Source organism: Humiphilus diazotrophicus (assembly GCF_059726315.1).
On record NZ_AP040871.1, the window covers coordinates 57,672 to 115,342 of the forward strand.

The following is a 57,671-nucleotide window of genomic DNA, read 5'->3' on the forward strand; positions in this document are numbered from 1 at the left end:
GCTCCATGCTGAAACCCAGAAGTTTGGGGGCATTTCTCTATGGATACGGACCGCAACAGAAGCTTTCCACCGAAGGCCGGATCCCTGGCAAATCTGTCTTTGCCTTGGTGGTGGAGGAAGCTTTTCTCTCCAGCATCGACGCTCATGCGGAAAATACTCAATTACGGCCGCAGCTCCTGTTTGCCCCGGCGGGAAATGTTGAACCCTTTTTCAAGATCGGATACCGGAGAATTCTAATATTCTTTCTAGAAAGCCTCGACCAATAGCACGCCTCTAACCAGGAACGATGAACAGCAGTCAAAATAGATTTGGACACCTGGCCTAAGCATTCATGGTCCAAGGTGGTCGATCCGAATTCAAGCAGGAAGATTTTTGGGAGGTACCGATACCGCAGCACAAAATGAACGGAGCCGTTCTTTCCAATTTGAGCGGTGTGATGCTTAACTTGATTCCTCCGGTGTGCAACCACTGTGCATCCAACCCCTCTTCCCTGCTACGCTGTTCTTGTGCCCACTCCAAGAACATGGCTACCAAGGGTTGAAGAGATTCTCGAGGTCTTACAGAAATCGCAATCGGACATTTTTGACCGCGATTCTATTGAACGTCTCTTCGAGTTACAGCGCCGCATGGCAATTAACCTCATGAATGAAGTCGGAGCCGAAAAGGCTGCCGGCCGGTTCTGGGTAAAACGAGAGAGTTTGATTCAGTGGGTTGAGCAGATCCGCGACACTGAAGCTGTTGTTCTCCAGAAAAAGCGTGAAGCTTCAAAAGAGATTCGGACGAATCTTGCCGAAGTTCAGCACTTGCGCCGCAAGCTGATCATGGAAGGGCGCTCACCGCAACAATTCCCTCTCTGCGACGAGGTATTCTCTACCTCATTTCGAAATCTCTCCCCCAATATCCGGATCGAGCGTGGAAGAATTACAGTGGAATTCCCACCCGAAGATCCAGAGAGCGCGTTACGCATGCTCTACGAATTATCAATGGCCCTGTCCAATGATTTCAATTCGTTCTGCGCACTCGCAACAGACATCCCACTCGATATAGCCAAGGATCCAAGCAGATTCCTATTAGGCCTGGAAGCGGACAGACTAGCGGGCATCACAGAGAGCAAGCGCCGAACAAACTAGCATACAGATGCATACACCCATGTTGGTACCAAGGTAGATATGTAGGTATCGTGATATCGTGGTACCACAACCAATAGCCTTATAGCGATCCTGCTCGGCTGCAGCTTATCGAGATTATTGGGTGGGAGGCATGCAGACCTGCGGCCCTTCCATATGTACATAATTTGATACTTCCCCCTCAACTTCTATATTGTTAGTCTTTCAGCTATGGCGACGATTATCGCAACAGCCAACCAGAAAGGTGGGTGTGGGAAGACCACTACCGCCATTAATGTAGCTGCCGGACTTGCAGACGCGGGATATAAAGTGGTTGTTTTCGACACTGATCCGCAGGCGAGTTTAACGAAGTGGTACAAGCGACGCGTCAAGCTTGATAAGAATGGATTTATGGTGCAAAACGTCTCGATCGGTCTGCTGGAAGAAGAGATGGTAGAGGCCCGCAAATCCACAGAACTAGATGTGGTTATTGTCGACTGTCCTGGAAACATACAGGATATTACTCAAGTTGCCGTCTCTTCTAGCGATGCGGTCCTCTGTCCTGTACGCGCCACGGCACCCGATGTAGACGCAACGATAGAGCTTTCCAAGTTCATCTCTCAATGTCGGCAGCTCTATCCCGATATCCGTTTCATGGTGTTCCACTCGGCGAAACATGGGGCACGGGCCCTGGATAAAGGCGCCTACGACAACATGGTCCGGATCTTTTCGAATCATCCCAATACACATGTACTTGAAACAGCAATTCCTGACTCGGCCCCAATTGCGGAGTTCATGGGCACAGGCCTTTCCATTTTTGAATACGCCGGTAAAACACCGAGCGCAAAGGCCTACAAAAAGCTGACGAAGGAGGTAGTTGAGTGTCTAGCCGCCGACAGAAGTTCTCACTAGACCAGATCGAGGTTCCCGAGGATGAGGTAATTCCTCAGAAGCCATTGCTCTCTCGGCCATTTGTCGAGCCCGAACCGGCTCCTATTCCGCCGACAGTAGAGCCCGTGGTCGCACCTGTATCCGAGCCTGTCGCCGGCGAAGCCGTACAGCACTCAGAGAGTCCAGCGGTCGAGATTGAAAATCAGAAGGGAACTGTCACAGCCATGAGCGCAATTCCTGCAGCACCGCAGCCTGCCGTTACCGTCGCAAGCAAACCACAAGCGACCCAAATGGCAAATGGGAATGTCGATCGCATTCAGCTACTTGCAGAGCAGCGTTTCAAACCTGTAGCGGAAAAACGGCAGACTTCTGTTCGCCTCGAACCATGGTTAGATGACGCTCTTAACGAGCGATTTCTGCGAATGAAATTACAAGGTTTTCGCAAAATCACTCGTGAGGCCATCATCGTCGACGCTCTGATCCAATATCTCGGGATTATTCCGCCGGAATAATCCCGTGCACCCAACGTGCACCCTGTAGGCGAATTTGCACTGGTCTTCGCCTAGGGACGTAACTTCTCGTTCTATAAGGCTTAGGACCCAAGCGCCCGAATAAGCTGGTGTTTGGGTCCTAAGCCTCTCAGGATTTTCCCTTCTCTCCCAAACAATAAAGCCCTATAGCTCATAAGCCGCTAATCCATCAGAGGCCGGACCTGCGTCTGACCTATGGCTGCTTGAGGAGCCTCTACTCGCAAAGCAAGATGAAAGCCCGCAAAATTCCGCCTCTGCTTCGGCGTGATCACAGCTATTGCCTACCGGAGTTGGCTATCACTTTCGAAGAAGCCTACTTTTCAGAATGAGAAAGGGATTCCCAACCGCTATTCAGGCAAGAAAGTGCTCTGAAAATCCCTCTGTGTATTTCCTACCTGAGCATTCTCCACGCATCCACAGCCTCATACCTATGTCGGAAGCGATCATCGTTACTGATCCACAGCTCCGAAAGGAGGAAACCCTTTCTCACATGGCACCTCATCTGTGGCCGGGAACCTTCAACGCAATTAACCTCGGAGCCACTAGCGAAGGCAGGATGAAATACCCGTAGTCGGTTGGAAAAGATCCCGTCGAGGCGACTCCACAAAATCTCGCATTTTCCAGCCAACTGCGGCTTTTATCCTCTCAAAAGACTCAAAGCTACCGAAGCCGGCTGGAAAAACTTTGGAGATTACGCAGACTTTCCAGCCAACTGCGGTATTCCACTCATGCCCCTGATATCTTGTGTTTCGCTCCAAACCCGAAGTTGGCTGGAAGAAAGCTTCCTATCTCACAGATCTTTTTCTACTTATCGAAACGCCTTCCAGCCGACTTCGGTATTCCCTTAGCCCCCAAATAGCTGGAAATTTCTCCCGTAGTTGGGTGGAAAATTCCGAATAAATGGTCTGAATATAATGACTTACAAAGCTCTTCCAGCCAACTACGGTACAAGCATCAAAAATATAGATAGCGATTCACCGTTCTTGTCCCGGAGCTGGCTGGAAGGACTACGGAAGTAGTTAGTGAAAGCTAACCATCCACAAGGCAGAAAGATGCACCCTACCGGTTCTCTCAACGATGTGGGCATTAATCCCGAAGCTGGCTGGAAAAAGGTGCCTAATCCCTGCTCCAATTGCGACTAAAGGAGTTATCCACAGGCATTTTTCCACAGTTCCGTAGCCTATCCCGAAGCTGGCTGGAACTGACTCCCGGAGTTCGCTGGAAAACCCCGAAGCAGGCTGGAATCTTATCCGTAGTTGGTTGGAAGAGTATTACCGCAATTGGTTGGAAGCAGTACCGAAGCTGGCTGGTACAATTCCCGAAGTTGGCTGGCACAAACTGCTTTGTAACTATTTTATTTTCATTCGGTTGCAAAAAACCAATGTACTAAGTGTCTTCACAGTCTCTGTCTTTTAGAGGATTATCAACAACATCCACGACGGCAAAAGGTTTTCACGATGGCCCCGCGAAGAACTAAATCTCAACAACCGCCATTACTCCAGATCTCTGCTGATGTTGATCTGATTCGGTTTGAGAAAAACCTACTCAACATCGGCTTCTTCGGCGCTCACGACACCCGCAAGCAAAAGGGGTCTACGAGGCGCATCGAGCAAATTGTTTCGCGGAACGGCCAACGCATCAAGGTGGCTGCAGAGTTTCGCGCCTCCGAACTTCTCGGATTGCCTTCGACTGCTGATCGCGATAAGTTTCTCGCTTTCATGAAAATTGCTGGGGAGCAGCGAGCCAAAGCCGGCCGCATTTCCAACCCGATTCGGTTTAGTGGCTACAGACTGCTTCGTGAGTTAGGAATCTCAGATAGCGGAGAAAACTACGAAGAGATTTCCCGCTGGGGTAAACGGATGGCAGATACGACCATCACCTCGGAAAAGGTGATCTATCTTGCCACCCGCAAACAGTATGCCGATCAAACTGTGCACGTTTTTCGCAGTTTTACTCGTGTGGGTCAGAGCGGTCCGAATGGCGAGTCCCGCGCCGAAAACTACGAGGTCGTGCTTGAGGACTGGCTTCTCGAAAACCTGAATCACAGCTATGTGATTCCTGAAGACTTTACTGCTTACAAACAACTGAAGCGCCCGACGGCCAAAGGCATCTTTGGAAATCTGCACATTTGGTTCCATGCAAGCAAGGGAATGCAGGTCGAGAAAGACTATTTGGAACTTTGTGCCTTGCTCAACGTCACGCCCTATCCTCATCTGTCGAAGATCAAAGACACAATGGGACGCTCACTCGATGAGTTGATCTCGGTGAAATACCTTTCTCAATGGGATATTCAGCCGATGACGACCAAGGATGGCTATAAGCTTCTTCTCTGGCCTGGCGAAGAATTGGTGCGTGTTCTCGCCATTTCGCACAAGAAGCAGCTTGCCCAAAGTTCGACGGCAAGCAACGATTTGTCGCAGGAACGTCAGGCTGCACTGGAAGCACTGCTCAAGGTCGGTGTCGCACCTGCCAAGGCGATGGAATTTGTTAATCGTTACGATCCCGACGATCTACTGGATCAGGCCGAATACATAACCATCCAGCAAGCCACGGATCGCCGGGGCAGAATTGCAAATCCTCCCGGATTGTTGATCTATATGGTGGAATCCGGCCTTTCTGTTCCAGCCGACTTCGTTAGTACTCGGCGCAAGCGAGCACTGGAAGCCCAGCAGCAGAAGGAAGAAGAAGAAAAGCACCGTGACTTCCAGGAACGCATGCGATATCGCGATTGGTGCGATTTCATGATCGATGCAGAACTGAAGGCCCGTTTCCCCGAGGCGGAATTAAAGCAAAAGATTCGGGAAGTAATCTCTCAGCGTCGCAAGACCGATTCGATTCTGATTCATGCCTCGGCAGAACAGAAAGAGAATATTGCTCTCCAGTTTCTGCGTAAGGATCTGAGTGCTGAACTTCAGCTACCCACCTTCGACGAATGGCGCCAGTCCAAAAGCCAATTCGAACTTTTCTAGTTTATTTTTTTGGGGCTACTGGAATCTCACATCCAGATCCAGTAGCCCTGAAGCGACCAAATCTGTGTCTACTCGATCTTCAGTGTCTTAGGAAAAGTTTCTCCGGACATTTTTACAATGCTCCGATCTTCATTGACGCTTACTCCGGGGGTTTTCATTTTGTTTGGGGAGCAGATGGCCAGTTGTCTCCATCGGAAGAGGTTTCTAGTCTGGGAAGATGCCTTATTCAAAAGAGGAGAATTGACAACGTTGTCTACCATGCGCTACCGTTATCCAATTCTTGACAGAAGAAATAGCAGAGCCGGAACTCCCAATTCCTGTGCTTATGTCGAGCTTGATGGCTCGAGCGAAGGCCAATGGCAGATCTGATATTCGGCGAAGGGATTCTCCATGTAGCGACGCCTCCCTGTAGCGTCCTTTCAGGCTCTAGCTACTCAACAAACTCTTTTCAGCAGTCCTTGAATGTACCTCTGCCAGGGGAACCAAAAGAGATGCAGGTCAACTGGGCGATAGCGATATCTAGAAATACTCTGTTCAGAGCATTTCTTTAAGGTGGTTCATCTGCTGTTTTATTGGAGCGATTCGAGTGATGAAACTGAAGGTCTTTGCCTCATTTGCTTTCCTAGCACCGACCATTGCAATTGCTCAACAGGAGCTGACAATTCATGGTTGGCAAATGCAGGATGTCGCAAAGGTTGCAGCTGCGGGAGCCGTCGTGTCGGCCGCAAACTACAAACCCGATCACTGGTATACCGCGACTGTTCCAGGAACGGTACTGACTACCCTGGTCGACAACAAGGTGTATCCCGAACCGCTCTATGGCGAGAACATGCGGGCTATACCGGAAAATTTGAATAAAACAGACTATTGGTATCGAGCAACGTTCAATGTTCCTTCCGATTTCAAGGGACGCCATATCTGGCTCAACTTCGGAGGCATCAACTATTCGGCTAAGATCTGGGTCAATGGGCGAGCCTGCGGTGAGATGCGTGGGGCCTTCATCCGCGGAGAGTTCGATGTTACAGAATTAGTAAAATCCGGAGAGCAGGCCGCACTTGCAGTTCTTGTCTCTCCGCAACCTCATCCCGGCATACCCCATGAACACACCGCTGCTTTGGGTGTTGGAAAGAATGGCGGTGAGACTGCAATTGACGGTCCGACCTTTCTGTCTACGATTGGCTGGGATTGGCTTCCTGCCGTTCGGGATCGAGATACAGGAATCTGGCTGCCAGTTACGCTCTCCTCTACCGGGCCTGTTCAGATCAAAGATTCCTTTATTTCCTCCGACCTTGCATCTGATCATTCAAGCGCAGAGGTGAAAATCAGCGGAACTGTCGAAAACAAGACAGGAAAAAGCGTAGACGGTCAGCTCATTGGCACTGTCAACGGTCAGGGCCAGGATATCGTATTTCGGAAATCGATAAGCGTTGCTGCGAATAGCCGCCTTCCGATCAAAATTGATTCTTCTGAATTCCAACAGCTTCATATTCCCAATCCTAAGCTGTGGTGGCCGAATGGCTATGGACCGCAGAATCTGTCTCATCTGAAACTTCAATTCGAGATTGGGAAATCTATCTCCGATGAACAGAGCATTCAATTTGGGATCAGGAAGATTGAATATAGTGTGCCTGATTCCGAAAATCTCACTATATCGGTAAATGGTGTTCCCATCATGGTTAGAGGTGGAGATTGGGGACTCGATGAAGGATTAAAGCGCATTCCCTACGAACGTCTTGATGCTCAAATTCATATGCATGCCCTCGCTAACCTGAACATGATTCGGAACTGGGTAGGGCAGAGCACAAGTCCTGATTTTTACGATTTGGCGGATAAATATGGGTTGCTTATCTGGGATGAATTCTTTCAGCCCAATCCCAACGATGGTCCTGACGTAACCGATATTCCAACCTATATGGCTAATGTCACTGATAAAGTGTTGCGCTACCGCAATCATCCATCAATTGCTGTTTGGTGCGCACGTAACGAAGGCTATCCACCCAAACAGCTGGACGAGATGCTTAAGGTTGAGATGGCAAAGCTCGATCCTCAAAGACTCTATCAATCGAATTCGGCTGACGGTCGCGGTGTATCCTCTCACGGACCTTATTATTGGCGGGCACCAAGATTCTTCTATGCCTTTAATGAAAGCTTCAAAACTGAGACTGGGTCAGTTTCCATTCCGACGATGGAATCCATCCAGGGCATGATGCCGCAGAAGGATTGGGAAACAATCAACGATGATTGGGCCCAGCACGATATGGCCAAAGGCGCTCAAAGAGGGGATGAGTTTCCCTCTACTTTGGCCAAGCGTTACGGTCACATCCGCAATCTAGCTGATTTTGCACGGAAAGGTGCAATGGTTACCTATGAATCATTTCGCGCTATGTATGAAGGCCGCAATGCCATGATGTTCAAGACCACGACAGGCGTCCTTACATGGATGAGTCATCCTGCGCAACCGAGCTTTGTCTGGCAGCTTTATCATTACGATCTTGAGCCTAACGCAGCGCTCTATGCTGCAAAGAAGGCGTCTGAGCCTCTACACATACAGATCAATGAGGCAAACTTTGGTATCGAAGTTGTGAACAATCGGCCAGAAGCTTTACATGGGGCGAAGGCCGAAGTCTATATTTACAGCTCTGATGGTTCTATCAGCTCGCACCGGAAATATACCCTCGGAACAATACCGGCAAGTTCCACGGTGAAAGGCGCACAGCTTGAGGTTTCAGCACGCATTTCTCCTCTTTATTTTGTAAAGCTCAATCTCTTGGATCAGGATGGAAACCTCGTTTCCACTAACCTGTATTGGCAGAATGTCTCGCAAGAGGATTTCACCGGACTAGAAGCTCTACCGGCCGCCAAACTGAAGATCTCGGCAAGTACACGAACCGAAGGGGAGAAGACTATTATTGATGTATCCATGAAGAATGCAACTCAGACCGTTGCACTCCTTACACATCTTCAGCTTCATACAAAAAACAGTGGAAATAGGGTTCTGCCCGTCTTCTACTCTGACAATTATCTATCGCTGGTGCCGGGAGAATCTTCCAATATAGTAATTGAAACTGCTACCAAAGATCTGAAAGGCGAATTGCCTCTCTTGTTGGTTGATGGATATAACGTGGATACCGAGAAGGTAGATGGACCGGTATCGATTGCTCCGAATCTGAATGCAAATCCCTCCCATTGGCCTTCGTCGCAAATTGTTCCTGTGCCCTAGTGGTCTCCAGTCTCCTTTTCTCTCCGGCAACGACAACCGCCACAAGGGGCATTCCCGGGCACGAAGTGTGTCCGTTCTGTGAAAGAACGGACACATAGTCGTCCATTTCTGGCCTGTGCTCAACCTAAAGCTTTAGATCCTGCTGCTTTATAGTCGCTACTTCCGTCCTTAATAGATGGGGTACACTTTTTCGCAGCTATCCCAGGGTGTATAGTAAGGCCGCTTACCTGTCATCTCTCACATGGGTGTAGTAGGCCAGCGAACAAAGGAGCAGACTTCTTTGGAAGAAACCTGCAGAAGCCTTCGTGATTTCATTTTCATCCTTCAAGGAAAAGCTCTGGTTCGGAAAAGTATAAGAATGTCTTTATCTCAAAAAATCGGTCTTCCAATAGAAGGGCATCTGCGTCAGCCGATATTTGTGCTTTTGCTCCTGATCGTATTGCTGAGTTATTGTTCCTGTTCCCGCAAATCCAAGACAGTAGCTCTGATTCCTCAGACAACGGCAAATGAACTTTGGGAATCTGCTCATGCCGGTGCGGAACATGCTGCCTTGGGCACCGGCTGGCACATTTATTGGAATGGACCTAGTCGTGAGGACGACATCGAATCGCAGATTACTTTGATCGAGCGTGCCGTAGAAAGACACTATGCGGGTCTTATTCTTGCTCCAGATCATGCCTTGGCTCTCAACACAGTTGTTCATCGAGCCTTGGCGAGTGGTATGCCTATTGTCGTCTTGAGTTCACCGCTATCGAGTGCTACTGAGGGAAATCTTACTTACCTGCTAAACGACGAAGAAGCGGCAGGAGCTTTGGCTGCGGTACGCATGGGAGAGATTTTGCAGGGAAGCGGCGAAATAGCCGTGCTTGGACAGGATCCAAATATTGCAGGAACCATTACACGCGGGGACAGTATGGTTCGTGTGCTGACTCGCCGCTTCCCTGGAATTCATGTTGTGACCCGCCGCCCCGGGTCATTTCGGCCAGGTCAAGCCGAGCAGGCTACTGAAGAGGTGCTGGATGCAAATCCAAAGATTCGCGGCCTGTTTACGATTGGTATCAGTGCAACTCGTGGTGCCTATATCGCCTTAAAAAACAGGAGACTGATGGGCCAGGTCAAGCTCATAGGGTCGGATCAGGATTTGGATCTTCTCTATTATCTGCGGCATGGTGAGATTGACTCCATTGTTGGGCAGGATTCTTTCCATATGGGAGTTCAAGCCTTCCAGATCATCAAAGCTCAGTCCGAAAGCAAAAAGCGTGGTGCCGGTACGGCAGCTACTCCGGCAGTTATTCATCTAAAGCCTTTCCTGATAACACGGGAGAATATTGACCGTTCAGACATACAACTCCTTCTCAGCATGGATTGGAGACCTAGACCATGAACGTGAGCATATTTGGAAAGAAATCACTGCGAGAAAAATTCTGGTGGCGTAGAGGATTCTTGTGGGTGATAGCCAGCGCCATTTTGGGCTTTTCTGCGGTCGCTTATTTTTTCTGGACACATAGTGCCACGAGAGGAATGCCATATCATGATTCATTTCTTGCTGAAGAAGCGGAAGAGTGGACGGCGATTGGTGGCAGCTGGAGCGTGCGGAATGGTGTCATGCGTAACGATTCGGATGAGCGAGGCTCCAAACTACTAAGTGGATCAAGTTACTGGAAGGATTACCGAATCGAAGCGGATGTTCGCATGTGGGGACAGATTGGCGACATTGGCTTGATTCTTCGGTCGAATGAGGAAGAACGAGGTGTTGATGCATATAACGGCTATTATGTAGGGCTGCGAAGCGGGGACGGCTCTTTGGTGGTTGGGCGAGCGGATCATGGGTGGATGGAGGCATTGCCGATTCGTCTTCCTAGGGGAGTCGTGCAGAATCGTTGGTATCGTTTACGTGCGGCAATTGTTGGCTGTCGAATCGCAGCTTCTGCTACGGATCTCGATAGTGGAACGATTAGCAGCGTGCTTTTTGAGGATGTGCCTTGTGTCCCTAGAGGGCGCATCGGTTTGCGATCACTTTCTTCCGGTGGAGAATGGCGCAATGTTCAAGTTATTCCTGCGACAGAGGCGGATATTCGCGATCTCTCTGCCGGAACCGCAAACGTGCTACATCCCGACATTCCCAAGAGTGAAGCTGTGTACAACTCTGTACATACCTTTCCTTCCTATGAACCTGCTGCAGTCGATCGCGATATAAGAGCTTCCTCTGAGAATACAAAACGAGTCATTCAATCTATCGGAAACCTGAGCAAGCTATATGATGAAGCAGCTCCAAAAACGGTAGTAATTCGCGGCGTAGTTGTTCTCACTTTTCCTACTCTCTATGTGCAAGATGCCACAGGTGGAGTATCCGTCCCGACAGCCGACAGTTCGAACCTGAGTTTAGGAGATGAAGTTGAGATTACCGGCACACCTGAGCCACATGATTATTCTGTGTCTATTCGAGATGCGGCCATACGTCTTCTATGGGATCGTGCACCGATGCCGCCGATGGCGATTACCACTTCTCAAGCTGCTTCCGGTGCCTATGACTCTGTGCTGGTGGAGACCGAAGGGTACCTGGTTTCCAAAGAGGTCAGATCCGATGACACTCTCGTTCTGAAATTGGAGTCCGGTGCACAGAGTTTTCAGGCTCTGGCGTTACAGGGTCGCGGCAATCAGATCTACCATAGTCTGACGCCTCATAGTCTTCTCCGCCTTCGTGGAATTTGTGTATTGGACCGGCAGTATACGGGGCGCCAAACTCCTTTTGCGTTGATACTCCGTTCTACTGACGATATCGATATTCTGGCTGGCCCGCCCTGGTGGACAGCACCTCATCTGATCGAGATTGCCTTTGTTCTTTTCGTGCTGGCTATCGCCGTGCAGTTTCTCTATAACCGTGCCGAACAGTGGCGGCTTCGCAGTATTGTGGAAGAAAGGGAACGGTTAGCCCATGATATGCACGATACTCTTGCACAAAGCTTTGCTGGGGTAGCGTTTCAACTCCAGGGTATACGCCACGGTTTGCGTCATGACAGATCGGTGGATCTACCGAAGCTCAGCCAACAGTTGGATCTTGCTTGTGACATTGTGCGGCAGACCCACGAAGAAGCGAGTTTAACAATCGCCATGTTGCGTCCCGATTCACGTGAGGTCGGAGACTTGCTATTTGCACTCGACCGCTGTGCAAAACAGATCGTAGCGGGCGGCGATATCGTGATTGATTCTCTCTGCAAGGGAAGTATTCGTGCTCTGCCCATCAGAGTGACGGAGGCATTATTTCACATTGGTCGTGAAGCAATTGTGAATGCAGTCCGCCATGCGAATCCGTCTCGCATTTCTGTTCAGGTTACCTACCATTCCAATAGCGTGGAATTGGTTGTGAGCGATGATGGAAACGGCTTTGATCCATCAATTGAGAGTCGAAGACTCGGTCTGCGCGGCATGAACAAAAGATCTAGAGATATTGGAGCCCAATTAAACGTCCAAAGCAAAGCCGGAGAAGGAACGTTGGTGAAGGTAACCGCTCCATTGGAACTGCACACGCCACTTGTGGCATATCTCAGTGATAAATTGCGGAGAGCTATATCCCATTTCTTATCTCATTGGCGAAACAAGCAGATTTCCGCAGAGAACAAAGGATGATTGCCCTTTTCTCATGAGTCCAGGATCACTAGTCCGCGCCGGATAGCAAGCATAGCTGCCTCCGTGCGATCCTTGGCTCCCAGTTTATCAAGACAGTTTATGACATGATTACGGACAGTTTTGTCGCTGATGTGCAGAATTTCAGCGATTTCAGGATTAGTTAATCCTTTGGCGACGAGCTTAAGGATCTCGAGTTCTCTACTGGAAATTGGCGCACGGCTTAGCCTGCTTGCTAATTGTGTCGCAATCGTTGGCGGCAGATAGCGCTCTCCCCTGTGTACGGTTCGTATCGCGCACACTACCTCTTCCAGTGTCGCGCTCTTTAGAAGATAAGCCATAGCCCCGGCCTGAACGGCACTGAATACATCCTCATCGGAGTGATAGTTCGTAAGCACCGCGATACGGATATCGGGCATTCGTGATCGCAATTCGGCAATGGTTTCGAGGCCGTTCATGCCCGGCATCCTGAGATCCATTAAGACAACATCGGGCTCTGTCTCTGGGGCCAAAAGGATTGCTTCTTCTCCGGATGCAGCCATTCCAACCACACAGATGCCAGATTCGCTCTCGATCATGGTTTTCAAACCAAGGCGAACGACAGCATGATCTTCCACAACAAAGACACGCAGAGCCTCCGTCTTGGATTCCCCATCTCTCTTTTTCTGCTGATCTACCATGTGGTTACAGCCTTTTCCTGAGAAAGCAGTGCCGCATACACGACCGCCGCGACCGAGAATACGTTATGAACGAACAGGAATGCAATAGTGCATCTGCACTAACTGAAATCAGTGCTGGTGTCATCTTGTGAGTCGTTCTTTCAGGCACCTAAGATTCCCGCTGCTTATTCGCAATTGGAAATTTCGTTTTGAAAATGTGGTTTTTTTTCGTTTTATGAGGCTAAGGCAAACACATATGAAATATGGATTTCAATACTGTATCCCGCGTGCTTGGCGGAGTTTAGTCCCGGTTCTTCTGCTTCTTGCATTGATCTCGGTTCCAGGACTGCAAGCTCAGGATTACCGGGCGAAACTGACTATTACGGTTGAGGACAGATCTGGTGCACGGCTTTCTGGTGCTTCCGTTTCACTCACTCGCGGTAGCACCGGAATCGTTACTACCGGAACCACGGATGCTTCAGGTGTCTTCGTGTTTCTGTTCCTCGAACCGGATACCTATACCCTGCGGACTTCCGCTTCGGGGATGGCGTCCTCTGAGATCAACAGCATCACTCTACAGTCGTATCAGGCAACGGGTCTTGAAGTGAAGCTGGGCATCGCTTCAGCCAATGCTTCGGTCGAGGTGAGAGCTGAAGGGCCAGTGCTACAGACAGAGACGGCTAGTAGAGCTTTCAACCTGAATAGTCAACAGATTGAAAACTTGCCGGTACCAAACAATAATCCGGTGATGCTTGGAGCAGAGGTTCCGGGAGTCTATTTGCGGCCTCTCGGTGTTTACACCGATCCCTGGACCGTCACTTCACAGTTTTTAATCAATGGCGGACTAATGTATCTGAATGAGTTCCAGATAGATGGCGCGCCCAATGATGCTCAGTTTGGAAACAACACCTATGGCTATGCACCTCCGAATTATGCTGTAAAGGAAGTGAGTGTCAGCGCCAATAACTATGACGCTCAGTATGGTCACACAAGTGGTGGAGTAATCAACCTTTCAACGAAATCCGGGACAGATCAGTTCCATGGTGAGGGCTGGGGCTTCTTTAAGCGTCCGGGTTGGAATGCCAATAGCTTTCAAAACAACGCCATTGGGGCAAGACGTCCGATAAATAGCCAGGATCAGTATGGATTTCAAGTGGGTGGTCCGCTATTTGTGCCTCATCTGCTTCCTAGAGGACATTACATCAAGCCCTTCTTCTTTGTTGCATTTGACCGCTATCTGGAGCAACTCCCAAATCCTTTGACTCTCTCGTATCCGACATCGGAGATGAGAGGTGGAGACTTCAGCAAGCTGACCGATGCCAGCGGCAATTTGGTTACGATCTACGATCCGACCAAGACCCATGTCGACGCTAATGGAAATGTTGCTCGCGAGGCCTTTGCAGGGAATGTGATTCCTGGCAGTCGAATTAATCCTGTGGCCAAAACAGTAGCTGCGCTGATGCCGACTCCCAATACCAATATTGGCGGTCAGAGGTATGCCCAATCCAACTTTACTGTTCCCAATAATTTCTACGACTGGCATTTTTACAATTGGCTGGGACGTTTGGACCTGGATATAGGAGATAACAACAAGCTCTTCGTCCGGCCCTATGTAAGCAAGTTCTCCGAGCTGAGCAATTACAACGGCATACACGGAATGGGTGCTTCGGGAGGAAACTTTTCCCGCTTCAACCGGGGCTATGCTGTCGACTACATCAGAATCCTGAATGCATCGACGACCATGAATTTGCGTTGGAGTCAGACGCTATATCGCGAAGAATGGAAAAGCCCCGATAACCAAAATGCAAATTTGACTTCTCTAAATCTGCCATCCTCTTTTGTGAACGACCTTCCACAACAAGCGTTATTTGGGCGTTGGAATTTCCAGCAATACTCATCGATGGGATGGTTCCAGAGTCTTAATGACACCAATATCTATGCTATTCAAGGAAGTCTCAGTAAACTTCTTCATGGACATAATATCCGTGTAGGCGCGGATACACGCCTAACCCATTACAAAGATTACAATCCTGGTTACGCATTTACCTTTGGTTTTGATTCCAACTGGACTCGCTCCTTATGGAACGATTCCTCTTCTGAAGCGAATAGCGGTGATTCGTTTGCGTCCTTCCTCTTGGGAACTCCTTCTTCGGGAGGCGCTTATATCAATGCCACTCGGAACTTCTCTTCTTGGTATATTGCTCCTTGGATTCAGGACGACTGGAAAGTCATGCCTCGACTGACTTTGAATTTTGGCCTTCGCTATGACCTGTTAACGCCTCCTACCGAGTCGAAGGACCAAATGAATGTAGGTTTTGACACCTCTATTCAAAATGCAGTAACTAACCAGATTCCAGCCAGTAGTATCGCCACCTATCCGCAACTAGCTGATCTGCGTGGCGGGCTCCTGTTTGCCGGTGTGGGAGGGAACTCTCACGCTCCGATTATCAAGGACCTTAACAATATCCAGCCACGCATCGGCTTTGCATTTTTAGCTCATCCAAAGCTTGTCTTCCGTGGCGGCTATGGATTGTTCTATACCAACTTCCAATCGAATGACATCATGCAGGACATGGGATTTTCGCGGAACACGTCGCTCAGTGTTTCCAATGATGGGGGAATGACGCCAGTATCCAATGTTCTAAGCAATCCGTTTTCCGGCGGAATTCTTCAGCCGGTTGGATCGTCTCTCGGAACACTCACTTATCTGGGCCAAGGATTCAATGTCTGGAATCGCTGGTACAAGATTCCTCGGGCACATGAGTTCTCCTTCGGCTTTCAATATAGCGTCAGCAACAACGGCGTCTTTGAGATGGCATACGTAGGTAACCGCGTACGTGCCTATGCCGGAAATTACAATGTAAACCTTCCTTCCTGGAGCTTTGCTCAGCAATGCGATGCCTTGAGTGGCGGCAAGATGTCGATATGTAATCAACAGGTCACTAATCCCTTCAGAGGTATTTCTGCGTTCCAGGGAAGTGATCGCTATTCATCTTCAACTGTATCCAACTTTGAAATCCATAGGCCTTCACCGCAGTTCGGCGATATTACCGAGGAAGGCCGCAACAATGGCAAAGACTGGTACAACGGTCTGCAGGTTGCCTATTCACAGCGCCCAACACATGGCCTGACATTCAATACGAGCTTTGTCTGGTCGAAACAGATCGAGCAGTGGGGCTGGATGAATCAGTATCTGAATAAACCACAGCGGAGCCCATATTATCTTGGACTTCCTCACATGTTCAAACTCTCCGGGACCTATGAATTGCCGGTAGGACGTGGGCGATCCTTCCAACTGGGAGGTAACAGAATACTCGATACCTTCCTGGGAGGTTGGATGGTGGCTTCCGATTTTACTGCGCAGAGCGGTGAGCCTGCGGCTTTACCCGGTAATGCATATCCACTTCGGGACTCAACCGTAAAGAATGTGCGGTGGAGTGAATACAAAGTGCGTGGCTGGGGAAGTTGTGTGCTCTCCAGGGATGCGAACGGAAATGTCGCGCCGCTGCAGTACAGCTTAAAGGCAGGATGCGGCACGGATTACTCAAAGTATGACTGGATGGCCGTCCCAACCCTTCCAGGACAAATGGTGTCTCCGAGCAATTCGAGCAGCCTGCGGATGAAACCCATGATGGTTTCGAATGCGGCCTTGCAGAAAACCTTCAAGATTGAACGATACACCATTGAGTTCCGTGCACAAGCGACAAACTGGTTCAATCACTTCAACTTGCTAACTTCACGTTTCAACACAAATCCATACGACGCAAACTTTGGAACAATGTTCCCCAGTCTTGCATCTTCGCTAGATTCTCCTCCTCGTGTATTGCAGTTGGGAGTGCGTGGGAGCTTCTAGTCCTTATTTCAGGGTGCAGAAATCATCTGCACCCTGAGTTTACTTGTTCTATTTATTGCAAGGTCCTAAATATGCCTGCTTTGCTTTTCTCCGTGGAGTCCGGATTTCTTCGTCGTTCATTCCTTCTGCTGCTTGGTCTCTGTTTTCTGTGGGTAAATCTAACAACACTTTCTCGAGGTGCGACCGGCACACATCTGCCTAACAGCACACTTTATCCCCGCATCGTCCGTTTGTCTCATGCACCTGCTGGAGCAAATGGGACGATTATTGCCAGTACAGCAGGAAATATTTTTCAGAGCACTGATGGTGGTTCCCAGTGGAGCTTCTTGGGTTCGGTTTCTCCCGTGGGAGGGAGTAAACAGCGCTGCTGCGGCTCAATCTACGAAATGCCGCGCACAGTTGGTTCTCTTTCTGCAGGAACGCTACTATATGCGGCGTCCTATTTTTCCAGCAATGTTCCGGCAATTGAAATTTACAAGAGCATCGATCAAGGGAGCACCTGGAGCTATCATTCCAGACCGGTCGTGAGAGGTGATTCCAAGCATGGACTGTGGGAACCGGAATTTACGATTGCAAATGATGGTGCTTTGGTAATGTTCTGGTCAGATGAAACAGATCCTTGCTGCAGTCAGAAGCTGGCGCAAATACGCAGCTATGATGGTAGGACCTGGCAAGACGAAACGAATACTGTGGCAAGCAAGGTTCCTTCTGATCGTCCGGGAATGGCTGTAGTTACCAAGTTGCCTAGCGGTGTGTTCTTCATGAGCTACGAGATATGTGGAGCACCTGCTTGCACCGTTTTCTATCGCACTTCGAAAGATGGTTGGAATTTTGGAACTCCTTCGAACAGCGGGGTGAAGATCCAGACGGCTAAGGGACAATACTTTGAGCACGCCCCTACCAGTACCTGGAGTCCTTCAGTTCTTGTTACCAATGGTGCCATTCTTCTGGTAGGGCAAGTTCTCTATGAATCTAATGGCTCTGTTTCTCCCGAGAATGGGAAAGTTCTGTTTGTGAATCTGTCTCCCGATGGATCCGGAAGCTGGTACACAATCGCTGCCCCGGTGCAAGTTCCTTCGGCTTACGACAATTACTGTCCTAACTATTCTTCCTCTCTTCTGCCTGCCGTAGACGGATCATCGATCCTGGAGCTTGCCTCGGACTATGACTCTAATAAAGTCTGTGTGACTTACTTTGCAAAGGAACGTTGGAACCAGCTTCCGACCGACAAGACTACGTATGCAGTTGTCAACCAACACTCAAATATGTGTCTAGATAACTACGGTTGGCGGACTACCGACAATACAATTGCAGATCTTTGGGAATGTACTGGATCCGCTATTCAGAAATGGACTGTCCATGACCGAGGAGCCGGTTACTTCAGTATTCAAAATCAATATACAGGGCTCTGCCTGGACAATACCGGAGGAAGTTCTCAGCCTGGAAATCCAGTAACGCTTTGGCACTGCGCTAATAACGAAAACCAGAAGTGGCGTTTTCTTGACCTAGGAAATGGCCAATATAAACTGCAGCCGGCGACAACTCCTTCAGTAATGCTGGACGATACCGGAGGATTGACAACGCACGGGACCCAGCTGCAGATCTGGACAGATAATGGGCTTGCTTCTCAGCACTGGGTGCTTCAGTAGTGAGTTCTTATTGAGGTACGCCCCATTATTTTGCAGGTCTTCTTTTGTGGTCAATCTAGCAAAGTACAAGTGTATTTCAGCGTCAATGCATTGTATTCGTAATCCTTTAATTCTTTGATAGACCTTGCGGGCGTTCTTAGCCATGAGGTGTTTTTAGTTGGTATGAAAGGGAACCTATGATCAGGAAAAAGTTGTTTTTGTTATTTCCGCCCATCTTTAAAGGCGGGATGGCCATCGTATGCTTTCTATTTATCTCTCTGTGGACGATGGATTCGTTTGCTGCAAAATCGGAAGCTCGCTGGACAGAGAGCCAGGCAAATACCTGGTATGGAAAGCAGCCTTGGCTGGTTGGCGCTAATTACATTCCATCCGACGCAATTAACCAACTGGAGATGTTTCAAGCAGAGAGCTTTAATCCAGCACTGAATGATAAAGAGCTTGGTTGGGCAGAAAGCATCGGGATGAATACAATACGTGTTTTTCTTCAAGATCAACTTTGGAGCTCCGATCCTGAAGGCTTCAAAAAACGTCTTGATGCGTTTCTGACAATCGCGTCGAAGCATCATATTCGTCCTCTATTGGTCCTGTTCGATTCCTGTTGGGATCCCGACCCCCGTTCGGGCCCGCAACATCCTCCTATTCCTGGCGTTCATAACTCGGGCTGGGTTCAGAGTCCAGGTGCAAAAGAACTAGCCGATCCCGCCGGACTTCCTAAGCTTCGCGCTTACGTTCAAGGCGTAGTAGGCGCCTTTGCGAAGGACGAACGCATCCTTGGATGGGATGTCTGGAATGAGCCTGACAACGGCAATGTGGAATCATATCGCGCCAAGGAAGTTCCCAATAAGACAGATCTTGTTGTTAAGCTCTTGCCTCAAGTTTTTGCTTGGGCTCGCGAAGTGCATCCGACTCAACCGCTCACTAGTGGCGTTTGGATAGGGAATTGGTCCGAGCCGGTACAAGAAAGCGCCATGACAAAGATTCAGCTGGCGGAATCGGATATCGTCACCTTCCATAACTACGGATGGCCAGAGGAGTTCGAGGCGCGAATCAAAGAGCTGCAGGGGCTACATCGCCCCATCATTTGTACGGAGTTTATGGCTCGTGGCGCCGGATCCACTTTGGACACGATTCTTCCAATTGCCAAGAAATATAACGTAGGACTTTTCACCTGGGGGTTGGTGCAAGGGAAGACTCAGACCTATCTTCCCTGGGATTCATGGCAAAGACCATACGTTATAGCATCACCGACGATTTGGTTCCATGACCTCTTCTATCCAGATGGCAGACCCTATCGCAAACAAGAAATCGAACTTCTACGGCAATGGACTGCCCGTGGATTTTCAGCCCAGTAATGAAAACCCCTCAGAATTCCTGAACAAAGATTTCCTCCTTCAGCTTGCTTACGCATTTGCGAATAGAAATGCGTAAGCAACTTCATTCAGCAAGAAAACCGAGCATTTCAGCTCTCTGGGCTATATCCCGGCCCATCACATGAGACGCCCGCCCTCAAAGCAAGTTCAACGACCCAATCCACTTCACATTGCAGATATTCTGCTTCCGATGCCGTTACTACGTATTGATCCTGTGTCTGATTGACGGCACTGCTGCCAACGGTTGCCGTCGTCTGTTAGATCGAACTTTCGATCTGGGGCCACTGTGGAGGCTATTCACACCCATTGATGAATCTCAGTCACTAGAGAATTACGCCGGAAGTAGCGTCTCACAATACAAGGATTGGTAAATAGATTGTAATTATCTTGTGTTCCTAAACTAACTGCCAAAGTAAAATTTAAATGAACTGATACAAATGTAATCGTGTTCATTAGAGATTAGCTGATTGTATGTTTAGAACAGCTATTAGAGGAGGACAGTTTAGAACAGAAGAGGTGGGCTTCCAGGCAGATCCGGTCTGAGATCGCAAGTCGCTGCAGTTTCGGTGCTCGTGGATCTTCGTACAACTTTCGATTACTAATTAATTAATCCCTAGACGATTCAAATCAGAAAATAACCAAGGCAGAAGGGTTGATCACTGAAAGTAGTCAACATGATGATTTGTCGTCTATAGGAGCGTTTCAAATTTTGAGACTATCTGATGTCTCTTGTTATTAAAGTTCAGCTAACAGAAAATTCGATTCAATAGCCACAATTTTCTAAATTCCATGATTTGTTACTTTATTACAACACTCATGTAACAGTTGGAATCCTGAAAAACTTACGAGTCATATTCAAAGAGACTCGGGGACAAATGCTCTCCTTCCAGATCTTGTGAATTGGCTGCGTAAATGGCTTGCCGAAGTTCAGGTGGAAAAGCGAAAAAGGGTACGATGTTTTGCCAGTTCCTTTTCCAGGTACTGCTGATTGCCGGGTAGAGCCGATCCCATTGAGAGGAGAAGCGCTTGAGTTGTAGCTCTGCCTGCTCAATGGATGCGGCACGATATATGGTCTTCAAGTCTTGCGCCACAATCTTCCTCTCCTTGTAATCGACACCGGCCAAGCTGGTCCGTACCATTTGTGCAATGCATAGCTGTATTGCAGCAGAGGGATAAACCCGCCTTATTGCAGATGTAATTTCCATCAGGTTCTCTACGCAAACAACCAAAATATTCCGAACTCCTCGGGAGTGTAACTCTGTAAATATTGTGGTCCAAAACCGGGCGCCAATCTCTGCCATCCAAAGGCCGAGTATTTCTTTCTCTCCATTGCGTGTAAGCCCTATGGCGGTATAAACTGCTTTGATCTTCTGTTCTAGATGGTTACTAATTCTGATCATCATGCGATCCATATAGAGAATTGTGTAAACCTCTTCAAGCGGGCGATTTTGCCACGCTGACACCTTTTCCTTTATTCCTTCCGTAACGGCCCTTTGCAGCTCCAGACTGAGGCGATGTCGGTATAATGTCCCGATTTGTATCTGCATTTCTTGCGCCGTCATTCCTCTGGCATATAAGGAAAGCACAACATCCTCAAAGCCGATAAATTCAGTTTGCCCTTTGGATAGTAGCACTGGCTCAAAACTTGCCAGTCTATCCCGAGGGATCTCAATTTCTATTTCTCCTAAGCTGCTTCTGATTGTCTTTCTACTTGTTCCATTACGTGAATTGCCGCTGCGGTGACCATTTATCGAGTAGCGTTCGTACCCCAAATGTACGGCCATTTCAGCATCCAAAGCACATTCAATTACCGCTTTTGTCAGTTGCATGAGCTGACCGTCTTTTCGACGTCTTTTCGACGGTCTTTTGCCATATCCAGCGAAATTATGGAATGGCTGCTCTGCAGTCCTTATGGGCTTTCCCAATCGTTCGGCTGTACCCATTTACATGTTCCACCTAAGCTTTCAGATTACATTTGAACCCGCGGTTAATTACACAATCGATTTGCTCCAATTTCGGATACAAAATCAGTTGACTATTAGTTACAACAATGATCTACACCAAAATTGCAATTAGATCTAGACATTTCTTTTATTAACTGTTTACACAATTGATTTGCACCACAATCGTTGGCGATTTTGATCTACACTCATGGACATATTTGAACCCACCTTATTTGTGCAGTTGATTTGCCCCATTTATGCGTAGTGATGGGTTGACGTATGAATAAACGAATATTGGTGCGCCTCTGAGAACACAACGGAAGGCAAAAGACTGAAATGTGTATGACTTTGTCAATTCTGAATAGCACGCGGTCTGAGCTCGGGGATAAGTCTTCCTTATGTCGATGGACAATGCCAAAAGCATTTTGACCCTTCCATACTGACCTCGTTTAGGCGCAAAGATATCCAGATTTCAAAGAAAGCCGAAAATTCCAGGCTGATTTGTATGGGCGTGTGTTCTTTTTGCAGCAAATCAGATGTTGGAGAACGGTGAACAAAGAAGGAGTGTGTATGTCAGATTCAAAGAATGGTACGGACTCTTCGCAACTTCCGAGTGATATCGAGGCCCTTTGTGCCTTGGCTAACTGGGATGGTGCAAGTTACTTCGATTTTTCGACTCCAAGACAAAAGTTCTTGGCTCAAAAACGCGAACGGAGACAAGCACAGAACGACATCATTCAAGTAAATCCTTGTGATCCCGCAATTGGGAGCACATTTACTCATAAGTGTGCCCCAAGAACCAAAGATCTCTCGCAGTTAGCAACCTCAGGCGTATCTAGCAAAGAGTCTTCACCTCAAGCCCAGAAAGGCTCATTTTTTCGCGAAATGAAGCTGACCCCATCCTGGGGGGCAAATTTGAATGACAATTATGGGGGTGAGCGTTTCTCTCAGTCTCTTTCCTCGGCGGATTTGAAGCAGGATGAGGAGTCTGTCCCACAACCGGTGACGCAATTGGGTATGGCGGCACTGCAATCCTGGCCCGGGCTCACAAATGGAGATTCAGTCTACACGGCAAATCGCGACAAAAACGTGAACGGAATGCCCTGTATAACTGGTTTCTTCTCCCTCTCTGGAGGTGTGGGGAAGACTAGCATGATAGCGTCTTTGGGAAGAGCCCTTGCAGCTTGTCGGCAACGGGTCCTGCTAGTAGATACATCTCCATATAGCCTACTGCCCTATTATTTTGGCGCAGATGACCAAAAACCTGGCGTAGTACGGACATTTCTGCCTCCAAGTAGCTGCGAAGGTGTACCTATCCAAGTATTAAGTCTGATGGATGACGAGTTATCCTTGCACGAAGGATCAGAAGAAGGCATCAAGGCAAGACTAAAGAGCCTCGCCGAAGATGTCGATCACATCCTGATAGATCTTTCCATTACAACTGATAGCCTTCTGCAATTGTCGCCTTTGATTCTCGTACCGGTTTTACCCGATATGAGTTCCGTGGTGACGCTAAATGCTGTGGAGGTTTTCTTTCAGAACCATCAAACCCGGACGGGCGAGGTTATCAAGCCGTACTATCTCCTAAATCAATTTGAGGATGCTTTCCCTCTACATAACAACATCAAGAACATTCTTCAACAGCAGCTTGGAGATTATTTAGTACCTCTCTCTCTGAGCCGACAGGTAGTAGTCAGTGAGGCTTTTGCAGAAGGTATGACAGTAATGGACTATGCACCGAATTCCACAGCTGCCTCCGATATCCAGAATCTCGCGAATTGGCTGAGGAGTACCTCTGCATCTGCGCTTGCTGAGCAGTACCGACCACGTTGGAGCGAACAATGAAACCATCGGATTTCATCTTGAATAGCCATAGAGAAAATTATCTAATTACTTTATTAGGCTCGCTACTTTTTATCGCGTGCCTGGTAGCCTTTGTCTTTTTTGCAATTCTTCCCATGTCCTGGCCCGAGCAACTGGTGCTGGGCCTCATGATGGTTATTATTGTTTTCGCGTTGAGAGGGATATCCAGATCTCATTTGGTTACTCTCACGCTAACCGTGCTGTCACTATTCGCCACAGCTCGTTATGGTTGGTGGCGTCTGACCACTGTTACGAAGTTTCTCACTGATCCTACGATTCCTCACCGGGCATGGGACTCATTCTTTGTAATCACACTAATTGTTGCCGAGGTGTACGCGTTTGTTATTCTCGTTCTCGGTTATTTGCAGACCATTTATCCCCTGCATCGGGTTCCCGTTCCTCTCCCTGCTAATCCGGAGGAGTGGCCAGACGTCGATTTGATTATTCCTACATACGACGAGCCACTTTCTGTTGTGAAACACACGGCTTTTGCCGCGCTGAATGTGGATTGGCCGATAGGTAAGCTCCATGTGCATTTGCTGGATGATGGGCATAGAGAAGAGTTTCGCCAGTTTTCTCTGGAAGCAGGAATCGGCTACATCTCCAGAGACGAAAATAAGGGAGCGAAAGCCGGAAATATCAATCACGCCTTAGCTCATCTGCACTCGCCATATGTTGCAATATTCGATTGTGATCACGTTCCGACGCGCAGCTTTTTGCAAGTGACTATGGGATGGTTTTTGCATGATCCAAAGTTAGCTTTGGTTCAGACACCGCACCACTTCTATTCTCCCGATCCGTTTGAACGTAATCTTGGACAGTTTCGCGAAGTCCCCAATGAGGGAGAGTTGTTCTACGGAATTGTTCAGGATGGCAATGATTTCTGGAATGCCGCATTCTTCTGTGGATCTTGTGCCGTTCTCAATCGCTCAGCTTTGGATGAGATTGGCGGTATTGCCACAGAAACTGTCACTGAGGATGCGCACACTTCGCTTCGGTTACAGAAGAATGGTTGGAACACCGCGTATATCAATATCCCACAAGCAGCAGGATTAGCCACCGAACGACTGGCAGCGCACGTTAAGCAACGTATTCGTTGGGCGCGAGGCATGATGCAGATCTTTCGGCGGGATAATCCGGTATTTGCCCGTGGGCTCAAATTATCCCAGCGGCTTTGTTATCTCAATGCCATGCTCCATTTCATGTATGCTTTGCCACGGCTGATTTTTTTGACTGCGCCGCTGATTTATCTGCTCTTTGGATACAGCAACATTCCCGGCTATTGGCTGACCATTCTGGCCTACTCGATTCCTCACTTGGTTTTGGGGAGTGTGACGAATTCTCGCGTGCAGGGACGGCATCGCCATTCTTTCTGGAACGAGATTTATGAAACGGTGCTTGCTCCATATATCTTGTTACCCACTTGTTTGTCGCTTATAAATCCAAAGCTTGGAAAATTCAATGTAACGGCAAAAGGTGGAACAGTAAACGAATCCTATTTCGATTCGAAGATAGCCAGGCCTTTTTTATTCCTGCTTATGCTTAATGTCGCAGGATTGGTGATGGCGGTGGTTCGGTACTTCTACTGGGACGTGAATCATCCAGGGACAGTACTCATGAATGTTATCTGGGTTCTGTTCAACATCGCGATTTTGGGTGTAGCTCTGGCCGTGGCACAGGAATCCAGACAGCGGAGAAAAGATGTTCGTATCGATCTTTCTGTTCCAGCTCCTATTGAATTGGAGGACGGAGAGATCATTCATGGAGAAACACTCAATGTTTCAAGCGGCGGAGCCGCTATTCGTCTGGAAAGTGGAGTTCAATTTCCGCCTCAAGGAAATATCAAAGTGCATTTCTTCATTCAGGGAGAAATGCGTGGCCTACCGGCACGAGTTGTTGCTTATCGAGGAAATATTTTGCGTATCCAATTTAGTGGACTTACGATTGCACAACAAGAACAGCTGACAGTATTGCTCTACTCTAGAGCTGACAGCTGGCTCATACAAGACGCGGATCGTAATGCCGATCGCCCATTGCACAGCTTCTTTGGGATTTTACGTTTATGTATTCAGGGGCTGACGCAAAGCTTTTTCGGGTTCTTCTCCGGGCCACCCCGGGAAACTGAAGATAGAAAGTTCGTGACTTCTCGCGGCTCATCAGTACTTCTTTTGATAGCGCTCGGTCTTACGCTATCTGTGATGTCAGCGCGCGCAGAAGTCATGACTCCTGGTACTCCGGCAGTTGATTGGGTCACAAAGGGTGCTTTCCATGAGAGTCTGCAATTTCGTGACATTGGTGTAGCATCTCCAATCGAATTTCATGGGGTACGTAATGTTCGTAGCGTTCCTTTCTCCTTATCGGATGCGCGCGTTGTAAAGCAAGCATCTGTGCATCTGTACTATCAGGTTTCTTCTGCTCTTTTGCCACAGGCCTCTTCTATCAAAGTGACAATGAACGGCGCATTTCTGACGACGTTGCAACTACCGCAACAACCAAGAAATGGGAATCCTGTTATGGAACAGGTCATTCCGGTTCCAGCAGATCTGATTGTCCGGAATAATCAATTAGCTTTCGAATTCGTTGGCCACTACTCGGCTTCCTGCGAGGATCCTAAAAATGGTGCTCTATGGGGGAGAATCGATAACAAGAGTTCTATTGATCTGAGCGGAGACAGTCTCCCCTTGGCAGATGATCTCAGATTGCTCCCTACACCGTTCCTTGATTCAACCAAAATTACAAGGTCTACAATTCCTGTAGTATTTCCTGAACGACCCTCCAGAGAAGCGTTGCGAGCCGCTGGAATCGTCGCTTCCTATTTCGGTGTTGCTGCGGATTACCGCCAGGTGCGGTTTCCCATCATCTTGGGAAATATTCCTTCGGGCAATGCGATTGTAATTGCTGCACATTCATCCAGTTTGCCGCCTTCCCTCAATCTGGGAGCCGTTAGCACTCCGACGTTGGCAATTCGGCAAAATCCGAGTGATCCCTTTGGAAAACTCTTAATTGTGACCGGTGGAGATGAACTTCAGTTAGTTAACGCAGCGCAGAGTCTAGCGATTAACAGTTCAAATTTGCGCGGGTCTACCGCCTCTATTTCCCAATTCTTACTCCCGGCGCTGCAGCAGGCAGATGCAGCTCCACGTTGGGCCCAGACAGATCATCCAACTCGGATTCTAGGATACGGAGCACAGGATGCACTTCATGGAGATGGTACAGCTCCTATGAATGCATATTTCCGTATCCCCCCGGATCTCTATTATGGCGACATGCACTCGGTACCGATGCATATCTTCTTCCGCTACAACTCTGCTCAAAGTGGCCCCAGGTCTTTTCTGTCTGTAGAGGCGAATCGTGCTGGTTTGGGTTCGATTCCACTCCCAGGGGGAGGTGGAATTGCCCGACAAGAAAAGGCGACGCTTCCTGTTCCTATAAGTTTGCTTCGTCCTTTTTCCAATACTCTGATGTTCAATTTTAATTTTCAGGATCCAAGAACCGATCCATGTCAGGGTGCAATACCTGGTAATACAGATGGATCTATTCTCGGTGATTCCTATCTCGATTTGCATGGTCTGCCGCACTATGTGTCGATGCCAAATCTTGAGTTGTTTTCAAATGCCGGTTTCCCATTTACAAGGTATGCGGATCTTCATGAAACAACAGTGGTAATGCCTCCGGATCCTTCGCCTGAGGAAATTGAGCTCTTCTTGTCATTAATGGCTCACTTTGGAGCGCAGACTGGATATCCCGCATTGCACGTCGGGGTAGGTAGTGCTGAAGACATGCATAAAGGTGCCAACCGGGATTTTCTCGTTCTTGGCATTGGGGATGATCAGCCTGCATTTGACCGGCTCGAAGACTATCTCCCGGTCATGATGTCTGGAGGCCTAGTCAGGTTGCAGGATGGAAAAGGGATCATGTCCTATCTGCGTCACCTCTGGTGGAAGATCGAGAATCGAGTTGAAGATGATTCCCGAGAATTGACTGAAGGTGGAGGGCTGAATGCCCTTATTGAAGGAATTGAGTCGCCATATTCCGGAGGAAGAAGTATTGTTCTGATTCATTTGCGAGATGCTGGCTCTTTTGAATCCTTCCTCTCTACTTTCTTGAATGTGTCACAGTCGAGTGCCATAGCCAAATCAGTCAGTGTTATGCGGAGTACGGAGTTCAGATCTTTCTGGATTGGGGAAAACTCTTATCATGTTGGGTCTCTTTCCAATTGGAAGGTATTGAGCCAGTGGTTTATGCAGGCACCCTGGTTGATTCCGCCGTTCTTGCTGATACTGGCTTTTGTTTCGGCCGGTTGGATGCATAGTAGGCTTCGTCGCTGGGCCTTTGCCCGTCTGCAATTTAGAGAAGGCTAGGTCCGGTGAAAGTAAAAACAATCTGTTTCGTACTTCTAGTGTTAGGTAACTTAGCAATGAGTTCCAGATCGGGAGAATGTCAGCCAGGACACTGGACTCTCTGGGAATCTTATCGGAATACATTTATCGATACTCAAGGGCGTGTCATCGATCCTCAGGGAAATGATTACACGACCTCGGAGGGGCAAGCATATGCGATGTTTTTCGCTCTGGCCGCCAACGATCAAACGCATTTTGAAAAACTGCTTCATTGGACACAGGACAACCTGGCAGGTGGCGATCTTAGTACTCAGTTGCCGGGATGGAAATGGGGAAAAGATGCCCATAACCAATGGCATATTCTCGATTCACATTCGGCGGCAGATGCCGATCTCTGGATGAGTTATGTGCTATTTGAGGCTGGGCGATTGTGGTCTAACCCAGTGTATACAAACCTGGGTAATCGAATGGCGGCCCTGATTGCTGCGGAAGAAGTCAAAGATATTCCCGGACTCGGGATGGTACTTCTCCCTGGGAACAAGGGCTTTCACCCCGATGATGCGACTTGGTATCTAAATCCAAGTTACCAACCTCTCCAGTTACTGGTGAGGTTGGAGCATCTGGATCCTCATGGACCATGGCGCGATGTCGCGGAATCGATGCCGAAGTTAATACAGCTAGGTACACGAAGGGGTTTTGTCATGGACTGGGTAAAGTACAACCAACATGACGGTTTTGAACCAAGCAGCCATCCAGGAGAAAAGGGTTCAAATGCGATCGGTAGCTACGACGCCATTCGGGTTTACTTATGGGCGGGGATGGCAAATCCCCATATGCCGGAACAAAGGGCTATTTTGCAAGCAATAACAGGTATGTCTACCTATCTGGAAAGGAACCTCTTGCCACCGGAAAAAGTAAGTGATGAAGGGGTGCCAGGGACAGCTGTGTCGCCAGTAGGCTTTTCTGCCGCTCTCCTGCCATATTTGCAGGCAACTGGGAATGGGAAGGGAGCGCAGATTCAACGGCGCAGAATAGCCATTGAACAAAACTCAACGACGAAGCTCTTAGGAGCGCAACACACTTATTACGACCAAAATTTGGCGCTATTTGGCTTGGGCTGGATGGATTGCCGCTTTCGTTTTGGAAAAGATGGGGAGCTAAAAGTGTTATGGAAACGTGGATAGGTTTAAGTCGAAAAATGCGGAAGTTTTGCAGGTATATATCAGCTATTACGATTTGCATGGCAGTAGGATTTACCACTCCCATATATGGGCAGTCTGACGCGCAGAAAGATCTCTTAGGAAAGGCTCATTCACTGGAGTCTCGTGGCCGAGGAGATATGGCTGCACAAGTCTATAAACAAATACTTTTAGCAGATCCCAATAATGTCGAAGCCATCATTGGACTCGCTGAGTATTACAAGGTTTCCGGGAACAATGCCGAAGCAGAAAAATACCTGCAACAATTGAGGGTATTGAGTCCTGGAAATCCGAATGTTTCCAGAATTCAGGAGCTATCAAAGGGCTCTGAACGGTATAACCGTCTAGCTGAAGCAGGAAGGCTTGCACAGGCCGGGCAGTCTGATGCAGCCATGGATATCTATCGTTCCATGTATGGCTCCAATCCCCCTGACGGTGATTTGGCTCTTGCTTTCTACGAGACCGAGTACGGAACAAATAATGGAAAAGGACATGCTCTCGAGGGGCTAAGGGGATTGGTAAAACGTCACCCAGGTGAACAGCGCTATGCTATTGCTCTGGGCCGCGTGCTTACCTATAGTCCCAAAACGCGTGCCGAAGGAATACGCTTATTGGGACAATATCCCCAAAACGCAATTGCTCAATCGTCTTTGCGGCAAGCGCTTTTGTGGGACGCACAGAATCCAAACTCCATTGGCTCAATGCGTGAATATTTGAAGCAACATCCTGATGAGGAGTTGGCGGAAAAGTTGCATTCTACGGAATCTGTGGCCTTACAGCGTCAGAATGCTTTGGCTGTCTCCGAAGGAGAACGGGAGGGGTATAGATTACTTTCGCAAGGAAAGACCGATCTTGCTCAGCAAAAGTTTCAGGGGATTATCGAGAAACAACCTGAGAATGCCCGGGCGTATGCGGGGTTAGGCTTTGTTTATATGAAGCGGGGTTCTTTTTCGGATGCCGTCGATTCTTTTGAGAAGGCACAAAAACATGGCCTGAAAATTGCAGCCGTTGATACTGCTTTGACGCAATCTCATTTCTGGTTATTGATGAATGAGGGGGCAAGGGCATTCACTCAGAGCGAATATGATAAGGCCGGTGAGAAATACCGTGAGGCTCTGAAAATTGTACCCACAAGTCCAGAGGCTTTGGAGGGGCTTGCGGGAGTATTAATGACAAAGCAGCAGTATCTCCAGGCAATAGATACCTACCAGCAGGCAATCAAATTGCAGCCCAAGAGCGTAAGCCTTTGGCGTGGATTTGTCACTGCAGAAACACTTTCAGGAAATCCGAAAGATGCCATTGCAAAACTGAATCAAGCGCCTAAAGCAGTACAAGACGAGCTCATGAACGATCCAGGCTACCTTAGTTCCTTATCTACCGCGTATAGAAAAGCGGGACAGAATGCTGAGGCTGACCGGGTCCTGGAACGAGCAATGAAACTGCCCATTCCTGAGGGCGCAAAAGGCGTGGGTGTTCGACTGCAATACGCTTCTCTTATGATGGCAAATAATCGCTATGAAGAGGCTGTCAATCTGTACCGGCAAATACTTGCGGACGATAATGAGAACAAGGACGCTTGGCAGGGACTAATTAGCGCTCTACATCAATCCAATCAAGATGAAGATGCTATAGCTGCTTTTGAAGGAATGCCGTCGGATGCTCATGAAAATGTATTGAATGATCCATCTTTTCTCGTCGTGCTGGCAGCTGTCTATCAGAAGCAGAATCGGTTTGATGTTGCACAGGGCTTCCTGGAGCGGGGAATTCACTTGAAGTCCGCCGCAGGGAATCAACCCTTGGTTGCTCTTCGCTTGCAGCTCGCTTCACTTGATCTCTCTGCAGGCAAGGTCGATGAAGCTGCGGATGTTTATCGGCAAATATTAGTTTTGGATCCCAGTAATGCAGATGCCTGGAAGGGCCTTTTAGCCGCATTGCAAAAGGGTGGGCGTGATCAGGAGGCATTGGATCAACTGGCCCATACTCCCTATGCCTTGCGTAGTTCTTTGGATCAGGACTTGGAATATCAACAAACAGTTGCTGGCATTTATTCAAAGAATGGACAGTCTGTGTCCGCGCTAAAAGCTCTCGCTAAAGTTCAAGGCCAATATGCAGCTCGGCACGTAAATCCTCCAGCCAGTGTCGATCTTCAGACCGCTTGGCTTCTTTATGACACACGCAATGATAGAGGTCTGTACATTATTCTGATGCGGGTAGGTAGCCGTTCCGACCTGACACCTAATGAACGAGAGCAGACTCAAAGACTATGGGCGAGTTGGAGTGTACGCCGCGCTGGCCAAGAAGTTGATGCGGGCAATTCGCAAAAAGCTGTTGAAATTTTGGATGCGGCAGCAGACCAACTGCCAGATGATCCATTTATCAGTAAAACCATAGCCGGGGGGTATGCTCGAGCTGGAAAGGCGAATGAGGCACTCAAAATCTATTCGAATCAGAAATGGGAAAATGCTTCTGTTGCCGATTATCAAGGAGCAATTGGAGCTGCGATGTCTGCCAACGACTATAAACAGGCAGAGATATGGCTGTTGCAGGCTCTTCATCAATATCCCAATGACTACAAGATCTTTGCTCTTGCAGCGCAGCTTGAGAGGGCTCAGGGTAACGAGTCCCGTGCCGCGGCTTATTGGCGTGCTTCTTTAGCGGCTGTTCCTCCCGCGGAGGCGTCTAACTCTTTGGCCGAGGAGCTTGCCACTCCGGCTCCCAAAGAGAAGAAACATCTACCAGAGCCTCTGGACTTGCCTCTGCTACTAAATCCTCATGCAGATGATCCGCAGGAGAAAGAGGAAAAACCTCTCCCTGGGTATAAAGACCTGAAATCGGCTGCTGAGGTTGAGCGAGAATCTTTAGTCCTTTCAGATAATAGAAATCCGTCAGATATCTATACAAAGGTAGATGCTCCCATGCAATTCGGGAGAGTACGCCGGATCGATTGGGTATCGTTGGCGAAAAAACCAAGACTCGTCTACATGCAATACTCTCCTTCTGCAACGAAGTCCGAGAGTGCACCGTCTTCTGCAGCAGGTAAGCAACAGACGCCAGCCTCGTCGGCTCCTCCTGTATGGATTTATCCCGAGCAGAATGTTCTTACCGTAAGGCAGAGGATGAATCAGCGGCCGCCAACTACCAATGCCCGCCAACAGGCACAAGAACAACTTAATATCCTTGAGGGAAGTCATAGCGGTTGGGGTGGAGCAAATGCTTATGCTATCCATCGTAGTGGTGTAGATGGTTATGATCGTCTTACAGGGTTTGAGGCCCCAACAGAGGCATCATTCCCATTGGGTCCCACCGCGCGTATTACGGTTATTGCTACACCTGTCTTCCTAGACTCTGGAACCGTTAGCGGAGACAGCACTATTACAGTTGTGACGTCGAATTCTAATTCAAAGACGGAGAATATTACTCAGCCGCTGGGAACTCTCGTTACGATGAGCAACAGTCAACTTCCAGAAGAGCAGAGCGCCTGGGGCCTGGGTGGAGAAGTACAACTGGTTACTCACTCATTTGGAGCAGCGGTAGGATATACTCCTTATGAGTTTCCTGTTGCTAATCTTATTGGGCGTTTACAATATCGCCCTGTTGATAGCCCGATAACATTCAGCATTTCTCGCGAGAGTGTTAAGGATACTCAACTGTCTTATGCTGGGTTACACGATCCGGGTTCAATGACGACCAACAATTCTGGTAATATCTGGGGAGGTGTTGTAGCGAATGCCGGGAATGTACAGTTTAATCAAGGGAATGCGAATTATGGATATTATGCCGGAGTTGGAGGACAATATCTAACTGGTAGAAATGTTCTTACCAATAGACGTTTTCATGGCAACGCCGGTGCCTATTGGAGTGTGTATTCCCGGCCCGACTCAGGCTATCTTAGTATCGGAGTAAATTTCTTCGGAATGGGTTATTCTTATAACTTACGTGCCATGACTTGGGGTATGGGAGGATACTTCAGTCCCCAGACTTATATTCTTGGCAATGCTCCGATTACCTGGCACGGGCATTATCGTAAGAATCTTAACTACAACATCACAAGTAGCCTGGGAGTTCAGGGTTTTCGTGAAGACAAATCCTTGTTATTCCCTTCGATCAAAAATTCGACTACTACCGCTACATACCGTAACTATGCTCTGCCTGCTCGGTCGAGTGTCGGTGGAAATTACGATCTGCGTGCCGAAGTGTCCCGCATGTTAAATAATCATTGGTATTTTGGCGGTTTTGCAAATCTCAACAATTCGAGAAACTACAATAGCCAAACTGCCGGATTCTTTGTCCGTTATATGTTTCATAAACAACCGCTGCTGGAAGATGGACGTACAGGGATCTTCCCTCATGATGGTTTTCGTCCTTTACTAGTTCCGTAGCAAAAGTTTTATTAGAGGGAGGAATGACACTCCCCGCAACCAGTGTCCTCTGCGCGATTTGTTACAACGGACGCAAATCCTGCAGAGGACACACCTTATTTTGTAACTGCATTGGTATTAAAACCTTCTACAGCATAAAAGGCGTATGCCGATCTGCGTTGTTGCGGAAGGTTGTATGGCTTTCTCTGCGGAGGAACAATACTTCTCCGTTCCTGATTAGCCATCAAACCGGAAAATTATTTGAATGTGACAGTCATGTCCCGATGATTACGGGACTTTCCGTTTTGCACTCAACTATGGCTATTGGGCCCCTGAGGAGTTTTTGTAGATATCATGAAAGTTCGGAAGGCAGTTTTTCCCGCCGCGGGTTTGGGAACCCGCTTTTTACCCGCAACGAAAGCCATCCCCAAAGAGATGCTTGCTTTGGTTGATAAACCTATCATCCAGTACGGAGTAGAAGAGGCACTCGCTGCAGGCTGCGACGAAATCATCATTGTTACCGGCAGGGGCAAGACCCCTATGGAAGACCATTTCGATACCAGCTTTGAACTGGAAGCTACGCTGGAACGTCGTGGAAAGACCGAACTGCTCGACATGGTTCGCCATGTGGCCCATATGGCCAAAATCTCTTATGTTCGGCAAAAGGAGGCTCTGGGACTCGGCCATGCCGTACTGACCGCCCGTAAGCTCGTGGGCGATGAACCCTTTGCAGTGCTTCTTCCCGACGATGTCATCGCCGCAGAGGTCCCTTGTTTAAAGCAGATGATCGAAGTCTTTGAGGAGCGGCAAGGATCGGTTCTTGCGACTCAGAGCATCGAAGGCCCGGCCATCTCTGCCTACGGCGTCCTGGACGGCACGGTGGATGAAAAAGATCCGCGCATCATGAAGGTAAGTGGCATGGTGGAGAAGCCGAAGTTCGAAGAGGCTCCTTCGAAAAATGCCATCATCGGCCGCTATATCTTGACCCCGCGTATCTTCGATCTACTGGAAAACACTGAGCCGGGAGCAGGAGGAGAGCTGCAGCTCACCGATGGCATCAAGGCTCTGCTGCAATACGAGCATGTCTATGGTTTCAACTTCGATGGCGTACGTCATGACGCCGGAGACAAGTTCGGCATGTTGCGAGCTACCGTAGAGTTTGCTCTCAAGCGCGACGACTTGGGACCCAAGTTCCGGGAATACCTGAAAACAGTTGTGTGACACCCCCATTCGTTCGCCCGGCCTCGCCTCATTACCGCAGGTCGGGCTCAAGAACACTCGGATCTTCATTCTTCTACTTTGCAGCAGTTCTTTAATGAAGAGACGTGCGAGCTGGTGAGTTGGTTTTCCAGCCGGTATCGGTATTGCCAAGCCATGAATGGCTGTGCCGGGTTCTCGCCGGGAGCGCTATCTGGGGCGATTCTAGATTCCTAAATTGTAGAGCTGAATGCTATTGAGACAGATGTGCCCTTCAGCAATAGTTTGACAGCCAATGCGGCTCACGAGTAATTTGTACTCCATCTCCGAAAACGTTTTCCGGCCCGATAATTTTTGCAGCATGAACATTACGGCCAGTACGAGTCGGCATGAGGAGTTGATAAGAATGAAGAGGCCAATTGGCAAGTTCTTGAAAGGTAAAGCTGGAGCGATATCAATCGGTGTGCTGAGCATAATTTCATTTGCACAGAATATCGTCGCATCGGATGCACGCAAGCCAGACATTGACTTTTCTACCGTTCTCTATGGTGCTGCTTACTACAACGAATACATGCCTGGGGATCAGCAAGCGCGCTTAGAAAAAGATATCGCGTTGATGAAAGCTGCCGGACTCAATGTTGTACGTATGGGGGAGTCTACCTGGAGTCTCTGGGAACCTGAAGATGGCAAATTCGAATATGCCTGGATGGATCACATCGTAGAAGCGATGAACAAGGCTGGTATCAAAGTGATACTTGGGACTCCAACCTATTCCGTTCCCGCATGGATGGCCCATCAACATCCCGAAATTCTGGCGGAGCGTATTCCTGCAGGAGCCTTTGGAGGGAAGACTGTTCCAGCCAGCTACGGTATGCGGCAAAACATGGATACCGACTCTCCCGCGTATCGCTTTTATGCCGAACGTCTGATCCGTCATATTGTTGCGCACTATAAAGACAATCCAGCGGTTGTCGGATGGCAAATCGATAATGAAACTTCAAGCTATGAAGCCGCCAATCGCGATGTCTTTATCGGCTTTCAGCACTATCTCGAGAAGAAATTCGGTACGCCTGAGAATCTGAGTAAAGCATGGTTTTTGAACTACTGGGGTGAGAATATCCACACCTGGGAGGACTTGCCCACTCGTGAAGGAGCGCAGAGTACCGGCTACAAACTGGAGTGGTCACGTTGGGGTCAGATGCGTGTAACCGACTTTTTACATTGGCAGGCTGATCTGGTACGACAGTGCGCCGGACCCCAACAGTTCATTACTACGGATTTTGGCGGGGTAATGAAACGGGATGTGAATGAAGAAGCCATTGCTGCTGATCTCGACATCCCTGCAGACAACATCTATCACGGAAGTCAGGATCATTTCGATGGTTCGGAGCAATCCATCCAGGCTGATTTCACTCGCTCGTTAAAACATTCGAATTTCCTGGTGACTGAAACCAATGCGCAATCGACAGATTGGACTTCGGCCTACCAATATCCGCCCTATGACGGCCAATTGCGAGAGGATGTTTATACGCACGTGGCAAACGGAGCCGCACTGGTTGAGTATTGGCATTGGGCTTCGATCGCAGCCAATCAGGAAACATACTGGAAAGGTGTTCTGTCTCACGACCTCGAACCAAATCGCGCATATGCCGAAGTGAGTCGTACCGCTCACGAACTGCAAAAGATCGGACCCAAAATCGTAGGGCTAAAAATCCATAATGATGTGGCTATTCTGTGGAGCCGGGACTCTCAAAATGCGATTGGTTTTATGCCGTTCACTGCCTCTGGCGGGCAGTGGAGCTTTGCTGGACCGACAGCAGATTATAGTTCACTCGTACGTCAGATCCATCGTGCTCTCTATGATCTGAACGTCGGCTCCGATTTCGTCTTTCCTGAGACGCAGGATTTTTCACAATACAAATTGCTCATCGTTCCTGCGTTGTATATAGCTGATGACGCATTATTGGAACGCATCAGCAATTATGTGAAGAACGGTGGACATGTGGTGATGACTTTCAAGAGCGGCTTCGCCAATGAGAATTCCGCAGTGCGATGGGTTCGGGCACCCGGGCCGCTACGGGAAGCTGCAGGATTCAGCTATCAGGAATTTTCCAATCTTGAACATCCTCTAGTTCTTAAGGATGACCCGTTTCACGCAGGCCAGGACAATAAAGTGAGTTATTGGGCAGAATTTCTCATGCCTGAACATGCGAAGACTCTCGCCTCCTACGACCATCCATTTTTTGGACGATGGGCAGCAATTACCGAAAATCAATTTGGTTCGGGCACACTTCTCTATGAAGGCACCTACCTTTCGGATGTACTGCAACGGGCAGTCATTGAGGGGGCTCTGGAGAGTGCCGGTCTAGCCGGTTCCGATCAGAATCTGCCTGCTTTTGTCCATGTTCAGCATGGAATGAACAAAATGGGCCATCGAGTACATTTTTATTTCAACTACTCAGCAAACACGGCGCATTTCAAATACACATATCCGCGTGGGGAAAGTCTGCTTCAGACGGGGGCTGTTGCATCGGGAACGGAACTCAATCTTGGCCCGTGGGATGTTGCCATCATTGAAGAGGCTCAATAGCCTCCTTGGATTTGGGGATTTGGCTGGAGGTTCAATCCAGGGCTTCAGGAATCTAGCTTGGCGTTTGATTCTTAAGCCGGATGCCCTACAGTCACCCTAAATTCATGAATTCATCGCAAGGTACTCTGCCATCCCAAGCGGTACCGTTCATCATCCTATTGAGTGGTGTCTCCGTGATCTCCAATGAGAATGACGGAGGACAGTCTTGGGAATGAGGCGAGAGCGACAGAAGATCGGCGTGAGCTGCCTATACTCAAAGTGATATTACGATTTGCCGCTTTCTCTCCGGGAGAGCTCGATAGCTCGAGCTGCTTGCCCCCTATCTCCGTTCAGGGTTCCTTGAATTGATTGGTCTAGACCAAATCCAGTAAATGTCTTTAGTAGCAATTCGCCGCTTTGATTTTCTATTTTTTCAGCGCTAACGATTCAATACCCGGTATATGGCACCAAACCAAAGAAATCATGGGAGTCATACCGTATTTAGCGGATGGTATGATTCTTAATATTAGTTTACTTTAGAGTAAACAATCTGGGAGCCAAAGGTTAATCATGCGACTACCCGCATTGCGCCGTATTACATCCAGTGGTGCCTATATCCCTGAAATTGATGGATTGCGGTTCATCGCCATTATGTCCGTGGTGTGTTACCACGTGCTCCGCATGACCGAAATTTACACGAATGCAAGGTATAAGGCTCCGGGTTCCACGATAGGCGCTTTCCTGGGAAACATGCTGGCGCACGGCTATCGTGGGGTTCCGCTTTTCTTCGCAATTTCCGGTTTTGTGCTTGGCGTTCCATTTGCCCGACAGTATTTGGCTGGAGAAAAGGCTGTAAACCTGAAGGCGTATTTCCTACGCCGTGTTACGCGTCTTGAACCTCCCTACATCGCGAACCTGATCATTCGTCTTCCGCTTGCAAAAGCTGCGCATAACATGACCTGGGGAGCAATTCTCCCTCATTTCTTTGCAAGTTTGGTGTATTGCCACACTCTCATCTATGGAATCCCTCCTGTCGTACACGGTCCCAGTTGGTCGCTGGAAATTGAGGTGCAATTCTACATTTTGGCCCCAATCCTGGCTGTAATCTTCTTTCGTAGAAATGATTTGCTTCGGTACACCTGTTTGGTGGCGATCCTCATTGGAGCTGGCTTTTTGCAGCTTCATCGTCCGGATGGCGTGCGCTGGGAGCTGAACATCATCAACTATGGCCAATACTTCCTGTCCGGATTCCTGGTTGCGGACCTCTATACTACGCGGCTCCAGCGGCTTCCCAAGTCAATCATTTGGGATATCGTCTGCGTACCTTTTTGGTGCCTTGTATTTCTGGGACCAGAGGCTGTCGCCCACATCTGGATTCCCATTATTACGGTTCTTCTCTATTGTGGAGCTTTTCAGGGTGTGGTCATCCGCTGGTTCCTGCGTCGCACTTGGGTCGCCACAATAGGTGGCATGTGTTACAGCATTTACCTGACACATTCCCTTGCACTGCAGGGAGCCTATGTTGTCTTCAACAAACTCCCGATCCACGGCTGGTGGCCTAAGCTGTTCGTGAGTGAGATTCTCATCACTCCCATTTTGCTCGCAGTGGGTACGGTATTTTTTGTTTTGATCGAGCGTCCTTGCATGGACAAAAACTGGCCGCAGAAACTTGCTGCTCGATTCAGGAGATCTCCGGAACTCGAAAAAGCCAGCGCCTAAGGTATCTCCAACCTATCTGGAAGGCACTTTCGGCAACGGTGTTTATGACGGGGCTCTCGCTATTGCGGGAGCCTTCTGTCATTGCGCCCTATCTTATCCGCACAATTATTTCGCCCGCGAAGTTGAATAGCCCAAAACCAGGCCATGCTCAGGTGTCGACAGCTGGCATTTTCATCCTCCGTTGAATGGAATCTCCGGCGCCGACCTTTCTGTGTCTGCCATTTCACTTTTAAATATTTTTGACTCTCTTTTGTTTCGATGTGATATAACACATCTGTTCTTTTGTTTCGTTTTATTTCGAATCGAAATAGCATGGATTGCCGATTGTCAGGAGGGTCAAGTGAACGTAACCCGCAAGTTCTTGCCTTGGGCAGTACTTCTCTGTGCGGTATGTGAGGGCTCCGCTTTTGCAGAGATGCGCGAGGCTTTCGGTAACGCCAGAATCGATGCGGAGGTGAGCGCAACAAAAGGAAACCTTCTACTAGGTGCGGCAGAGGATCGAAATACCCATTCCAAGCTGAATTTGGGGGAGGCTTTTGTCCTGGTACTGAAGGATAACCGCACGATCCGGGCGTCGAGCATGAAGATATCGAATGGTCTCAAGATCTCAGCTCTTGCAGCTGTTCCTAGCGCATCCCGTGCGGCCGAACGTTTGCCGGGAAAACAGATCTGTGCGGATCTGGAAGACGAAGCCTCTGCAACAAACGTTCATTGGTGCATGGTAGTGCGGGGGGAAGCGGCTTATCTACGGCAGGAGGTTACGATTCATGCCGGAAAGAGAGCGTTGCCGCTGGCCGATGTGCAATTGATATATGTCACCGATGAGAAGGCAAAAGTAGTCGGCACGGTGGCCGGATCTCCGCTTGTAAGTGGCGAATTCTTTCGTGGCTTTGAGCATCCACTTTCCTATAGCAATGTGGAGAATGGAACGGCTGTATCTGGTCTAAAGCGCATCCTGCAACTTGGGGCAGGGCAGTCGATTACTTATTCCTCTGTCATTGGAGCAGCGCGACCTGAACAAATGCGGCGCGATTTTCTGGAGTATCTCGAGCTGGAGAGGTCCCATCCTTACAGGACATTTCTTCATTACAACACTTGGTATGACATTGGATTTGGTGAACGTTTCGGTGCCGACGGAGTGCTAGATCGAATCCACGCGTTCGGAGAAGAGCTTGTCCGTAAACGGGGCGTCACGATGGATTCCTTCCTGATGGACGATGGTTGGGATAATACGCACTCATTGTGGGGATTTGATAGCGGATTCCCCGATGGATTCACTCCTCTACTTTCAGCCTCGAAGCAATACGGTTTTGGCATTGGAGTATGGCTCTCTCCTTGGGGCGGTTACGGAACGGACAAGATAGAGCGCATTACTTATGGGAAGAGCCGTAATTACGAGGTCGTTAAAGGCGGGTATGCCCTTTCCGGACCTAAGTACTATGCGAAGTTTGAAGAAACCTGTCTAAATTTCATGACTCGTTTCGGTGTGAATCAATTCAAGTTCGACGGGACGGGAAATGCAAATCAGGTTTTTCCCGGCAGTGTATTTGATAGTGACTTTTCTGCCGCGATTCGTCTGATCGAGCGTTTACGCCAGCAAGACAGTCAGGTCTTCATCAATCTGACGACTGGCACAAAACCCTCTCCCTTCTGGCTTCGGTATGCAGATTCAATCTGGCGGTCTGGAGAAGATCACAGCTTTGCTGGAGAAGGGAGCTGGCGTCAGAAGTGGATTACCTATCGCGACGGACAGACATACCAGAACATCGTGCAGGCTGGACCTTTGTTTCCATTGAACTCGCTCATGCTGCACGGCCTCATCTATGCGCGGAAAGCAGAGCATCTCTCCGAAGATCCAGAACACGATTTTGCCGATGAAGTGCATTCTTACTTCGGCTCTGGAACACAGTTGCAGGAGATGTATATCACTCCTTCATTACTCTCTCCGGCGGATTGGGACACCTTAGCCGAGGCGGCACGGTGGTCTCGAGAACATGCTTCGACTCTTCGCGATAGCCATTGGGTAGGCGGCAATCCCCTTAAGGGAGAAGTTTATGGTTGGGCTTCATTGAGCATGACTGAAGGAATTCTGGTATTACGAAACCCAACTGCGCATCGCGCTTCTTTGACTGTCGATCTACAAAAGGCTTTTGAATTAACCCCAGATGCGCCTAAACAATATGAGGCCCGGAGTCCCTGGAAATCTCAAGCCTCTCAACCCCCCGTCATGCTGCATGCAGGAGAGGAGCATGTTTTTGCTCTTGAACCATTTGAAGTCCTGACGCTGCAAATGCAGCCGCATCGCTGAACAGAACACACGGAGAGAGTACAAGTCTATGGCGAATTCTCTACGGAAACTCTTACAGGAGCGGGGCGAGCGCGGTAATGCACGCGGAATTTATTCCGTATGCTCATCGCATCCGCTTGTTATTCGAGCAGCCATGCAGCAAGCATTGGCGGATGGCAGTCCTCTCCTTATCGAGGCCACTTCGAACCAGGTAAATCAAGATGGTGGCTATACCGGCATGCGTCCGAATGATTTTCGGAAGATGGTTATGCACCTTGCAGTTGCCGAAGGTCTTCCTGCAAATCGCATCATCCTTGGTGGCGATCATCTCGGTCCAAATCCTTGGCAACATTTGCCTGCAGAAGAGGCTATGGTGCGAGCCGAGGCGATGGTGAGGGAATATGCAGAAGCCGGTTTTACCAAACTGCATTTAGATGCCAGTATGTGTTGCTCCGATGACCAGGGGCCGCTGTCAAACAAAGTTATCGCCGAACGTGCGGCAAGACTATGTTTTGCTGCCGAACGTTTCGTTCAGGAAGAAGATCCTGGATACATCATTGGAACCGAGGTACCCGTGCCTGGAGGGGCAACGGAAAGCTTGGCCGGCCTTCAGGTTACCAACTCTTCCGATGCCGAAGAGACCTGGCGAATTCATCGTGAAGTCTTTTATACGCATGGACTCCAGGATGCCTGGGAGCGTGTGCTTGCGATGGTTGTGCAACCTGGAGTTGAGTTCAATCACGACAGCGTCATTGATTACATCCCCTCCAAAGCTGTTGCCTTGAAAAGTATGCTCCCGAAAATGGGTGGACTTGTTTTTGAAGCCCACTCGACTGATTATCAGAGACCCGATCTCTATACATCACTGGTTCAGGATGGCTTTGCAATTCTGAAAGTAGGGCCTGCGTTGACCTTTGCTATGCGAGAGGCACTTTTCGGGTTGGCGGAGCTGGAAAGAGAATTGGTGGAAGCCAGCAATCAGTCCCATTTACCGGACGTGATGGAAGAGGTAATGCTTGCTTTTCCGAAGAATTGGCAAAACCACTATCACGGGGATAAACGAAGACAGCGGCTGCTGCGGCGCTATAGCTATAGTGATCGGATCCGATACTACTGGAACAATCCTGCAGCCGAAGAATCTGTCAATCTACTCATCGAGAATTTGCGTCAAACAATTGTTCCTGAGACGTTGATTAGTGCACAGTTACCGCTCGATTATCGTGATTTGCGAAATGGGCAGCTAAAGATCGAGTCCGATGCGATCATCCTTCAACACATACGTCGAACTCTAGCGCCATACGCAGCAGCTTGTTTCCCTAGTTGAAGACATACTCTTGTACCTCGTTTCAGCTGGTGGAGCAGGGTGGAAACCGCAATCCAAGGCATAAGGATCACTTATTTGCCTGCATTTTTGATATTAATTTTTTCTTTCTTTTTATTTCGTTGTATTACGTCTCGGTGCTATTATGCGGGTGAGTTTTCTTTAGCACCTAGTTTGAGGCACGCAATCTCACTTGGCTGAGTGGTATTGCGTAGATCGGCGGAGGACTATACGTGCGGCAAAAGATAAAGACGCTCGAAGAAATCTTTGGACAACCGGCTGTTTGGCAAAGGTGTTTGGACGATTTAAGCCGAATGGACCTGACGTCGCTGGTTGAAGGACACGATCCACGTACTTTTGAATGGGTGTTTGTTGGCTGCGGTACTAGTTATTATCTGGCACAAGCGGCTGCCGCCACCTTTTCTATTTTGCTTCACGTCTCAGCACGAGCTGTTCCGGCTTCTGAGATTCTTCTTCAACCACAACTGGTCTTTCCTTATGGATCTTCCCGCGCTTTCCCCGTACTTATCTCTCGTTCCGGACACACCTCGGAAGTATTGAAGGTTGCAGAATATCTTCGGCACAGAAATACGGCTTTTCTAGCGGTTACTTGTGACGGAAGAGATCTCGTACAGATGAGTGATCGAGTTCTGCGGCTCGATGTTGTGGAGGAGAGCACGGTCATGACCTCTTCCTTTACCTCGATGTTGCTGGGCCTACAGTATCTGTCAGCACATATTGGAGATGATCGGAAGTTATTGACTTCTCTGCGTGATCTTCCCGGAGAATTGGATCGACTGCTTCCTATTTATGCTTCACAGATAGAGGCACTGGCTGAGAACAACTTTGAAGACTGTGCCTTCCTGGGGCAAGGGGCCTTGTATCCAATCGCTTCTGAATGCGCCCTGAAGGTTATGGAATCTTCTTCTACTTACGCACAGTATTTCCATACGCTTGAGTTCAGGCATGGTCCCAAATCCATAGCCGGTCCATCTACGCTCGTTGGAGGGCTTATCTCTGAGTCTGGTTCTGAGGCGGAAGAGTTGGTGCTTCTAGAGATGAAGGAACTGGGATCTCCTATTCTGGTTATTGCCAACTCCGCATCGGAAGATCTGCGTAGAACAGCGGATCTCTTGATTGAAATGGATCTTTCTGTACCTGAGATTACTCGACTCGTCATGAATGTAGTTTGGGGACAGCTTTTGGGCAGCTATCGCGGCCTACAGAAAGGCTTAAATCCTGACAGTCCTAAGAACCTTAGCCGGGTTGTTACGATTGGGAGCTATTAATGAGTTCCTTCGATGTAACGATTGCTGGGGAGATCAATCTTGATTTGATTCTTTATGGCCTGCCAACAGATATGCCAGTGGAACGCGAGCTACTTGCTGACGATTTTCGCCTGACATTGGGCAGCTCTTCAGCAATTCTTGCTCACAATCTCTCGGCTCTGGGGGTAAAGGTTGGTTTCATTACAAAGATTGGTACTGATTCGCTCGGTGCCATTGCGATAGAGCGTCTAAAAGAAGCAGCGGTCGACATTTCCCGTGTTGTGACTGCAAATTCTGGTTGTCAGACTGGTGTTACCATTCTGCTAAATCATGGAAAGATGCGGCATATTCTGACCTATCCGGGACTGATGGCAGAGATGTCGGTACACGACCTCGACATCTCCTATCTAGCTTCCGGACGGCATTTCCATATCTCTTCGTTGTATCTTCAGAAGGGACTTCAGTCGGATCTTCCAAGGCTTTGCCGGGAACTGAAGAAGAAAGGGCTGACACTTTCTCTCGATACCAATGACGACCCGGATGATCGTTGGGGGCACCCCCTGGAGGAGTTATTTCCTTTACTCGATGTGCTATTGCCCAACGAAGACGAAGCAAAACGAATCGCTAAGACCGAGAACATCGAAGAGGCGATCTCGTATCTTTCAGGCAAAGTTCCGGTTGTGGCCATGAAGTGTGGTGCTCGTGGTTCTCTTGTGCAGGCAGGCAATCAGCGCTGGATCGCTCCTCCGGTTTCCGTCCAGCCCACGGACACGATTGGTGCCGGTGATAGCTTCAACGCCGGGTTTCTGAAAGGGTACTTGGAAAAGCGCCCACTTTCTGTGTGTGCAGCCATGGGAAATACAACGGCCGCTCTTTCTACACTCCGTTCCGGTGGTACAGAGTCATTTCGAGACAAGGCTCTTTTAAGTACTTTTCTCGCGGAGCACCTTCCAGATCATTGAGGTGAGGGCGTGTGCCAGAATACCTGGAATTATCAAACGAATTTCTAAAGATCAAAGTACTACCTGCAGAAGGCGGAAGGATTGCTTCTTTGTGGAGCCGGGAGTCCGGGGTCGAGTTCCTTCTACAGTCACAATCTCCACCGGGCACTGTGCAGCCTGGCCGTTATACGCTTTTCAGCGAAGGTTCCTGTGCCGGAATCGATGAGTGTCTACCAACTGTTGCCTCCTGCGAGCTGAACAATGAAAGGATTCCGGACCATGGCGACTTCTGGCAATTGCCGTGGAATGCGATTGCCTGTTCAGCGAAGAATTGGGTTCGTCTTGAGGCTGATGGTTTTAGCCAGCCAATACACTTCACGAAAGATGTTCACTTGCAGGGCCGTCGGCTTCGACTTGAATATCAGATCGATAACATCGGCAACCAATCAATACCATTTCTCTATGCATGCCATCCCTTACTGGCCGTTGATCCCGAAGATCGAATTTTGCTTCCTGCAGAGGTTAAGGAGCTCAAAGTTCATTCTTCGAGAAATGCCAGATTCGGGGTCCTGGGTGATCGCGTAGAGTGGCCCATTGCTGCGAAAAGTACAGAGGGATCATCTGAAGACCTAAGTGTTTTGTCGAACGCCTCTGCACGGACAGCGGAGATGTTCTACACCGGAAGATTGCAACAGGCTTGGTGTGGCCTATACCGTTCGAGGCTCTTGCAAGGAATAGCTGTGCGTTTTGATAAGGCGGCTCTTCCCTACCTGGGGTTATGGATTTGTTGTGGAGGCTGGCCGGAGGAAGAGGGGATACCAAAACAATTTGCTTTTGCCCCGGAACCAACGACGGCTCCATGTGGTTCTGTCAGGCAAGCAATGGATCAAGGGCAGGAAACTATTTTGTTCCCGGGGCAGCGTTTCCGGTTTGCCATCGAGTTTTCTCTCTCTCTGGTCGGAATTACTTTTGAAGTCTTTCGCCGTGAGGTAGAGCGAGGGGATTTCTAACTGAGATGGGGTCATTTGGGTGCGTCCCGCTGTGATGACCGCAGCGGGACGTGAGAGAAGACGCTCTAGATCTTATGTTTTAGCCAATTCTGATAATCGGAATACAGTTTGGCGGATGAAGGAGCTCCGGCGAAAGCCGATGAGTCCGGGCGGTTCATCATGCCAAGGTATTGATAGACCAGAATCTTGTCTACCCACGGAGATACAGCTTCAAGCTGGCGCAGAACGCGGTCGAAAGCTGCCGGCATTAGGGCACTCTTGTACACATCGCTTTCGAATTCGAAGATCTCTACGTCTGCCCAGATTTTAGCCTTTTGGGATCGATCATGGGCTTTACGTAGCTTTTCATAGAAGGCGGATGTTTCCGTTACTTTGGATTTCTGTACGCCTACTTCGTCCTGATACGCCACGATGTCCACATCCATAACATCCAGCTGCTTGACGTATTTGTCATCGGGAGTGACTAAGCGTGTGCCATATGGAGCGATCATGATCGGAGCCTTAGGCTTAAGCTGGCGTGCCAGTTTCGAGCATCCGTTGACATAGGTGATGAAATCCGGCGAGTAGTAGGGGTTGATACAGGCCTCATCTGGCCAATACCAGCCATAAAAGCTTGGATGATGGCCGTACTTCTCAACCAGCTCCTCCATCGCTTGGAGTCTCTGTTTATTGGCAATTGGATCGATAATCGTATTTTCACTTGTCCAATCACCGTAGAAGCCGCCGCCAATAAAGAACTTTACCTTGTACTTATCCGCTGCCGAGAGCACAGCTTCCATCGGATCAGCGCAAGCTAGCTGCCACTTGGGGAACACTTTGCTGTCGTAGAACGAGCGATAATAAACCGCCGTCGCCATCAGGACCAGGTATTCCAGACCGGCGTCTGCGACTTCTTTGATCTTTGCTGCCCATTGTTCCGCTGTGAACCGGACGCATGCTGGATTCCAGTCAACGCCTTCAACGGTCGCGTGATGCTGGAACTCAAACCAGCTACCGGAAATCGGCTTGATTGAACCTGATGTGGGTGCTGCATAGGCTTGTCCTGGGTTCATCAAAACTGCTCCTGCTCCCATACCTAAAGCGACAAGGAAATTTCGTCTACTTAGTTCATCGATCATTCGTGTACTCTTTCTGCATTCTGCCTGCTTCAGTTTGTTTGCAATGTACCCGCAGCAACACATGCCTCTGCGATCATTAGCCTAAAGCGAATCACGGCTAAAGTATCATTCCGTCTATATGTAATGTTGTATAGGGTGGTAGTCAAGGGAAAATTGAATCCTGTCGATGAACCTGCCTGCGAATGAAGAGGTTTACTCAACCTTGTTGTGAAAAGTCATGGGTTCGATAAATCAAATGAAATCAGAAGTTTGTACCGATTCTAAACTTTTGTCATGATCGCCTGGCGAATTACAAAAATGCAGCCATTTTATGGCTCGGACATTCGATCATCTGTTCCCTGTCCAAGTCGAAATTTGAACGTTCCTTGCTTTTTACTCGGCTTACTTTAAGGATATTTTTCCTCATGAAGCAGGACTCCAATACCACGGGAGGCAAGAGTGGCCCAGAGGTTTAGAAACGCTTTCGAATTCTACCGTGCACTGCGTGTGCATCCTCCCTGTGCATTGGGGTCATTCTCCAGGCCCATTGGGTCGGGCGGTAAATGTGGGTGCGGCACCCTGACAGAAGGTCAATGAGAAGCTCAGAGCATCTTCCCCTGGGTATAGACTTCCCAACGATAGAGGCGTGCAGCTTTTCTCCACCACAGCAAAGCAAGACGGCTTTGCTGTGGTACCCGGCATGGGGGAAGTTGCGCAGGTCTTGCGGCTTGAGCTGCATCTTCATGAGAAATGCTCGAATTGTAGAGAAGAACACAAAGCCTTCGTTTTGGTGCTTCAAGAGAGGAGTAAGAGATAACGATGAAGGGAAAAACCTGCATCTTGTTGGGAATCCTGGTCCTGTTCCCACTACTGGGGCAGGCTCAGGCCATCACCTATGATGGCTTGGGCAACAGTCTTGCTAATCTTGATCGGCTATCGAATGCGAAGAGCTTTTCCATCAGCCCCGAAAATCCTACGGGAGAAAAAGGGAAGGGCGGAATGGCTACACAAGGGGTCGCTTCCCATGCTTCTCGCGAACTCGGTCAAGGTTGGAAGGTAAATCCTTACGTTGTTATTGCTCCCGGCCAGACATTCACTCTTGGAGAAATCAAAGGTTCAGGTGCAATCCAACATATCTGGATGACACCGACAGGAAATTGGCGGCTCTCCATTTTGCGAATGTATTGGGACGAGGAAACGACTCCATCCGTGGAAGTTCCAGTCGGTGATTTTTTTGCAATGGGATGGGGAAAGTACTCGCGAATTTCTTCCCTTGCTGTCTGCGTCAATCCTGGCAGTGCGTTCAACTCTTATTGGGTGATGCCATTCAGGAAAAAGGCAAAGATTACACTTGAGAACCTGGACGAGAAGCCTGTCACTTTCTATTACCAAATTGACTATACCCAAACTACAGTTCCGGAGGATGCCGGATATTTCCATGCCCAATTCAGAAGAGTGAATCCTCTACCTTATAAGCAGGTGTATACCATCCTCGATAACGTTGCGGGAAAAGGCCATTATGTCGGGACATATCTTGCTTGGGGCGTCCATAACGATGGATGGTGGGGAGAGGGCGAAATTAAGTTTTACATTGATGGAGACCAGAACTTCCCGACCATCAATGGAACCGGCACGGAGGATTACTTTAATGGGTCATACAATTTTGAGAATCAGGAGAAGAAGCAGTACGAAGAGTTTACTTCTCCTTACTCGGGACTGGCCCAGGTGATAAAACCAGACGGGCTATACCATTCACAGGAGAGATTTGGGTTGTACCGTTGGCACATTCCGGATCCGGTGCGGTTCGATCACGACCTAAAGGTGACTATTCAGGCTCTCGGTTGGCAGAGCGGCGGACGATATTTGCCTCTCATGGACGATATCGCGTCCGTGGCCTATTGGTATCAGGCTGAACCCCATGCAAAATTCCCAGCTCTGCCCGATAAAGATCATCTGGAAAATAATTGAGTGATTTCGTATGAATGCACTGAAGAAAGAGGGAGCTTTCTCGCGAGAGGCTCCCCTTTCTTGATAAGCCAGTTTGGTTAGAAAAATTGGTTCTCGATTACGTGATCTGTTCAATCCTTATCCGGATTTCGTTCACGACATGGACTCAGCGGTGAGCACCCTGTCGAGTGCTCAGGCGTTGTGAACTAAGGACTTCTCTCAGGTGTGCCCTTGACATTCGACAGGAATCGGAGCAATGTTGTTGTCGAATATCAAGGGGAAGAGATGCCTATACCAACGGACCTGCTCCTGGGCACGCTTGCATTGGTGCCCATAGAAAACGAGCTGGCAACTTGGGATCGGTTGTCGATCTCCATTGCGCTGATCTTTGGGAAAACAGCGGAGGCGCAGTCATGATGACAGAGTTGCTAACTCGGTTTCGATTTCTCCTAAGTCGCAAGAACCAGAGCGAACTGGATGAAGAACTCAAATTCCATATCGAGCAATCCATTGAGGCCAAACTTGCGGCTGGGCTGACGGCTTCAGAGGCGCGACGCCAAACCATGATCGAGTTTGGTGGCATGGAGCGCGCGAGAGAACAATGCATCCAGCAACGTCCGGGGTTGTTCCTCGACACATTGAAGCGGGATGTGCGCCATGGTCTACGGATGTTACGCAGGTCGCCTGGTCTGATGTCGGTTGCCATAGCAACGCTGGCGTTGGGAATTGGGGCAAACACCGCTATTTTTAGCCTGGTAGATGGGTTTTATTTGAGGCCACTTCCCATTGCGGATCCCTCTCACCTGGTGGCGCTCAAAAGTGTGAAGAGCCATGCCGCTGCGGATTCAGAAGTAACAGCTTCGGGTTCGTCATACGCGGAATACGCGGATCTCCGCGAACGCGTTCCCGCATTTGCGGATGTTGCAGCTTCTGACCGTAGAGGGTTGACATTGCAGACGTCTGATGGTCTCCAATTGCTGCTCGCTGAAGTGGTAAGCGACAACTACTTCACGTTTATGGGTGTCCGCCCGGAGATTGGCAGATTGCCAAATGAAAGTGAACTTCAGCGGGATCAAACGCCGGTTGTTGTGCTCAGCTATGGAACGTGGAAGCGCATCTTCAACGGAAACCTCAATGTGATTGGGCAGACGATAAAGGTCAACAAAGGGCTTGCGACAGTGATGGCAGTTTTGCCCGTCGGCTTTAGAGGCACGGAGCGTATGCTCGACCCCCAGGTCTATGTCCCGCTAGCAAGTTGGAAGATGTGGGATCCAGACGAGCAAAACGCGCCGCGAACGTACCGCGGGTTTGAACTCTACGCACGATTAAAGCCTGGCACTACCCTATATCAGGCAAGAGAGCAGTTGCGGTTACTGAGCACCGCCTTATCGGTGCAGTATCCACAGACGAACAGGGAACGTGAATTCATAGCAGATTGGCAAACCAAGTCGGAAGGCGAAGGGATGAAGGTGCTCAGCATCCTGGTGCTCTCCGTTGCCGGGGCTGTCCTGCTTATCGCTTGTACAAACATTGCCACTCTTTTATTGGCTCTTAACGACTCGCGCCGGCGAGAAATCGCCATGCGTGCTGCACTGGGTGCCACACGAGGTATGCTGCTGCGGCAATTAATTACGGAGTACACCGTGCTTGCGGTCTTCGGTGTTGCTGGTGCATTGCTGCTGGCGCAAAGGCTGATCTCGCTTGTTCCTGGACTCATGCCAGATATTGGATATCCGCTTGGTTTCGACTTCAGAATCGATCACCGAGTGTTATTGTTCACGGCTGTGGCGGGTATCGTCTCCGTTTTTGTTGGTGGTCTGATCCCCGCGCTTGCAACAACACAGACATCGCCACTCGATGCAATGCGGACTCAATCACTGCAACGTGGCAAGTCAAGAATGCCGATGCGCAAGGTCTTCGTTGTGGCTCAACTGACAATCTCTATGTCACTTCTAATCGCAACGGGGCTTCTGATAAAGGCACTGAATCATATCGAAAACATTAACCTCGGATTCAACGGCAGACAGAACGCCATACTGCTAGGAATTGGTGTAGAAGGACAGGGAGCACAGAGGCAAGCAGCATTTGACTCTCTTGTGACACGTATGAAGGCTCTGCCTGGTGTCAAAGATGCAAGCGTGGCGCGGGTAGTTCCATTTCCCGACAGTGGCGGTGGCATGACGAAGATTGTTTTGGCTCCCGACGAAGTTCCATCCAATACAGCGGGTATTCCTGTTTGGTTTAATTCGACGGATGTTGACTACTTCCGCGTTATGAATATACCGCTCATCCGGGGCCGAGCATTCGAAACGCAAGATACTGCGACTACTCGACGAGTAGTCATCGTTAATCAGGTGCTAGCGAAAAAGCTCTTTGGCACTGCGGATGCTGTTGGGCGACACTTGCGGTTAGGACGGCAAGAGCCCGTGGATGCAGAAATTGTCGGCATCACCGGCGATGGCAAATATGCCAATTTGAACGAGACACCACAGCCCTATCTGTACTTGCCACTTTCGCAGGAGGCCCAGTTCGAAGTGACTCTGATAGTAACGACTTCAGGGGAGGCACGTCCCTTATTGCCCGTCGTCAGGAAAACCCTGCGGGAAACGAGTCCAGGAACTCTGATCCTTAACACTCAAACTTTGACGGACCACATGCGGTTTGTCACTTACATAAACCGTATGGTCGCATGGTTGATGGCAGCACTCGGTGGGCTTGCGTTGTTGCTTACCACTCTCGGTCTCTATGGAATAACTGCATTTACTGTTTCGCGGCGGGCCTACGAAATTGGTATTCGAATGGCACTGGGAGCATTGCGGGGGACGGTTTTCAGGTCCGTTCTGAAGGATGGCCTAAGAATGACACTAGTCGGCATGATGCTAGGTACGGGAATTGCTTTCTTTTTGGGCCGAGGGATGAGCAGCCTGCTCTTCGGTGTCAAGCCCCTCGATCCGGCTGTCCTGCTCGGAGTGAGCGTAGTAATCATTGCGACTTCGATTGCCGCATTGATCATCCCGGCAAGGCGGGTATTACGTGTGGATCCGGTTGTCACTCTACGCCAGGAATAGTTCCGTACCCTGGAGGCATTCTCGAAGTCTTGGATCCCGGACCCTTTAATTGGATCGGGACTTCGGTCTCCGGAGGAACGCATTCAGCTCTCCAGGTATCAGCGTTCTCAATGCGTGGGCGACATAGACAACTTGTCTGTTGCTGCCTTGCGCATTGCGGCTTGAGAACGCGGTGCGCGTAATGCTGCCACTCAGTTTTGTAAATCCATACCCAAATACTGCAGTTCATTTTCAACATATCTTGAGTGGTGGCTGGGAATGAGTACGGGTAGGGGATGACAAAAATCTGTTGACTTTCGGAAATAGAAAAGCTAATCTCCCTCCACTTGTGGCCCGTCAACATGCTTTGTCTATGTAGAGTGCAGTCGCTTCATCCACAATTTAACCCTTTTGACATTTGATGTAGATACAGAGATGGTCTCTCGGCAGGGTTTGAGCCCTACCGTATTTGTGTTTCAGCTTTCAAAACTGACGCTGTAGTAGATTCATTTCTCAGCTTCGGTCAAAGTGAGAGTTCTATAGATCCGCTGCTCCATTCCCCAGTAGGAGTGCCTATGTATAGTTTTGCTCGTAGGACCGTATTCTGCGCAGTACTAGCTATCCTCTATTGGGTGGTCTTTGATCATCCGACCGCCTATGCACAGTCACAATCGATAAATGGCACAATTCATGGAACGATTATGGATTCAACCGGTGCTGCCATTGCCGGGGCGGTTGTGACGGTGAGGAATGAAGAAACTGGTTTTGTTCGCCAAGTTAGGACCGGTGAGGATGGGGTGTATATAGCTCCGAATTTACCAATCGGAATCTATTCTGTATCTGCGACATCGCCAGGTTTCTCTGCGCTTACGCAAAAAGGGATTCATATCGAGGCAGGCAGCAATGACATTGTCGATGAGCACCTGAAGCTTGGATCGGAAGCGCAAGAAATAACAGTTACAAGTGATGCGCCAATTTTGGAAACCAGTCGTGTCGACCTTGGACGAACGATTAGCGGGCAAGAGGTTCAAAATCTTCCCTTGACTTCAAGAAATCCCTACAATTTCATTCTTTTTCAGCCAGGAGTCAGTGGGCATCCTAATCCTGAAAATGGTATCCCGCGAACACTGAATACGAATGGGCTTGTCGATCGTGTGAATTATCAGCTGGATGGAATGGTCGATACGGAATCGGATCGTTATGGCTTACGCCTTTTTGCCATCTCTGACTCTTACGTAAAGGAAATCAATACAGTTTCGAATAGTTTTGCACCCGAATTCGGCAATACTGCTGGAATCATCTACAACGTCATAACCGGACAGGGAACCAATACTCTTCATGGAACGGCTCAATATATCTGGAGGCCCAAAGCTGCCAGTTCCTGCCCTATTCTCCAAAACTGCGATACAACAGCTCCTAATGGTAAGCGTAAGCCCGATCTTCATGTCGATGACTGGATAGGAAATATTGGGGGGCCGGTTATCAGGAACAAGTTTTTTCTCTATTCAGCCTACGAGCATTTGAAACGCGCCTCTCCTCAACCGGTAGCAATTACTTCTGCAACACAAGCTAGTTTGGCTGCGCTTGGGGTAAGCCCAACCATTTTTAATACGGCTCCGAGTGTACAGCGGGCACAGTGGTTCGATATCCGGGCCGATTGGAACATCAATAAGAAGAATCAGTTCTTTGTCCGCTACAATTATTTCCGCAATACCTACCCGTACAACACAAATGTCGGTGGGCTCTATGCTCTCGATGCCTCTTCCGATTTTCGAGACCGGGCGCACATCATTGGCACACAGTTGATCACAACCTTCACTCCGACACTATTGAACGAGTTTCGCGCTTCCTGGCCATATCGAAACCAGCATCACATTCCTGGAGTTCTGACCGGAACTGGTCCGATGGTAACAATTTCCGGGATAGCCAACTTTGGAGGTACAAATGGTGCCGGGGACAAATTTCAGGAGAAGATTCCCAGCTTTAGTGACAATCTAACCTGGATTAGGGGTGCCCATACTATGAAATTCGGCGTGGGCTTTCAGCAGAATCTCGATACCCAACTGGCAGATGTTTACGTTCAATACACCTTCGCTTCCATTGCACAATATCAGAATGCACTCAAGGGCATTTCTCCGCATGTTTATTCCAATGTAAAGGCGAGTATCGGTCAACCGGGAGCCGCTTACCACTCTGTCTTTTTCGATCTCTTTGCACAGGATACCTGGCAGGTGCATAGAAAGCTGTCCGCAACCTATGGAATTCGCTATGACCAATATCGAGCGCCCACTCCGCCGGCAAACGAACCATTTATCTATACCCGGAGCTTTCGCACTCCGCTTGCCGATTTTGCACCGAGGCTGGGCCTTGCTTATTCTCCAACGGCGACAACGGTCTTACGGTTGAATGCCGGCATATTCTATGAGGCAACGCCCACAAACAGCTGGTACAACCCTTTGTACAACAACGGAGCAGGAGGGTCAGGCTCGTTTATTGCTGTCGTGAGTGGTGCATCGAGTGAAGTAACAGCAAATGCCTGCCAGCCGGCGTTTCCCAATACACCTCAGAGCATTCCGGCCAGTTGCTTGGGAGCTCAGAGTATTTATGCTTTGACTTCACGATTTAAAAACGAATATGTATGGAATGCTAATCTGCAGGTGGCTCAACAACTAAGTGGCAACGATTCCTTAACGCTGGGCTACATCATGACAAATGGGCGTAATATGCAGTTCCTGCGTAATATGAACCTCATTAATCCCACAGGATATCTTGCTGATGGACGACCGATTTTTTCTAGTACAGTGAGTGCCGCGACCCGCCTATACCCGCAATTCAACAACATCACCTTGATTGATATTGGTTCAAACTCTTCCTATCATGCTCTCACCGTTGATTATCGTCATCGTTATGCCGCAGGTTTGATGACCAGCATTTCTTATACCTGGTCGCACTCGATTGCAAATACTCCTGAAGGCAATTCCTATGAATTCAGCACTCCGGTTGAAGACCCGGCCAATCCTAATCGGGATCGTGGGAATAGCGGGGTCAACCGTCCGAATGCACTCACCTTGAGTGCGGTTTATGATACCCAGACGAAGTTCGGGAACCATCTCTTGAGCCAAATTTTCAAAAATAACAGTTTTGCTTTTCTCGGTCTGTTTACTTCGGGGGACCAGCAGAATATTACAGTTAGCCAGGCTCTTAATGGCGATGCAAACGCGAGTAGTCGTCCTCTTTTTGTCGGGCGCAACTCGGTCAGAGGCCCAGACATCTATCAGGTTGATGTGCGTTATACACGTAGTCTGGGAACCTTTTTTGAGCGTGTGCAACCCAAAATTTTGATTGAGTGCAACAATATTGCGAATCATTCGAACTTCACTTCAATCAACGCAACTGCTACTGTCTACACCAATCCTGCAGATGCTCTTCACCCTGTGGGATCGATAAGGACAGCTCCGACATTTGCTCCGACAAGTACCGTTTTGGAAGCGCGCATTCTTCAATTCGGAGCGAAGATAGATTTCTAGATCCAGCGGGAAGGCTGCAATGGGTGATATGCAGAAAGAGCAGAAGTCCGAGTTTCCTGCTCCGACTTATCGCAAAACGGTGCTCGAGCAGGTTTTTAGGGATGCCAAAAGATACTTTCTTCATCCCCTACTGGAAATTCAATATGCCCATACCTTGATGCTGGCTAAACAGGACATTCTTGATCGGGGGCAGGCTGCGGCCTGTTTACGAGCCTTGAAGGTTTTGGATCTCAATGAGATTCGCGATGCAGTCTATGACGGGTCGTTTGAAGATCTCTTTTTCTATATGGAAGGGAAGCTGGCGAGTCTTTGCGGAGCAGATAATGCAGGCAAGATGCATACGGCGCGAAGTCGTAATGATATAGACCTGACGATGTATCGAATGGTCTTGCGATTACGTATTGCAGAGACAATTAGAACCATATTGGAGTTCAGGGAAGAACTCGTTGCACTGGCATGGAAGCATCGTGCTTCCTTGATGCCTGCCTACACACATAACCAGCCGGCGCAGCCCACGACTTTGGGCCATTATTTAATGGCTATGGTGGAATGCCTGGAGAGGGATACTGAGCGACTTCGTTCTGCTTATGAACGGGTTAATCGCTCGCCTTTGGGTGCCTGCGCTATTACCACCACTGGTTTTCCTATTGATCGAAGCTATACAGCCGAGCTTCTTGGTTTCGAGGGATTGCAGGTAAATTCCTATGGAGCGATTGCATCGGTCGATTATCTTACTGAAAGTTGCGCAGTCCTGGCTGTCTGCATGCTGAATGTTGGCCGGCTTATGCAGGATTTGCTGCTGTGGAGCACTGCGGAGTTCGACTATATCCGATTAAGCGATGCATATGTGCAGATCAGCAGCATCATGCCTCAGAAGAGAAATCCGGTTCCCTTTGAACATGTTCGTATTCTGGCCAGTAGAGCCATGATGGAGGCGCAGGCTGTTCTGGGGAGTCTGCACAATACGCCTTACAGTGACATTAACGACAGTGAAGATGATCTGCAGCCTCGGATCTATGAGGCTTTCGATTGTGCACAGAGAAGCTTACATCTTGCAGCCGGAGCCTTAAGTGAAGCTGAAATCCGCGTGGAGCGGATGGCTGAGTGTGCAGAGAAGAACTTTCTCACCGTGACTGAACTTGCAGATACGCTAGTGCGAATGAGCGATCTCAGTTTTCGAACCGCCCATGAGATCGTGAGCAAAGCTGTAAAGGTGCTCAAGGGTGTTTATGATCGAGAGAAAATGGTTAGTGCCGTAGAGGCGATATTTCCTGAGGTTACCGGTCAGGAGATTCGGTTTAATACCTCTGTCCTTAAACAAGCCCTGGACGCAAAATACTTCGTCGAAATACGCAGTGTTATTGGCGGTACAGCTCTGGCTGTTCTGGAACCGGAAATACGAAAGTCGGAAGAAATCTTGCATGAAGACCGTAGTTGGCTGGAAGAAAGGCTTAATCATCTGGCCCGGGCATCAGAGAGAACTCAACAGGAGAGCGAAAATCTGATTGCCAGTCTGGAAACAGAACTACGCGAGAGATGAAAGAGGGCACTGAGCGGGACATCTTGCTGAAGCGAGGTTCTTCTGCAGTCATTTTTACCCAGAATGTGGAGCTATTACTGCTGCTGGGATTCCATGCTCCCGACCTGTTTGAGTAGGACTCAATCGGGATCATCAAGAAGTACTGCGCTCAGCACCTCTTGATGATGAAGACGGTTTTATCGTCAATTCGATCGGGCTCTCCGCTTTGGCGCAAATGATCGTCCGCTTTTACGGCATACTCCAGGAGAGCGTTACAGATGTTTTTTGCCGGCTCGCGATAGTGATCGCACATTACTGCTTCGAGTTGCCGGAGTTCTTCCTCATCGCTACCATCGTAAACTCCATCGCTATAAAGGAACAAAATATCGCCCGGGCTCATCAGTGTAATTTCGGCTACATCGATCGAGCTTGCACGCCGTGAGCGAAACTGCATGGAGAAATATCTTTTGCGATCAGGATGATCCTGAGGGATCTGCAGTCCGAGCGCCATGAACTGTACCATGCGATTTCTGTCCACTTCGAGAAATCTGCGATATTCGGCAGAGAATACTAGCGGTGGAGGATGTCCAAAATTTACGAACCGGAAATTACCGTGAGGGTGGATTTCTCCATAGAGCATAGTTGCAA

At 49.0% G+C, this 57,671-nt stretch carries 32 protein-coding genes (1 of these 32 only partly in view); 28 read left to right on the plus strand and 4 right to left on the minus strand.

Features of this window, described 5'->3' with window-relative positions:
* Positions 1-5 precede the first annotated feature (5 nt).
* The 8 genes from AC6I7T_RS30400 (at position 6) to AC6I7T_RS30435 (ending at position 12,343) form a co-directional block, all read left to right on the plus strand.
* Positions 6-266 carry a hypothetical protein gene (locus AC6I7T_RS30400; protein WP_497795123.1) on the plus strand — a complete coding sequence of 87 codons (261 nt, stop codon included), beginning with the start codon at positions 6-8 and terminating at the stop codon, positions 264-266.
* Between the two features lie 204 nt (positions 267-470).
* Positions 471-1,130, plus strand: a complete 660-nt coding sequence (locus tag AC6I7T_RS30405; protein ID WP_497795125.1) for a hypothetical protein — start codon at positions 471-473, stop codon at positions 1,128-1,130.
* A gap of 207 nt (positions 1,131-1,337) precedes the next feature.
* Positions 1,338-2,018 carry a ParA family protein gene (locus tag AC6I7T_RS30410; protein ID WP_497795127.1) on the plus strand — a complete coding sequence of 227 codons (681 nt, stop codon included), beginning with the start codon at positions 1,338-1,340 and terminating at the stop codon, positions 2,016-2,018.
* Entirely contained in the window at positions 1,988-2,509 is a 522-nt protein-coding gene (locus AC6I7T_RS30415; RefSeq protein ID WP_497795129.1) for a hypothetical protein, read from the plus strand. The genes AC6I7T_RS30410 and AC6I7T_RS30415 overlap by 31 nt, the downstream gene beginning before the upstream one ends.
* Positions 2,510-3,984: 1,475 nt before the next feature.
* The gene (locus AC6I7T_RS30420; RefSeq protein ID WP_497795130.1) at positions 3,985-5,496 is read left to right on the plus strand and encodes a replication initiator protein A; all 1,512 of its coding nucleotides are present in this window, start codon (positions 3,985-3,987) and stop codon (positions 5,494-5,496) included.
* A gap of 589 nt (positions 5,497-6,085) precedes the next feature.
* Positions 6,086-8,716: a glycoside hydrolase family 2 protein gene (locus tag AC6I7T_RS30425; protein WP_497795541.1), complete on the plus strand. Its 2,631-nt coding sequence runs from the start codon at positions 6,086-6,088 to the stop codon at positions 8,714-8,716.
* Between the two features lie 358 nt (positions 8,717-9,074).
* Entirely contained in the window at positions 9,075-10,100 is a 1,026-nt protein-coding gene (locus AC6I7T_RS30430) for a substrate-binding domain-containing protein (RefSeq protein WP_497795131.1), read from the plus strand.
* Positions 10,097-12,343 carry an ATP-binding protein gene (locus AC6I7T_RS30435; protein WP_497795133.1) on the plus strand — a complete coding sequence of 749 codons (2,247 nt, stop codon included), beginning with the start codon at positions 10,097-10,099 and terminating at the stop codon, positions 12,341-12,343. Before AC6I7T_RS30430 ends, AC6I7T_RS30435 begins: the two co-directional genes overlap by 4 nt.
* A gap of 11 nt (positions 12,344-12,354) precedes the next feature.
* Here AC6I7T_RS30435 and AC6I7T_RS30440 read toward each other — a convergent pair whose 3' ends face one another.
* Positions 12,355-13,020, minus strand: coding sequence for a response regulator (locus AC6I7T_RS30440; protein ID WP_497795135.1), 666 nt, complete (start codon positions 13,018-13,020; stop codon positions 12,355-12,357).
* A 235-nt stretch (positions 13,021-13,255) separates the two neighbouring features.
* Between AC6I7T_RS30440 and AC6I7T_RS30445 the strand changes: the two genes are divergently transcribed.
* The 3 genes from AC6I7T_RS30445 (at position 13,256) to AC6I7T_RS30455 (ending at position 19,853) form a co-directional block, all read left to right on the plus strand.
* Positions 13,256-16,852 (plus strand): outer membrane beta-barrel protein, encoded by a 3,597-nt coding sequence (locus tag AC6I7T_RS30445; protein WP_497795137.1) that lies wholly within the window; start codon positions 13,256-13,258, stop codon positions 16,850-16,852.
* A gap of 71 nt (positions 16,853-16,923) precedes the next feature.
* Complete coding sequence (locus AC6I7T_RS30450) at positions 16,924-18,501, plus strand: RICIN domain-containing protein (protein ID WP_497795139.1); 1,578 nt, start codon at positions 16,924-16,926, stop codon at positions 18,499-18,501.
* A 227-nt stretch (positions 18,502-18,728) separates the two neighbouring features.
* Positions 18,729-19,853, plus strand: coding sequence for a cellulase family glycosylhydrolase (locus tag AC6I7T_RS30455; RefSeq protein WP_497795140.1), 1,125 nt, complete (start codon positions 18,729-18,731; stop codon positions 19,851-19,853).
* Between the two features lie 860 nt (positions 19,854-20,713).
* Here the strand turns inward: AC6I7T_RS30455 and AC6I7T_RS30460 are convergent.
* Positions 20,714-21,814 carry an IS256 family transposase gene (locus tag AC6I7T_RS30460; RefSeq protein ID WP_497795142.1) on the minus strand — a complete coding sequence of 367 codons (1,101 nt, stop codon included), beginning with the start codon at positions 21,812-21,814 and terminating at the stop codon, positions 20,714-20,716.
* A 570-nt stretch (positions 21,815-22,384) separates the two neighbouring features.
* Between AC6I7T_RS30460 and AC6I7T_RS30465 the strand changes: the two genes are divergently transcribed.
* From AC6I7T_RS30465 to AC6I7T_RS30520, 12 genes are all read left to right on the plus strand, one after another.
* Positions 22,385-23,659, plus strand: a complete 1,275-nt coding sequence (locus AC6I7T_RS30465; RefSeq protein WP_497795144.1) for a cellulose synthase operon protein YhjQ/BcsQ — start codon at positions 22,385-22,387, stop codon at positions 23,657-23,659.
* The gene (gene bcsA, locus AC6I7T_RS30470; RefSeq protein WP_497795146.1) at positions 23,656-28,038 is read left to right on the plus strand and encodes a UDP-forming cellulose synthase catalytic subunit; all 4,383 of its coding nucleotides are present in this window, start codon (positions 23,656-23,658) and stop codon (positions 28,036-28,038) included. The genes AC6I7T_RS30465 and bcsA overlap by 4 nt, the downstream gene beginning before the upstream one ends.
* Before the next feature lie 38 nt (positions 28,039-28,076).
* Positions 28,077-29,201 carry a cellulose synthase complex periplasmic endoglucanase BcsZ gene (bcsZ, locus tag AC6I7T_RS30475; protein ID WP_497795542.1) on the plus strand — a complete coding sequence of 375 codons (1,125 nt, stop codon included), beginning with the start codon at positions 28,077-28,079 and terminating at the stop codon, positions 29,199-29,201.
* A gap of 56 nt (positions 29,202-29,257) precedes the next feature.
* Positions 29,258-33,595 (plus strand): cellulose synthase subunit BcsC-related outer membrane protein, encoded by a 4,338-nt coding sequence (locus tag AC6I7T_RS30480; RefSeq protein WP_497795148.1) that lies wholly within the window; start codon positions 29,258-29,260, stop codon positions 33,593-33,595.
* A 333-nt stretch (positions 33,596-33,928) separates the two neighbouring features.
* Positions 33,929-34,795 carry a UTP--glucose-1-phosphate uridylyltransferase GalU gene (galU, locus tag AC6I7T_RS30485; RefSeq protein WP_497795149.1) on the plus strand — a complete coding sequence of 289 codons (867 nt, stop codon included), beginning with the start codon at positions 33,929-33,931 and terminating at the stop codon, positions 34,793-34,795.
* A 382-nt stretch (positions 34,796-35,177) separates the two neighbouring features.
* On the plus strand, positions 35,178-37,361 hold the full coding sequence (locus AC6I7T_RS30490) for a beta-galactosidase (RefSeq protein ID WP_497795151.1): 2,184 nt from the start codon (positions 35,178-35,180) through the stop codon (positions 37,359-37,361).
* 549 nt (positions 37,362-37,910) lie between these two features.
* A complete protein-coding gene (locus AC6I7T_RS30495; RefSeq protein WP_497795152.1) occupies positions 37,911-39,059 on the plus strand; it encodes an acyltransferase family protein in 1,149 nt (382 codons plus the stop codon).
* 340 nt (positions 39,060-39,399) lie between these two features.
* Positions 39,400-41,367, plus strand: coding sequence for an alpha-galactosidase (locus AC6I7T_RS30500; RefSeq protein WP_497795153.1), 1,968 nt, complete (start codon positions 39,400-39,402; stop codon positions 41,365-41,367).
* Positions 41,368-41,395: 28 nt separating this feature from the next.
* Positions 41,396-42,670: a D-tagatose-bisphosphate aldolase, class II, non-catalytic subunit gene (locus AC6I7T_RS30505; protein ID WP_497795155.1), complete on the plus strand. Its 1,275-nt coding sequence runs from the start codon at positions 41,396-41,398 to the stop codon at positions 42,668-42,670.
* Positions 42,671-42,900: 230 nt separating this feature from the next.
* Positions 42,901-43,956: an SIS domain-containing protein gene (locus AC6I7T_RS30510; RefSeq protein ID WP_497795157.1), complete on the plus strand. Its 1,056-nt coding sequence runs from the start codon at positions 42,901-42,903 to the stop codon at positions 43,954-43,956.
* Positions 43,956-44,897 carry a carbohydrate kinase family protein gene (locus AC6I7T_RS30515; RefSeq protein WP_497795159.1) on the plus strand — a complete coding sequence of 314 codons (942 nt, stop codon included), beginning with the start codon at positions 43,956-43,958 and terminating at the stop codon, positions 44,895-44,897. Before AC6I7T_RS30510 ends, AC6I7T_RS30515 begins: the two co-directional genes overlap by 1 nt.
* Positions 44,898-44,908: 11 nt before the next feature.
* Positions 44,909-45,886: an aldose epimerase gene (locus tag AC6I7T_RS30520; RefSeq protein ID WP_497795161.1), complete on the plus strand. Its 978-nt coding sequence runs from the start codon at positions 44,909-44,911 to the stop codon at positions 45,884-45,886.
* Between the two features lie 65 nt (positions 45,887-45,951).
* On the opposite strand, the gene AC6I7T_RS30525 is transcribed toward AC6I7T_RS30520, so the two are convergent.
* Positions 45,952-47,004: a DUF4434 domain-containing protein gene (locus AC6I7T_RS30525; RefSeq protein WP_497795163.1), complete on the minus strand. Its 1,053-nt coding sequence runs from the start codon at positions 47,002-47,004 to the stop codon at positions 45,952-45,954.
* Between the two features lie 798 nt (positions 47,005-47,802).
* Here AC6I7T_RS30525 and AC6I7T_RS30530 point away from each other — a divergent pair.
* From AC6I7T_RS30530 to argH, 5 genes are all read left to right on the plus strand, one after another.
* On the plus strand, positions 47,803-48,951 hold the full coding sequence (locus AC6I7T_RS30530; RefSeq protein WP_497795165.1) for a glycoside hydrolase family 172 protein: 1,149 nt from the start codon (positions 47,803-47,805) through the stop codon (positions 48,949-48,951).
* 264 nt (positions 48,952-49,215) lie between these two features.
* Positions 49,216-49,347, plus strand: a complete 132-nt coding sequence (locus AC6I7T_RS30535; protein WP_497795166.1) for a hypothetical protein — start codon at positions 49,216-49,218, stop codon at positions 49,345-49,347.
* Complete coding sequence (locus tag AC6I7T_RS30540; protein WP_497795168.1) at positions 49,344-51,998, plus strand: ABC transporter permease; 2,655 nt, start codon at positions 49,344-49,346, stop codon at positions 51,996-51,998. Before AC6I7T_RS30535 ends, AC6I7T_RS30540 begins: the two co-directional genes overlap by 4 nt.
* A 554-nt stretch (positions 51,999-52,552) precedes the next feature.
* Positions 52,553-55,504, plus strand: coding sequence for a TonB-dependent receptor (locus tag AC6I7T_RS30545; protein ID WP_497795170.1), 2,952 nt, complete (start codon positions 52,553-52,555; stop codon positions 55,502-55,504).
* A gap of 19 nt (positions 55,505-55,523) precedes the next feature.
* The gene (gene argH / locus AC6I7T_RS30550; RefSeq protein ID WP_497795171.1) at positions 55,524-57,044 is read left to right on the plus strand and encodes an argininosuccinate lyase; all 1,521 of its coding nucleotides are present in this window, start codon (positions 55,524-55,526) and stop codon (positions 57,042-57,044) included.
* A gap of 148 nt (positions 57,045-57,192) precedes the next feature.
* On the opposite strand, the gene AC6I7T_RS30555 is transcribed toward argH, so the two are convergent.
* Positions 57,193-57,671: the 3' portion of a PP2C family protein-serine/threonine phosphatase gene (locus tag AC6I7T_RS30555; RefSeq protein ID WP_497795172.1), read on the minus strand. 604 nt of this gene lie beyond the right edge of the window; the window shows 479 of its 1,083 coding nt (coding positions 605-1,083); its start codon lies off the right edge, out of view — the gene reads right to left on this strand; it ends in the stop codon at positions 57,193-57,195.

What these genes read in the sequence shown, in the direction of transcription:
- AC6I7T_RS30400 (WP_497795123.1), top strand. Translation starts at nt 6, where the DNA reads ATGCTGAAACCCAGAAGTTTGGGGGCATTTCTCTATGGATACGGACCG.
- AC6I7T_RS30410 (WP_497795127.1), top strand. Translation starts at nt 1,338, where the DNA reads ATGGCGACGATTATCGCAACAGCCAACCAGAAAGGTGGGTGTGGGAAG.
- AC6I7T_RS30420 (WP_497795130.1), top strand. Translation starts at nt 3,985, where the DNA reads ATGGCCCCGCGAAGAACTAAATCTCAACAACCGCCATTACTCCAGATC.
- AC6I7T_RS30425 (WP_497795541.1), top strand. Translation starts at nt 6,086, where the DNA reads ATGAAACTGAAGGTCTTTGCCTCATTTGCTTTCCTAGCACCGACCATT.
- AC6I7T_RS30430 (WP_497795131.1), top strand. Translation starts at nt 9,075, where the DNA reads ATGTCTTTATCTCAAAAAATCGGTCTTCCAATAGAAGGGCATCTGCGT.
- AC6I7T_RS30435 (WP_497795133.1), top strand. Translation starts at nt 10,097, where the DNA reads ATGAACGTGAGCATATTTGGAAAGAAATCACTGCGAGAAAAATTCTGG.
- AC6I7T_RS30440 (WP_497795135.1), bottom strand. Translation starts at nt 13,020, where the DNA reads ATGGTAGATCAGCAGAAAAAGAGAGATGGGGAATCCAAGACGGAGGCT.
- AC6I7T_RS30445 (WP_497795137.1), top strand. Translation starts at nt 13,256, where the DNA reads ATGAAATATGGATTTCAATACTGTATCCCGCGTGCTTGGCGGAGTTTA.
- AC6I7T_RS30450 (WP_497795139.1), top strand. Translation starts at nt 16,924, where the DNA reads ATGCCTGCTTTGCTTTTCTCCGTGGAGTCCGGATTTCTTCGTCGTTCA.
- AC6I7T_RS30455 (WP_497795140.1), top strand. Translation starts at nt 18,729, where the DNA reads ATGGCCATCGTATGCTTTCTATTTATCTCTCTGTGGACGATGGATTCG.
- AC6I7T_RS30460 (WP_497795142.1), bottom strand. Translation starts at nt 21,814, where the DNA reads ATGGGTACAGCCGAACGATTGGGAAAGCCCATAAGGACTGCAGAGCAG.
- AC6I7T_RS30465 (WP_497795144.1), top strand. Translation starts at nt 22,385, where the DNA reads ATGTCAGATTCAAAGAATGGTACGGACTCTTCGCAACTTCCGAGTGAT.
- bcsA (WP_497795146.1), top strand. Translation starts at nt 23,656, where the DNA reads ATGAAACCATCGGATTTCATCTTGAATAGCCATAGAGAAAATTATCTA.
- AC6I7T_RS30480 (WP_497795148.1), top strand. Translation starts at nt 29,258, where the DNA reads ATGGCAGTAGGATTTACCACTCCCATATATGGGCAGTCTGACGCGCAG.
- galU (WP_497795149.1), top strand. Translation starts at nt 33,929, where the DNA reads ATGAAAGTTCGGAAGGCAGTTTTTCCCGCCGCGGGTTTGGGAACCCGC.
- AC6I7T_RS30490 (WP_497795151.1), top strand. Translation starts at nt 35,178, where the DNA reads ATGAAGAGGCCAATTGGCAAGTTCTTGAAAGGTAAAGCTGGAGCGATA.
- AC6I7T_RS30495 (WP_497795152.1), top strand. Translation starts at nt 37,911, where the DNA reads ATGCGACTACCCGCATTGCGCCGTATTACATCCAGTGGTGCCTATATC.
- AC6I7T_RS30505 (WP_497795155.1), top strand. Translation starts at nt 41,396, where the DNA reads ATGGCGAATTCTCTACGGAAACTCTTACAGGAGCGGGGCGAGCGCGGT.
- AC6I7T_RS30515 (WP_497795159.1), top strand. Translation starts at nt 43,956, where the DNA reads ATGAGTTCCTTCGATGTAACGATTGCTGGGGAGATCAATCTTGATTTG.
- AC6I7T_RS30525 (WP_497795163.1), bottom strand. Translation starts at nt 47,004, where the DNA reads ATGATCGATGAACTAAGTAGACGAAATTTCCTTGTCGCTTTAGGTATG.
- AC6I7T_RS30530 (WP_497795165.1), top strand. Translation starts at nt 47,803, where the DNA reads ATGAAGGGAAAAACCTGCATCTTGTTGGGAATCCTGGTCCTGTTCCCA.
- AC6I7T_RS30535 (WP_497795166.1), top strand. Translation starts at nt 49,216, where the DNA reads ATGCCTATACCAACGGACCTGCTCCTGGGCACGCTTGCATTGGTGCCC.
- AC6I7T_RS30540 (WP_497795168.1), top strand. Translation starts at nt 49,344, where the DNA reads ATGATGACAGAGTTGCTAACTCGGTTTCGATTTCTCCTAAGTCGCAAG.
- AC6I7T_RS30545 (WP_497795170.1), top strand. Translation starts at nt 52,553, where the DNA reads ATGTATAGTTTTGCTCGTAGGACCGTATTCTGCGCAGTACTAGCTATC.
- argH (WP_497795171.1), top strand. Translation starts at nt 55,524, where the DNA reads ATGGGTGATATGCAGAAAGAGCAGAAGTCCGAGTTTCCTGCTCCGACT.